Below are 56,475 nucleotides of genomic sequence, written 5' to 3' on the forward strand. Positions count from 1 at the left end.
CAGCCGTGGCGCCGTCGACCTTGGCGGTCTCGGGCGAGGACTGCTCGGGGGTCTGCGCCTGCAGCAGCTCCTGCTCCCACTCGGCGAGCGGCTCCGCCTCCTCGCCCTCCTCGGGCTTCTGGTGGCGCTGGATGAGACCCTCGGCGGCCGCGTCGGCGATGATGCGCGTGAGCAGGCTCACGGAGCGGATCGCGTCGTCGTTGCCCGGGATCGGGTACTGGACCTCGTCGGGGTCGCAGTTCGTGTCGAGGATGCCGATGACGGGGATGCCGAGCTTCTTGGCCTCGTCGATCGCGAGGTGCTCCTTCTTGGTGTCGACCACCCAGAGCGCCGACGGGGTCTTCGCGAGGTTGCGGATGCCGCCGAGCGACTTGTGGAGCTTGTCGAGCTCGCGCTTCTTGAGCAGCAGCTCCTTCTTGGTGAAGCCCGAGGTGGTGCCCTCGAAGTCGAGCTCCTCGAGCTCCTTCATGCGCGCGAGGCGCTTGGAGACCGTGGCGAAGTTGGTGAGGAGGCCACCGAGCCAGCGCTGGTTGACGTAGGGCTGGCCCACGCGCGTCGCCTGCTCGGCGATCGACTCCTGCGCCTGCTTCTTGGTGCCGACGAAGAGGATGGTGCCGCCGTGGGCGACCGTCTCCTTGACGAAGTCGTACGCCTTGTCGATGTAGGCGAGCGACTGCTGCAGGTCGATGATGTAGATGCCGGAACGCTCGGTGAAGATGAAGCGCTTCATCTTCGGGTTCCAACGGCGGGTCTGGTGCCCGAAGTGCACGCCGCTGTCGAGCAGCTGGCGGATGGTGACGACGGCCATGGCCGTACTCCTTCTGATCTCAGTTGTCGCTCCGGCCGGCGGCCGGGAGCCCTGGTGCCCGGCACGGCTCCGCCGGCTCGTGCTTCGGGAGACGAGCGGGACTGAGTGGAGTCGGTGGCCGAATGGGCACGCGTAGTCGCCCCGACACGCGGGACGCTCCGGACATGCTATCACGCGGCCGCTCGCCGACCGGCCCTCCACAGGCGTGCACGGCCGGGTCAGATCCCCCGATGAATCGCTGGTCAGGGGCACGGATGTCGCGCCGGGCATGTTCGACGCATGACCCGCATCGCCCGCCATCCCGTCCCGCGCGCCGCGCTCGGCCTCCTCGTCGGTCTCACGCTGTTCACCGCGCCCGCATCCGCCTCCGCATCCCCGTCTGCGATCGTCCCGCGACCGGCTCGAGGCGAAGCGGCCGCCGAGCCGACGTGGAGTTGGCCGGTCGGGCCGCCCATCGGGCTCGTCGAGCCGTTCCGCGCACCGCCGACGCCGTACGCGGCGGGTCACCGCGGGATCGACCTGGCCGTGGTGCCGGGCGGTCCGGTTCGCGCACCGGCCGACGGCGTCGTCTCCTTCGCCGGGCCCGTCGCCGGACGACCCGTGCTTTCCATCGATCACGGTGACGGCGTCGTCAGCTCGATCGAACCCGTCACGGCGTCGGTGGTCGCCGGGGTCGCGGTCGCCGAAGGCGAGCCGATCGGCGTCGTCGGCTCCGGTGGTCACTGCGATGCGGCGTGCGTGCACTTCGGCGTCCGCGTCCACGGCGAGTACGTCTCACCCATGCTGTTCCTCGGGGGTGTCCCCCGCGCGGTGCTGTTGCCGCTCGCCGGCTGAGTCGTGCCTGGCGGCGTCGCACCGGTCACGCGCGCGGATGCGCGGTCCGATACGTCTGCTTCAGTCGTTCGGCGGAGACGTGGGTGTAGATCTGCGTCGTCCCGAGGCTGGCGTGGCCGAGGAATTCCTGGACCGCGCGCAGGTCGGCGCCGCCGTCGAGCAGGTGCGTCGCCGCACTGTGCCGGAAGGCATGCGGCCCGGCCGGACCCGAACCCGGGACGTCGTGCAGCAGGTCGGCGACGAGCCGGTGCACGCTCCGAACGCCCAGCCGCCCGCCGCGCACGCCGAGGAAGGCAGCGCGGACGGCATCGCGCGACGCCCCGGGTCGTTGACGCTCGACCCCCGCCGCGGCGATGATCGCCGACCTGGCGTGGTCGAGGTACCGGTCGAGCGCCGCGGCTGCGGGTGCACCGTACGGCACGACGCGCTGCTTCGAGCCCTTCCCCGTGACGCGGACGGTCCGGCTACCGCGGTCGATGTCGTCGACGTCGAGCCCGACGAGTTCCGAGACGCGAAGCCCGCAGGCGTAGAGCAGTTCCACGATGGCGAGATCACGGACGCGCACGGGGTCGCCATCCTCGGCCCTCGCGCCGAGACCCGTCAGCAGCTCGCCCATCGCCGGCGCGGCGACCACTCGCGGCAGCGTGCGGTTGGCCCGGGGCGCACGCAACCTGACCGCCGGATCGGCCGGCACGGCACCCGTGCGTTCGAGCCATGCCCCGAAGCCGCGCGCCGACGCCGCGCGCCGGGCGATGGTCGCTCTCGCCGAGCCGTGTTCGGTCGCGACCCAGAGCCAATCACGCAGGAGGTCGAGGTCGAGCCCGGTCGGCTCGCCGACGCCACGCGACTCGGCGAACGCGACGAGGTCGGCGAGATCGGAGGCGTACGCCGCGACGGTGTGCGCCGAATACCCGCGCTCGATCCGCACGTGGTCGAGGTAGGGGTCGACGAGCGCATCGAGCGGGCGGCCGGCCGAAACACGCGATCCGCGCGACGACCTGGACCCGCCCGCGGCGGTCATCCGCTGATCCACTCTCGCTTCCGTGAGAAGCGTTCCAATCGACCTGCATCGTCGAGGATCTCGATCTCGCGCAGGAACTGCTCGCCGAAGCTCGTGATCTCGGGGAACGCGCCGACGGGTACGACCGCGTTGACGACGCCCTCCTCGAAGAAGTGCACGAGGGAGACCGAGTGCCCGCCGTCTATGCCCACGAGCTCCCGCGGCGACGCGGAGAGGTCCATCGTGTAGGCCAGCGAGCCCGCGACGAACACGGGGATGCCCGCGAACTCGCCTTGCGTCGGGTAGTGCAGGTGGCCGCCGAGGATGGCGCGGACGTCGCGGTCGCGGATGACCTCGGCGAACTCGTCCTGACCTCTGAGCTCGAGCACGTCCATGAGCGCGAGCGGAGTCGCGATGGGTGCGTGATGGAGGGCGATCACTGTTCCCTGGCGAGCCGGTTCCGCAAGGACCTCGTCGAGCCAGGCCAGGGTCGAGGGCTCGAGAACCCCGTGGTGGTAGCCCGGCACGCTCGAGTCGAGCGTGACGATCCGCAGGCCGTCGAGGTCGATCACGCGGTTGACGGGTTCATCACGGTCGGGTTCTCCGAGGAGGATCTCGGAGAAGGGGCCACGTTCATCGTGATTGCCCATCACCCAGATCAGTTGCGCGCCGGTCTCCTCGGCGAGCGGCTCGAGCGCGTCGCGGATGCGCCGATATGCGTCGGGTTCTCCGAGGTCGGCGACGTCGCCGCTCACCAGGATCGCGGCGAGCGAGCCGGCGAGCCGCTGCAGCTGCTCGATCGCGCGATCCAGATGCGCGACGGTGTCGGCCCGGCCGCCGAGCGGCGCCCCTCCGGCGAGGAAGTGCGTGTCGCTGAGGTGCGCGATGACGTGCCGTGCCGCGGGGTACCGGCCGAGCCGAGGATGGTCCATGTCTGCCTCCCGCGGCCAGCCTAGAGCCACGGGCCGCGGCGATGTCAGCGTCAGGCGGAGCGCCGCCGAACCCATCCGTCGGCGACACGACGCGCCAGGCCCGTCGCCTCGAGCGCGCCGAGGCTGCCCATGACGGCGCCGGTGGCCAGGCGGGACCGCTCGGCGAGCTCGGCGACCGTCCGCGAGCGCCGCACCCCGAGCGCGTCGTACACGCGGCGTTCCTCGTCGGCGAGGCCGTCGAGCGCCCCGTGCACGCGACGCAGGATGGCGCCGTCGTCGGTGGCCTCGTCATCGACGCCCTCGCTCGGGCTCCCGTCAGCCGCGATCCGCGGCGGAACGAGCTCGGCCATCTGCGCGGCATCCGTGACGCAGACCGCGTCGAACTCCCGGAGCAGGCGATGGCATCCGGCCGACGCCGGGCTCGTCACCGGGCCGGGGACGGCACCGAGCGGGCGGCCGAGTGCCGCCGCGTGCCCGGCGGTGTTCAGCGAGCCGGACCGCATGCCCGCCTCGAGGACGACCGTGGCGTCTGCGGCGGCTGCGATCAGCCTGTTGCGTTGGAGGAAGCGCCATCGAGTGGGCGCCGCACCGCACGGGAGCTCGGAGACGACCGCACCGGTGTCGGCGACGCGGCCGAGCAGTGCCTCGTGGCCGACCGGGTAGAACCGATCGACGCCGCCGGCGAGGAACGCGACGGTCGTTCCGCCGCTCGCGAGCGCGGACCGGTGCGCGGTGCCGTCGATGCCGTAGGCGCCGCCCGAGATGATCGCGAGGCCACGGTCGACGAGCCCTGCGGCCGCCTCGATCGTGACGTGCTCGCCGTAGTGCGTCGCGGCGCGTGCGCCGACGAGTGCGATCGCCGGCGACGCGGCGAGCGCGTCGACCCTGCCGCGCACCCACAGTGCGCGAGGGGCATGCGCGTCGAGCCCACGGAGGCCATCGGGCCAGGCCGCATCGGACGGAATGAGGAGGCGCGCTCGGACCCGGGCGGCCTGCTCGATCGTCCGGACGAAGGCCGCATGGTCCACGCGCGGGCGCCAGCGGTCCAGCCCTGCGACGAGCTCGCGTGCGCTGACCGCCGCGTTCGACTCGTCCAGGGCTGCGGACCACTCGGACTCGGGGCGGTGCTCGATGAGCGATGCCGCCGTCCGTTCGGCGCCGAGGGCGTCGACCACCCGCCCGAGCACGCCGTCGCCCGGTTCGGAGACGTAGCCGAGGATGGCGACGGCGACCACGGCATGGTCGGGCGTGGGATCGTCGGCCCCGCGGAGGACGGTGAGCGCCTCGGATACGTCGGCGGTCACCGCATCGAGCCGGTTCATGCGGCGATCCCCCGCCGCATGTTGAGCGCCCGGCCGACGTGCTCGGCGCCGGGGCGGTCGGCCCCCTCGAGGTCGGCGATCGTCCACGCGGTCTTGAGCACGCGATCGTACCCGCGCATCGTCACGGACCCGCGTTCCAGGGAGGCGTCGAGCGCCCGCGTGGCACGACCACCGGGGTGCATTCCGCCTTCGCCGCGCAGCCATGGCCCCGGCACCTGCGCATTCGTGCGCCACGGAGTCCCCGCCAGTCGGGCGGCGGCCGCACGTCTCGCGCGGTCGACGAGTGCTCGGGCGTCCGCCGAGGTCAGGCACCGCTCGTCGACGGGCATCCGCAGCTTGGCCGGCGTGATGCGGTTCACCCAGAGCTGCAGGTCGACGCGATCGAGCAGCGGACCGGAGATCCGCGCGAAGTACCGTCGCTTGGCCGAGGCGGGGCACGTGCAGCCGTCGGACGGCGAGTCGCCGCCTCCGCAGGGACACGGGTTCGCGGCGAGCACGAGCTGGAATCGCGCGGGATAGGTCGCCACGGCGTTGGCGCGATGGATGCTGATCTCACCTGACTCGAGCGGCTGGCGCAGCGCGTCGAGCACCGAGGAGGGGAACTCGGGCGCCTCGTCGAGGAACAGCACCCCGTGTGAGGCGCGCGCGGCGGCGCCCGGCCGGATCATGCGACTGCCGCCGCCGACCATGGCCGCGGCGGATGCGGTGTGGTGCGGAGCCTCGAACGGCGGCCGGACGGACAGCGTCTCGCCCACGCGCTGCCCGGCGAGCGAGCGCAGCGACGCGACCTCGAGGGCCGCTTCGGCACTCAGGTCGGGCAGGATGCCGGGCAGCCGCGACGCGAGCATCGTCTTGCCGGCCCCGGGCGGACCGGCGAGCAGGAGGTGGTGCCCGCCCGCGGCGGCGGTGAGCAGCGCGTCGATCGCCTCGGGATTGCCGACGACGTCGACGAGGTCGCCGGCGGGCGCTCGATCGGCGGCGGAAGCGGCCTCCGCATCGTCGACGACCATCACGGGCTCGGCGAGGATGGGCGCGGCGTCGTCGAACCGCCCGCCGTGCCGTACGGCGGCATCGAGCAGGGAGGCGACGCCGACCACCTCGATCCCGGGCACGAGCCGCGCCTCGGCCGCATTCGCCGTCGGCACCATGACGCGTTCGAGCCCCGCACGTGCCGCGGCGAGGACGGACGGCAGGATGCCATGTGTCGGACGGAGCCGCCCATCGAGGCCGAGTTCGCCGAGGTGCACGAAGCGCTCGACCGACATCGGGTCGACCCGCCCCGCGGCGGCGAGGCAGGCCATCGCGATGGCCAGGTCGAAGCCCGAGCCCTGCTTCGGCAGCGCGGCCGGCGAGAGGTTGACGGTGAGCCGTCGTGACGGCAGCGGACATCCGGCGTTCGTCGCAGCGGAGCGCACGCGTTCGCGCGCTTCACCCAGGGCGGCGTCGGGCAGGCCGATGATGACGAACGCGGGCAATTGCGACGACAGGTCGGCCTCGACCTCGACGACCGATCCGGCGAGCCCGACGAGCGCGATGGAGCGGGTGCGTGCGACCGGCATCAGGCGATCCCCTCGAGGTGCTCGACGATCGCGGGCGACGATGACGGCGCGAACACGGCGACGGCATCGATCCGGATGCGTCCGGCGGGGGCGCCGCGCTCGCCACACCACTCGAGCGCCAGCCGACGCAGCCGCGCCAGCTTGCGCGCCGTGATGGCCTCGAAGGGGTGGCCGAAGCCGTCGCCGGCGCGCGTCTTGACCTCGACGAAGACGGTCTCGTCTCCATCACGCGCGACGAGGTCGAGTTCGCCGTGGCGGCAGCGCCAATTGCGGTCGATGACGCGCATGCCGCGCGACTCGAGGTGTTCGGCGGCGAGCTCTTCGCCGCGCCGTCCGAGTTCGGTGTTGTGGGCCATGCGCCCAAGCGTCGCGGTGGGCGCCGCTGCGCAGAGCTCACGACCGCCATCCGGTGGGCAACGTGCGGGCCCCCGTCGGTGGGGAGGAGTGCTCGGGCCCCACGCGTCACTCGCCGGCCGGGGCCTCGGAGTGCTGGAGCGGGATGGACACGCCGTCGATCACGAGCGACTCGATCCGGGCGTTCCTCGGCGATTCGGGCCGATCCCCGGCCGCGGGCGGACTGCTCTCGAGGACGCACGCCCGGTCCACGTCGACATCGCGGATCGGGAACTCGGCGACGCGGCCTCGCGGGATCGGCACGAACGTGCCGTCGACCTCGATCGTCTTCCAGCCCGCTCCGACCTCGAGGACGAGGAGGTGCTCACCGGTGAGCCGGAGCGCGACCGTTGCGCGGGTCGGGCGGTGCGCAGGACGATGCCCGACACGATCGGCCCGATGCGGCCCACAACCTGTTCGAGGCTCCGGCGGGCTTCGATCACGACCGACTCGGGCCGCCCGCCTCGCATGACCGGACCACCGGACCCGAGCTCGGTCGTCTCGACCAGCACGGTCCCGCCGTCCTCCGATGTGAATGCGAGCACGTGCCCCACGGCGCATCACCCCCGACCAGCTCCGGCGGTTCAGGCTCATCCTCTTCCGAATGGCGTGGGAGCGCCATCCGGGCCCGCCCGGAGATCCGGAAGACGGGAGACGGGCCGCGAACCGGAGGGAGCGCGGGCCTACTCCTCGAGCGCGAGGTCCTTCGGCAGCTCGAACTCCCGCGTCGCGAGCTCCTCGACGTTGACGTCCTTGAACGTCAGCACGCGCACGGCCTTCACGAACCGGTCGGCGCGGTAGACGTCCCAGACCCAGACGTCCTTCATGGTCAGCTCGAAGTAGAAGTCGTGCTCGGTGTCGCGCCGCACGAGCTCGACCTCGTTCGCGAGGTAGAACCGGCGCTCGGTCTCGACCACGTACTTGAACTGCGCCACGATGTCGCGGTATTCGCGGTAGAGCGCGAGCTCCACTTCACGGTCGTAGTCGTCGAACTCGTCCTCATCCATCGCTGTTCATCCTACTTCGAGGTCGAACAGCGACGGGGCCGCTTCGGCGGGCCGCTCGTGCAGCCACGTGTGCCGGTGCAGTCCGCTCGGGCCGTGCTCCGCGATCGCCGCGAAATGGGCCGGACTTGAGTAGCCCTTGTTCTCGTGCCAGTGGTAGAGCGGGGTCTCGTCGTGGGCCCGGCGCATGCCGCGATCTCGATGCACCTTCGCGATGACGGATGCCGCCGACACCGATGCGCAGTCGCGGTCGGCCTTGATGCGCGTCACCACCTGGGCGCGGTGCTCGATGGATTGGCTGAGCCAGTCGTAGTTGCCGTCGAGCAGCAGCGGAGCGCCGGCGACGAGCCCGCGGTCGACCGCGAGCCGGGCGAACGCGCGCGCTCCGGCCAGCCCGAGGCACGCCATGATGCCGAGCCGGTCGATCTCGTCGGCGGATGCCTCGCCCACCGCCGAGGCGAGCACCCATGACGCGGCGCGCGGCGCCAGCAGCTCGCGCTTCGGCTCGGGCAGCATCTTGGAGTCGCGCAGGCCGGCCGGCATCCGACGGATGGTCGCGTCGATGACGACGATGCCCACGCTGACGGGTCCCGCGAGCGCCCCGCGGCCGACCTCGTCGCACGCGAGCACCACGGGCGCTCCCCCGGCCAGCAGTTCGCGCTCGATCCTCAGTGTCGGCACGCCGGCGGGGCTCACGTCACTCGGCTCCCTCGTCGACTCCGGCGAACACCTGGGGGTAGTTGTCGAGCCAGGTCCAGTGCGAGATCGGCCAGCTCACGACCACCGCGCGTCCGACGACGTTCTCCATGGGGACGAAGCCCTTCAACGGGGTCTCGGTGTTGTAGCGCGAGTCCTTGGAGTTGTAGCGGTTGTCGCCCATGACCCAGAGCGAGTCCTCGGGCACCGTGACATCGAAGTCGTCGCGCGAGACCTTGGTCTCGCCGGGCGGCAGCGCGACGTACGGCTCGTCGAGCGGCACCCCGTTCACGCTCATCTGGCCCAGCGCGTTGCAGCAGATCACGTGATCGCCGGGCAGGCCCACGATCCGCTTCACGAGGTGATCGTTCGAGTCCGGGGCCGACAGCCCGACGAACGCGAGGAACCAGTCCACCGCGGCGATCAGCGGGGGCTGCGATTCCTCGGCACGTGCGGGGAGCCATCCGCCCGGGTCCCTGAACACGACCACGTCGCCGCGCTCGATCGGCATGACCTCGGGCGTGAGCTGGTTGACGATGATCCGGTCGTCCTGCACGAGCGTCATCTCCATCGACTGCGACGGGATGAAGAACGACCGGATGAGGAAGGTCTTGATGAGGAACGACACCAGCACCGCGACGAGGAAGATCACCACCAGGTCGCGCAGGAACAGCAAGGTGCTCCGGCGGCGCGATGACGGCGCCCCGGAGTCGGCGCGTTCGTCGCGCACGGTACGTGTGTCTTCAGTCATGAAACGGCTCGAGCTCCCCGCCCCAGTCTAGGGGCGAGGAGCTCGTGCTGATGACGCGATGCGATCGGGAAACGCCGATCAGTTCTCGCGCTTCTCCTTGATCTTGGCCTTCTTGCCGCGGAGCTCGCGGAGGTAGTACAGCTTGGCGCGACGGACGTCACCGCGGGTGACGATCTCGATGCGGTCGATGACCGGCGAGTGCACCGGGAACTTGCGCTCGACGCCGACCTGGAAGCTGATCTTGCGGACCGTGAAGGTCTCGCGCACGCCCTCGCCCTGGCGGCCGATGACGACGCCCTGGAAGACCTGGATGCGCGAGCGGCTGCCTTCGATGATGTTGACGTGCACCTTGACGGTGTCGCCGGGGCGGAAGTCCGGGATGTCCGAACGCAGGCTCGCGGCGTCGACGTGGTCGAGGATGTGCATGATGGTTCGCTCTCTGCGCCCGCAACCGGTCGAACGCGGATCTGGATGGGAAAGTGTCTGGTGCCGCTTCGCGCGATTCCTCGCGGCGTGCGAGCCCCCCGGAGGCAGGGCGGTGCGGCGGCACGATCGTCCATTCTGCCAGATGGCGGGGCTTGCGGCCAAAAGCGCGGTGACGGATGGCGCGGAACGGCCGCACGCGGACGGCGCGCGTCAGTCGCGCCGCTGCTCCCAGCTGCGCTCCTCGCGGATCACGATGACCTCTCCGGCATCGGCGGGCCGCCGCGCCCCGGGCTGTCCGGGGATGCCCGAACCCGGCACCGCGCCGCCCGTCGAGGCGAGCCGCTCGTACTCCGCCATCGTGGCGCGCACGCGACGCGCACCGTCGCTCAGCAGTCGCCAGATCGCGTACCAGAACGCGCCGATCGCGCCGAGCATGGCGAGGATCGCGAACGTGATGCCGGCATCGCCGTAGAACCCCGCGCCGACGATGAGCAGGTGCCACACGCCGAGCACCGCGACATCCGCCCAGTCGACGGCCCTGTCGCGCCGCACGTCGGGCCGGGCCGCGACGAGCAGGGCCACGACGCCCAGCGTGATGAAGGCGATGGGCGTGGCGAACATGAGCCCGATGACGCCCCAGCCGCTCGAGCCGAAGATCGCGTAGCCGATGAGCAGCCACACGGGAAGCACGATCGCGGCGGCGAACTGCCACCGGTAGAACCCGCGTCGGATCAGCATTCCGCCAGCGTACCGAGGGCACCTGCGCGCGCGCCGGGTGTTCACTCAGGGCGGAGCCGACAGAATGGTCCACGGAGAGGATGAGCGTGATCGAACTGAGGACCCCTGCCGAGATCGAGCAGATGCGGCCCGCGGGCCGCTTCGTGGCGAGCGTGCTGGAGGCCACGTCGAAGGCTGCGGCCGTCGGCGTGAACCTGCTGGAGCTCGATGCGCTCGCGCACCAGATGATCCGCACGGCCGGCGCCGAGAGCTGCTACATCGACTACCACCCCTCCTTCGGCGCGAGCCCGTTCGGCAAGGTGCTCTGCACCTCGGTCAACGATGCGGTCCTGCACGGCCTCCCCCGCGACTACCGGCTGAAGGACGGCGACCTGCTGAGCCTCGACTTCGCCGCCTCGGTCGACGGCTGGGTCGCCGACTCCGCGGTCTCGGTCGTCGTGGGCACGCCGCGCGACGAGGACCTGCGCCTCATCGACACGACGCAGCGCGCGCTCGCCGCCGGCATCGCCGCCGCTCGATCGGGCAACCGGATCGGCGACATCTCGCGTGCGATCGCCGACGTCGCCAAGGCCGAAGGGCTCTCGATCAACACGGACTTCGGCGGTCACGGCGTCGGCCGCACGATGCACGGCGAGCCGCACGTGCCGAACAACGGCCGGCCCGGTCGTGGCATGCCGCTCAAGCCGGGCCTGGTGATCGCGATCGAGCCGTGGTTCCTCCACACGACCGACCGCATCTTCACCGACCCCGACGGGTGGACCCTGCGCAGCGTGGACGGCTCCCGTGGGGCGCACTCCGAACACACGATCGCGATCACCGACGGCGACCCGATCGTGCTCACCGAGCGGGGCTGAGCCCGCGGCGGCGCCGCCGCCTCATCCGTCCAGCTCGACCTCGATCATCCCGCCGACGATGCGCGTCCGATAGGTGCGCAGCGACAGCGCCGGATCGGTGAAGCACTCGCCCGTGCCGAGGTCGTACACCTCCTTGTGGAGCGGCGACGCGATCGTCGGACGGTCTCCGCGCGACCCGACGATGCCGCGCGCCATGACCGGCGCGCCCGTGTGGGGGTCGCGGTGGTCCAGGGCGTACACCTCCTCGCCGGCGACGCGCACGAGCGCGACGCGCCGGGCGTCGAGCAGCGCGACCTCGCCCCATCCGGGCTCGAGGTCGGTCGGGGCGCATGCGCGCACCCAGGTGGTGGCGATCTCGATGGTGGACGTCATGTCGGCTCCTCCGTCTCGGTGCACCCGACACTAGGCGCGTCATGTTTCACGGGCCCGACGCCGCGTGTTTCGCGAGGATGAAACCGTCCTCACACGGCCGCCTCCGGCTCGTAAGGTCCCGGTGCGGTTGCGTTACGACCACGAAACAGGGCCGAAACGCCCCCGCCCTACGCTCGCCGTCAACTCGAGCCGGGGAGGCCGCCATGAACGAGACCGCGAACACCGCGGCCGGCACGCGACACGTCGTCGTCGTCGGCGGCGGGCCGGCGGCGCATCGACTCGCCGACAGCCTGCACGCCCGCGACACCGAACGGCGGCTGCGCGTCACCGTGGTCGGCGAGGAGCGATGGGCGCCGTACGACCGCGTGGCGCTGAGCACGCGCCTGGGGGATGGCACGGCCGACCTGACCCTGCCGGCGACGCCGTGGGACGACGGGCACGTCCGCCTCCTCACCGGCGAGCGCATCGCGGCGGTCAGCCGAGCCACGGGCACCGCGACGACGGAGTCCGGCCTGGAGCTGCGCTGGGACGAGCTCGTCCTCGCGACCGGCTCCAGTGCGCCCGTGCCCGAGATCCCCGGATCCGAGCACGCCCGTGTCTACCGCACGATCGACGACGTCGACGCGCTCGTCGCCGAGACGCGCGAGCTGGCCGACCGGCTCGGCCGGGCGCCCCGCGCCGTCGTCGCGGGTGGCGGACTGCTCGGCCTCGAAGCGGCGGGCGGCCTCGCCGACCTCGGCGCCGACGCGGCGATCGTGCATTCGGGCAGGTGGCTCATGTCGGCCCAGCTCGACGAGGGCGCCGGACGCGCGCTGGGCCGCATCATTGCCGGCACGGGCATCGAACTGCACCTCGGGGTCCGCCCCGCGAAGGTGCTCACCAGCAGCGGCGGCGTCGTGGGGGTGGAGCTCACCGACGGCCGCCGCGTCGACGCCGATCTCGTCGTGTTCGCGATCGGGATCGCACCGCGGGACGAGCTGGCTCGAGCGATGGGGCTCGAGCTCGGCCCGCGCGGGGGCGTCGCGGTCGACACGGCGTGCGCGGCATCCGTGCCCAACGTCTGGGCCATCGGCGAGGTCGCGAGCGTCGAGGGGCGCTGCACCGGCCTCGTCGCCCCGGCGAATGCCATGGCCGAGGTGGTCGCCGATCGGCTGCTCGGCGGCGCCGCCGAGTTCACGACCGTCGACGACGCGACGAAGCTCAAGCTCGCCGGCGTGGATGTCGCGAGCTTCGGCGACGCGTTGGCGCGCACCGAGCAGGCGCTCGAGATCGTCTACGCCGACCCGGCGCGGGGCCTCTACCAGAAGCTGGTCATGACGGATGACGCGAAGACCCTGCTGGGCGGGATCTTCGTGGGCGACGCCTCGCCGTACGCGTCGCTGCGCCCGCTGCTCGGCACCGAGCTGTCGGGCGAGCCGGCGGCCTACCTCTCTGCGTCAGGGATGGAGGCGCCGGGCGGCGACGAGCTGCCCGCGGCCGCGCTCGTCTGCGCGTGCAACAACGTCGCGGCCGGGACCATCCGCGACGCCGTGACCGGGCCGCACGGCGGCCATGAGGACGGCTGCACCGAACTGGGTGCGCTCAAGACGTGCACGCGCGCCGGCACCCAGTGCGGCTCGTGCGTGCCGCTCGTGAAGAAGCTGCTCGAAGCCGAGCTGAAGAAGTCGGGCCAGGCCGTCTCGCGCGCGCTGTGCGAGCACTTCCCGATCTCGCGCCAGGAGCTGTTCGAGTCCATCCGCGTGCTCGAGCTGGCCTCGTTCGAGGAGATCGTCGCGCGCCTCGGCACCGGACGCGGCTGCGACGTCTGCAAGCCCGTGGTCGCGTCGATCCTCGCCGCGCAGCACGGCGCGTACATCCTCGACGGCGGTCGTGGCGGCCTGCAGGACACCAACGACCGCGCGATGGCGAACATGCAGAAGGACGGCACCTACTCGGTGGTTCCACGCATCCCGGCCGGCGAGATCACGCCGCAGAAGCTGGCCGTCATCGCGCAGGTCGCGACCGACTTCGGCCTCTACACCAAGATCACGGGCGGCCAGCGCATCGACCTGTTCGGTGCCCGCCTCGAGCAGCTGCCCGACATCTGGAAGCAGCTCGTCGACGCCGGGTTCGAGTCGGGCCAGGCCTACGGCAAGGCGCTGCGAAACGTGAAGAGCTGCGTCGGGTCGACGTGGTGCCGGTACGGGGTGCAGGACTCGGTCGGCATGGCGATCCGCCTCGAGCTGCGCTACCGCGGCCTTCGCTCGCCGCACAAGCTGAAGTTCGGCGTCTCGGGCTGCGCGCGCGAGTGCGCCGAGGCCCGCGGCAAGGACGTCGGCGTGATCGCGACCGACCAGGGCTGGAACCTCTACGTCGGCGGGAACGGCGGCTTCCAGCCGGCCCACGCGCAGCTGCTCGCGAGCGACCTCGACGACGCGACACTCCTGAGGTACATCGACCGCTACATGATGTACTACATCCGCACCGCCGACCGGTTGCAGCGCACCGCGCGCTGGATCGAGGACATCGAGGGCGGGCTGGACCACGTGCGCGACGTCGTCGTGAACGACTCGCTCGGCCTCGCCGACGACCTCGAAGCCGCGATGGCCAGGCACGTCGACACCTACGAGGACGAGTGGGCGGCCACGCTCGCCGATCCCGACCGCCTCCGGCGATTCCGCTCCTTCGTGAACGCGCCTGAGGCCGCCGACACGCCGCTCGCGCGGATCGAGGAGCGCGGACAGATGCGCCCGGCCACCGCGGAGGAGATCGCGCGAGGCGACGCCGTGATGGTCGCCGGGACCACCATTCCCGTACGGGGGGCGGACGCATGACGGGACGTGTCACGCTCGTCGGCGGCGGACCCGGCCGCGAGGACCTGCTCACGATCGCCGCGGTCCGCGCGCTCGGCTCGGCCGACGTCGTGCTCTATGACCGACTCGCCCCGCACGCCAGGCTCGCCGAGCTCGCACCCGATGCCGAGCTCGTCGACGTGGGCAAGCGGCCCGGCCACCACGCCATCCCCCAGCACGAGATCGAGGCGCTGCTGGTCGGCCACGCACTCGCCGGTCGCCATGCCGTGCGGCTCAAGGGCGGCGACCCGTACGTGCTCGGACGCGGCAGCGAGGAGGTGCTCGCGTGCCACCGGGCCGGCGTTCCCGTCGAGGTCGTCCCCGGCGTGACGAGCGCGGTCGCGGTGCCGGGCGCCGCCGGCATCCCGCTCACGCATCGCGGCGTCAGCCACCTCTTCACGGTCGTCTCGGGCCACGCCCCGCTCACCGACGACGAGCTGCGTCACCTCGCGGGCCTCGGCGGCACCGTCGTCGTGCTCATGGGCGTGAACACGCTGCCCATGTTCACTGCCGGTCTCGCCCGGCACGGCATGCGCGGGTCGATGCCCGTCGCCATCATCGAGCGCGGCTTCCGCGGCGACCAGCGCACGACCGTCGCCGACCTCGGCGGCATCGTGACCGCCGCGGGCGTCGCGGGCGTGAGCTCCCCTGCCGTGATCGTGGTCGGCGAGGTCGTCCGGCTCGCGCACGACGGGGAGATGGAGGCCGCGCAGCTCATGGAGCGCGCCGCGGGCTTCGCGGCGGTGGTGACGTGACGGACCAGGCGGAGTGCGCGATCGGGTTCCGGCCCGACCAACTCCGGGGGTTCCGGATCGGAGTCACGAGCGACCGCCGTTCCGGGGACCTCATCGACGCCTTCGCACGTCGTGGCGCGCAGGTCCTGCACGCGCCCACGATCCGGATGGCGAACGCGAGCTCCGACGAGCCCGTGATCGCCGACACGCGCGCGATCATCGCGGCGCGACCCGACGTACTGCTCGCGACGACCGCGTACGGCGTGCGCCGCTGGTTCGAGGTGGCGGATGCCGCGGGGCTCGGCGACGACCTCCTCGACGCGCTCCACGACACCGCGATCCTCGTGCGCGGTCCCAAGGCACGCGGCGGCATCCGTGCCGCAGGCCTCGACGATGTGGGCATGAGCGCCGAGGAGACCACGGAGTCGCTCATCGACGAGGTGCTCGCGAACCATCCGGCCGGCCTCACCGTGGCCGTGCAGCTCCACGGCTACCTGCCGTCGGAGGCACTCGACCGGCTGCGCGACGCCCACGACACGGTGCTCACCGTCGAGCCGTACCGCTGGCTCGACCCGGATGTCGCGGACGAGCGCGTCGACCGTCTCATCGATGCCGCCTGCACCGGCGGCCTCGACTGCATCACCTTCACGAGCGCACCGGCCGTGCACGCGCTGTTCATGGCCGCGGAGGCGCGCGGACGGTACGACGACCTCGTCGACGCGATGCGCGGACCCGTCGTCGCGGCGGCCGTCGGCCCGGTGACCGCCGCCCCGCTCGAGGCCGCCGGCATCGTGCCCCTGCAACCCGAGCGATTCCGCATGGGAGCGATGATCCGGCAGGTGTGCGAGCACCTCGAGACCGAGCGGGTCGTCCGGCTCGAGACGCAGCACGGACCCCTCGCGCTCCGCGGTTCCGTCGTCGAGATCGCGGGACGCAGCCTCGAACTCGCGCCCGTCGGGCTCGCGATCCTCCGCTCGCTCGTGCGGGCGCGCGGCTCGGTCGTGCCGCGCGAGCGGCTCGCGGCGGGCATGCCCGGAACGACCGACGAGCACGCGCTCGAGGTCGCGCTGAGCCGCCTCCGGCAGTCGCTCGGCGTCCCGGGGCTCATCGCCACCGTGGTGAAGCGGGGGTACCGGATCGATGCCTGACCGTCACCTCACACCGGCCTCATCGAGGGGTGAGCAAGAGGGAACGCAGGGTTCACAGCCCGCGCCGCTCGGGGAAACACAGGGTCGATAGCGTCGGCCGCACCCCGCTCGATCCCGAGCACCGACCTCCCGGAGGTACGCATGACCGAGACGATCCAGGCTCCCCCGTCCTCGACGACGGATGCCGCGACCCGCGTCGCCGCACCGCTCGACCAAGGACTGCTCACCACCCGCCCCGGCCGTTGGATCGACGGCTGGGATGCGGAACATCCCGTCCAATGGGAGCGCGAGGGCCGCCGCATCGCCCGCCGCAACCTCAACTGGTCGATCTTCGCCGAGTTCCTCGGCTTCGTCGTCTGGCAACTCTGGAGCATCGTGGCGGTGGCACTGCCGGCCGCCGGCTTCCAGCTGTCGACCGGCGAGCTGTTCTGGCTCATCTCGATCCCGAGCCTCGTGGGCGCGACGCTCCGCATCCCGTATTCGTTCCTGGTTCCGATCTTCGGTGGCCGGAACTGGACGATCGTCTCGGCGGCGCTGCTCCTCGCGCCGACGATCGCGCTGGCGATCTGCGTGTCCAACCCCGAGACCCCGTTCGGCGTGCTGCTGGCCGCAGCCGCGCTCGCGGGCTTCGGCGGCGGCAACTTCGCGAGCTCGATGTCGAACATCACCTTCTTCTACCCGCAGCGCGAGAAGGGCTGGGCGCTCGGCCTGAACGCCGCCGGAGGCAACCTCGGCGCGGCGGTCGCCCAGTTCGCCGTCCCGATCGTCATCACCATCGGGGCCGGTGCGACGCTGAACCTGCCGTTGGCCGGGCTCGTCTGGATCCCGCTCATCCTGGTCGCGATGTTCGGCGCCTGGAAGTACATGGACAACCTCTCCAACGCCAAGGCCGATCTCTCGGGCTCGGCCGCGGCGCTCAAGGAGCCGCACCTGTGGCTGCTGTCGCTGCTCTACATCGGCACGTTCGGCTCGTTCATCGGGTTCGCGAGCGTCTTCCCGAAGCTCATCGCCGACCAGTTCCCGGAGTTCTCGACCATCGGCGTGCTCGGCGCGACCGTCTCGCTCGCGTTCCTCGGCGCCCTCGTCGGCTCGCTCGCCCGCCCGTACGGCGGCCGGCTCTCCGACCGGTTCGGCGGCGCGCGCATCACGATGGTCGCGTTCGCGGCGATGGCGGCCATCACGGTCGCGGTGCTCGCGACCCTGCCGCTCGGCAGCTTCTGGCTCTTCCTCGGCCTGTTCCTGCTGCTGTTCGCGACTGCGGGCATCGGCAACGGGTCGACGTACCGGATGGTGCCGATCGTGTTCGCGATGCGGTCCTCGCACGGCGGCGCAGGTGACGTGTCGACGCAGCGCAAGGCCGCGGCCGCGCTGGGCCTGATCTCGGCGATCGGCGCGTACGGCGGCTTCCTCATCCCGCAGGCGCTGAACCTGTCGTTCCAGACGACCGGGAACTACGCGGGCGCGTTCATGGGCTTCATCGCCGGGTACGTGGTGCTGCTCGCCCTCACCTGGGCGGTGTACGTCCGCCCCCGCCACCTCCGCGAGCACAAGATCTGAATCGAGCACGCATGACCGAACAGCCCGCCGCCACGCACTGCCCGTACTGCGCCCTGCAGTGCGCGATGACCCTCACGCCGACGGATGGCGCGGATGCCGCGACCACACCCGTGACGGTCGCCGGCCGCGACTTCCCCACGAACCGCGGCGGGCTGTGCAAGAAGGGCTGGACGTCGGCGGAGCTGCTCCGCGCACCGTCGCGCCTCGGCGCCCCGCTCCTGCGGGGCGCCGACGGCGCGCTCCGGGGGGCGAGCTGGGATGAGGCGCTCGATCTCGTCGCTTCGCGGCTCCGAGACATCCGCTCGCAGCATGGTGCCGACGCAGTGGGCGTCTTCGGGGGCGGCGGGCTCACGAACGAGAAGGCGTACCTGCTCGGCAAGTTCGCCCGGCTCGCGCTCGGGACGAGCCGCATCGACTACAACGGCCGGTACTGCATGTCGTCGGCCGCCGCTGCGGGCAATCGCGCGTTCGGCATCGACCGCGGGCTGCCGTTCCCGCTGACCGACCTCGACGACGCCGAGACGATCCTGTTGCTCGGCACCAATGTCGCCGAGACCATGCCGCCCTTCATCGGCCACCTCGCCGGCGCGCAGGCCGCAGGCGGGCTCGTGGTGGTCGACCCGCGCCGAACGCCGACGGCGAGGCTGACCGACGACGCACGCGGCCTGCACGTGCAGCCGTCGCCGGGCACCGACCTCGCGCTGCTGCTCGGGCTCACGCACGTCGTGATCGCCGAGCGACTCGTCGACGAGGCGTACGTCGCCGCGCGCACGACCGGGGTCGCGTCCCTGCGTCGCAGCGTGGCCTCATGGTGGCCCGAGCGCGTGCAGGCCGTCACGGGCGTCGCGGCGCCGACCGTGCGGCGTCTCGCGCGGCGCCTCGCAGCCGGTGGGAACACGTACATCCTCACGGGACGCGGCGTCGAGCAGCACGTCGACGGCACCGACACCGCGACGGCCGCGATCAACCTCGCCCTCCTGCTCGGCCTGCCCGGCCGTCCGGGCAGCGGCTACGGCACGCTGACGGGCCAGGGCAACGGCCAGGGCGGCCGCGAGCACGGCCAGAAGTGCGATCAGCTTCCCGGCTACCGCAAGATCACCGACCCCGTGGCGCGCGCGCACGTCGCCCGGGTGTGGGGCGTCGACCGGGCCGAGATCCCCGGCCCGGGTGTCCCGGCGATCGAGCTGCTGGGCTCGCTGGGGCAGCCCGGCGGGGTGCGCGCGCTCATGGTGCACGGCTCCAACCTCGTCGTCTCATCGCCCAACGCCGCCGCTGTGCGCCGCGGCGTCGAAGCGCTGGACCTGCTCGTGGTGTGCGACTTCGTCCTCTCGGAGACCGCCGCGATGGCCGACGTCGTGCTCCCGGTGCTGCAGTGGGCCGAGGAGGAGGGCACGATGACGAACCTCGAGGGTCGCGTCATCCGTCGCCGCCGCGCGCTCGCGCCGCCGCCCGGCGCGCGCGACGAGCTGTGGATCATGCACGAGCTCGCCCGCCGCCTCGGCTCGACCGCGCGCTTCGACACCGAGCCCGAGCGGGTCTTCGAGGAGCTGCGGCTGGCGTCGGAGGGCGGGCTCGCCGACTACTCGGGCATCGACTACGCGCTGCTCGATGCCGGCGAGCCCGCGTACTGGCCCTACCCGCGTGGGAGCGCCGGCACGCCGCGCCTCTTCGCCGATCGCTTCGCACACCCCGACGGACGAGCTCGGCTCGTCGCCGTCACGGTCCGGGCGGCGTCGCATCCGGTTCCGGCCGCGGGCGAGCTCACCCTCGTGACCGGGCGCCTGCTCGAGCACTACCAGAGCGGAGCACAGACCCGACGCGTGCCCGAGCTGCTCGAGGCCCAGCCCGAGCTGCTGGCGTCGATGCATCCGGCCACCGCGGGCCGCCTCGGCATCGCCGACGGCGACGCGGTCGAGGTCGCCAACGAGCGGGGAACGGTGCGCGGCCGCGCCCGGCTGACCACCGACATCCGCCCCGACGCCGTGTTCCTGCCGTTCCATTACGGCGACGACCAGGCGGCCAACCTGCTCACGTCCGACGCGGTCGACCCGATCTCGTCGATGCCGGAGTTCAAGACCAACCTCGTGCGCGTCACGAGCCTCGCGGAAGCCGGAGCCCTCGCATGACCGAACCGCTCAGGATCGTCCTCGTCGGCTACGGGCCGGTCGGCGCCCGCTTCGTCGAGGAGCTGCTGCCCGAGGTCGCGGCCGGCCGCATCGCCCTCACGGTCGTCGGCGGCGAGCAGGTCGAGTCATACAATCGCGTGCTCGTCGCGGAGTACGCGGTCGGCAACACGGAACTGGATGCGATGCTCGTCGGCGATCGCGAGGCCGCCGAGGCCGCGGGCGCCCGGGTGCTGCTCGGGGTCGCGGCGACCGCCGTCGACCGCGACGCGCGGGTCGTGCACTGCTCGAACGGCGAGCAGCTGCACTACGACCGCGTCGTGCTCGCGACCGGATCACGCGCCAACGTGCCCACGCTGGACGGCGTCGAGCGGCACCGTCGCGACCTCGCCTCGCTCGAGAAGTACGCCTCGACGCTCGTCGCCCGTGACGACGCCCTTCCCGAGGGCATCACGGCGCTGCGCGACCTCGACGACGCGCAGCGCGTGCTCGAGGCGGTGCGCGGCCGCCGTCGCGTCATCGTGCTCGGCGCGGGCGTGCTCGGGCTCGAGCTCGCGCTCGCCGCGCAGCACGCCGGCGCCCAGGTGTGCGTCGTGCACCACGGCCCGATCCCGATGCCGCGCAACCTCGACCGCGGCGGCGGGCAGGTGCTGCGCGCGGCGCTGCGACGGACCGGCATCACGGTGATCGCCCACAGCCGTGCCGAGGCGGTCGGATTCCGCACCGACGAGGACGGCACGCGCCGGTTCGACATGCTCGTGACCGCCGACGGGAAGCAGCTCCGCGGCGACCTCCTCGTGCTGTCGTGCGGCGTGAGCCCGCGCAACGAGCTCGCCACGCTCGCGGGGCTCCGCACGGCGACGGGCGTCGTGGTCGGCTCCGACCTCCGAAGCTGGACCGACCCCGACGTGTACGCGATCGGCGACTGCGCGCAGGTCGTCGAGCGCACCGACGAGACCGCCGGACGTCGCGACCTCCCCGGCGCGCCATCCGGTCTCATCGGGCCCGGCTGGAGGCAGGCGTCGTGGCTCGCAGCCGCCCTCACGGCCGAGGTGGCCGGCGGCGGCACCGACCCGGCGCTGCCGCAGGAGCGCGAGCCCATCGTCATGCTCAAGGCCGAGCACGTCGACGTCGTGGCGGTCGGTGACGTGAGCGCCGACCCGTGGGATGACGACGGGCTCGCCCCGCGCCGCCGCGTCGCCCAATGGGCCGACCCCGAGCACCAGCGCTACGTGAAGATGGTCACCGAGGACGGCGTGCTCACCGGGTTCGCAAGCGTCGGGATGCCGCGCACCGCGGCCGAGCTCACGCTGCTGTTCGAGCGGGGCGGCGAGCTGCCGGCCGACCGGTCGCTGCTGCTCCGGTTCGACGGGCCCGACTACGACCCCGCCGAGGACGCCGACGCATTCGCCCCGGAGACCACCGTCTGCTGGTGCAACGGCGTCACGGTCGGCCGGATCGAGGAATCCGCCGCGTGCGGTCACACGACCGTCGAGTGCGTCGGCCGCGACACGCGCGCCGGGACCGGCTGCGGCGGCTGCCGCGGTCGGATCGCCGAGGTCCTGGCGCGCGCCGCCGAGGCGGACGGCGCCCTCACCGCCTGAGCGGCTCGGGCGAGACCGCGCTCACGCCCGTTCGCGGCGTTCGTGCCCGACCGCGGCGTAGCGGTCGACCACGAGGTCGATGAGCGCCGCCGGCGCGGGCTCGTCGGGCAGGAGCAACGGGTCGGCGATCAGGTCGGCCCCGGAGGTCGCGGCCTGGTCGTAGAACGTGCCGGGCGCGAGCAGGTACGGGCCGACGACCACACGCGAACCCGGGTGCACCTCGCGGATCATCTCGATCGCGTCGGGCAACCGCGGGATCGCGGCCGCGATGAAGCCGGCGGTCACCGACCGCCCGAGCCGCTGGCCCAGTCGGCGCGCCGTCTCGAAGCACTCGCGGACCGCACGCGGGTCGTTCGAGCCCGCGGCGGCCAGGAGCACGGTGTCGCCATCGGCGAGCCCGAGCTCGTCGAGTCGCTGGGCGAGCACCTCGACGAGTCGCTCGTCGGGCCCGAGCTCGGCGGCGAGCCTGGCGGAACCGCCGATGCGATCGAGGCCGAGCGAGAGGCCGGTGCGCACGTGGAACCCCGCGGAGAGCACGAGCGGGACGATCACGGCGTCGGGTTCGGCCGCGGCCTCGAGGGCCGAGCTCACGTCGACGTTGCTCGCATCGACGAACGTGATCGACACGCCGAGGTCGGGCCGAGCCGATGCGACGCCGTCGGCCAGGCGGATGACCGCCTCGCGGTTCGCGGTGGACGGCGTGCCGTGGGTCACGGCGACGAGTCGGAGCGGCGGCAGGCCGACACGCTCCGGCGATCCCCCGGATCCACCCGTCCGCCCCATGACCCGACCCGCACTTCCCGGCGGGATCCGGTGTCAGCCGCCGGTTTCGACGCTATTCAGGGCGTGTTTCGCGGAACCGACCCGAGTGTTTCCGGCGCGTGAAGAGTCCCTCACTCGGGCGGCGTTGACGCGTCATCCGGAAGCAGTTCGGGACGCACGCGCCGCGTGCGCTCGACCTGCTGCTCACGGCGCCACTCGGCGACGCGGCCGTGGTGGCCGGAGAGCAGCACCGACGGCACCTCGAGCCCGCGCCAGACGGCGGGCTTGGTGTAGCTGGGGTATTCGAGCAGGCCGTCCTCGTGGGATTCCTCGACCAGGCTCTCGGGGTTGCCGACGACTCCCGGCACGAGCCGGCCGGCCGCCTCGATCATGGCCATCACGGCGACCTCGCCGCCGTTGAGCACGTAGTCGCCGAGGCTGATCGGGCGCACGCGCATGCGCATGGCGTAGTGGTCGACGACGCGCTGGTCGATGCCCTCGTAGCGGCCGCACGCGAACACCAGGTGCTCCTCGGCCGCGAGCTCGCGCGCGGTCTGCTGCGTGAACGGCTCACCCGCGGGCGACGGCACGACGAGCAGCGCGTCGGACGGGCCCTCGCCGACGATCGCGTCGAGCGCCTCGCCCCAGGGCTCGGGCTTCATGACCATGCCGGCGCCGCCGCCGTAGGGCGTGTCGTCGACGGTGCGGTGGCGGTCGTGCGCGAAGTCGCGCAGGTCGTGCGTGCGGACGTCGATGAGGCCCGTCTGTCGCGCCTTGCCGAGCAGCGACAGGTCGAGCACGTCGAAGAACGACGGGAAGATCGTGACGATGTCGATTCGCACGATCGGCTCCTAGTCGGCGTCGGGCCGGTCGCCCGATGCCTCGGCGCCGCTAGCGTCAGCGGGCGCGGGCTCCTCCGGCAGCTCCTCGAAGAGGCCCGGCGGCGGGGTGACCGTGACCGTGCCTGCCTCGAGATCGACGGCCGGCACGATGGCGGAGACGAATGGGACCATGACCTCTCCGCGCCCGGTCTTCACGACGAGGAGGTCCTGTGCGGGGAGGTGGTCGACGTGGACGACCTCGCCGACCTTCTCGCCGTCGCGGATCACGGCGAGTCCGACGAGCTGGTGGTCGTACCAGGCGTCGGGCTCCTGAGCCTCATCAGCGGGCTGGTCGACCCACAGGATCGCCTTGACGAGGGCCTCGGCCGCCGTGCGGTCGTCGACACCCTCGAAGAACCCGACGGGATGGCCGTTGTACCAGCGCAGCTCCTTCAGGGTGAGGTGCTTGCCGTGCCACGGGGACGACTCCGGTACCTGCAACGAGAACTCGGCGCCCGGCACGAAGCGGCGCTCGGGATCGTCGGTGTAGAGCTCGAGCTTGATGGCGCCCTTGAGCCCGTGCGCCTTGGTCAGCCGGCCGACGCGAAGCTGCTGCGGGCGGTTCGCCGCGGCCACGTCAGTCGTCGGTGTCGACGACGTCGACACGGACCCGGCGACCGTCGGCGAGGGCGGCGACGATGGTGCGCAACGCCTTCGCGGTGCGACCGGACCGCCCGATGACGCGGCCGAGGTCCTCGGGGTGCACGTGCACCTCGAGGACCTCGCCGCGTGCGCTCGACGCGGAGACGACCTTCACCTGGTCAGGGTGATCGACGATCCCCTTGACGAGGTGCTCGAGCGCGGAAGTGAGCAAGGCCTACGCCTCGTCCGATGCGGCCTCGTCGGCGGCCTCGGCGGCCGGCTCCTCGGCCTTGGCCGGCTTCTCGGCCTTGGGCTTGACGACCGACTTCTTGGCCTCGTCGACCTTGAACTCGGCCTTGGGCTCGGCGGTGCGCACGGTGCTCTTGGCGTCCTTGTCGCCCTTGAACTTGCCCCAGTCGCCGGTCAGCTTGAGGATGGCGCGGACCTGCTCGGTCGGCTGGGCACCGACGCCGAGCCAGTACTGGGCACGGTCGGAGTCGACCTCGATGAACGAGGGCTCCTCGGTGGGGTGGTACTTGCCGATCTCCTCGATGACGCGACCGTCGCGCTTGGTGCGCGAGTCGGCGACGACGATGCGGTAGTACGGGGCACGGATCTTGCCGAGCCGCTTGAGACGGATCTTGACAGCCACGATTCTCCAGAATGTGTAGAAAGAGGTTGAACCGATCGCCTGGAGCGTGGGGTGCACACCCGGCGGAAGCTCGAAGGGTCGGACCACGGCCGGATAGAGGGTCGGGCGGCGGTCCAACCGCCTATTCTGCCAGATCCGGCCGGATGCCGCGAACCGACGTTACCGGAGGGCGGCCATCCACGCCTCGATGCCGGCGGCATCGATCGGGAGCCCGGACGACAGCACCTCGGAGCCCCGGTCGGTGACCAGGACGTCGTCCTCGATTCGCGCGCCCACACCGCGCAGCTCCGGCGGCAGGGTCTCGTCGAACGCGTGGAAGTACAGGCCGGGCTCGACCGTCAGGACCATGCCCGACCGCAACGTCGCCCCCTGGTAGGCCTCGTGGCTCGACGACGCGCAGTCATGCACGTCGATGCCGAGGTGGTGGCCCACGCCGCACACGATGAATCGGCGGTGCTGCTGTCCCTCGGGCGAGAGCGCCTCGTCGACCGAGACCGGCAGGATGCCCCAGTCGGAGAGCCCCTGTGCGATCACCTCCATGCACGCGGCGTGGAAGTCGGACCAGTCGCGACCCGGGCCGACGGCCGCGAGGCCGGCACGATGGGATGCCTCGACGAGATCGTGCACCTCGCGCTGCGTCGTGCTGAACGTGCCGGACGCGGGCACCGTGCGAGTGACGTCGGACGTGAACCCCGACCGGCGCTCCACGCCCATATCGAGCAGCAGCAGCGCCTCGGGGTCGACGGCGCCCTCGGCCCGCACCCAGTGCAGGATCGGGGCGTGCGCGCCCGACCCGACGATCGAGGCGTAGCCCGGTCCCGCGCCGAACGTGCGGGCATGACGGTCGAACGTGCCCTGGAGCCAGCGCTCGCCGCCCCGGGCGACGGCGCGCGGGATCTCGAGCACCGTCGCTGCGAAGCCGTCGACGGTCGTGTCGACGGCGGCGCGCAGCTCAGCCATCTCCCACTCGTCCTTGATCATGCGCAGCTCCGAGAGCACCCGCGCGAGCTCGCCCGACCGCGGCCGGCCCCCGAGCGCGGCGAGCGGCCCGGTCGCGGGAACCGTGCCCGCGAGGAGCGCGTCACCCGGAAGGTCGAGCTCCTCGATGCGGCGGGTGCGAATCCCCAGCGCGTCGGCGTACTCGGCGAGCCCGGGCATCGGGCCCACCCAGAGCTCGCCGCGAAGCGCATCCGCGAAGAACGCCTCATCGCCCGGGCGGAACGCGGTCGGCAGGTACAGCGTCGCCTCGTGGCCGCCGGAGACGGGCTCCAGCACCAGCACCGCGTCCTCGATGCCGAGGCCCACGAGCCAGAGGAAGTCGCTGTCGGCGCGGAACTCGAAGGCGGTGTCGTTCGCCCGCATCGGCGCGCGGCCGGCCGCGATCGCGAGCACCCGGCCCGGCAGCGCCGCCGAGAGCCGGCCACGATGAGCGGCCGTCGCCGTCGGCGCGCCGGCCGGCACGATCGGGGTACGGTCAGCCTCGCCCCAACCCTCGAGCATCCAATTGCGGAAGCCCGGTGAGTTCACGAGGCGCGGCATCCGGGGGTCGGGCTCGGACGGCTCGGGCATCGAGCGGGGCTCGATATCGGCAGTGGTCGAGAGGTCGGTCGTCATCGTGTCTCCTCCCGGCCCGCGTGCTGCGGGCCATCCGTTTCAGTCGCGACGCCGAGGCGAACCGGTCGCGGGCGAGGATGTCGCGCCCGATCAGGTAGCCGGTGCTGAGAGTCGGCCGTACCACGTGACATATTACACATTACTCCCTAGACTGGCCGGATGGCAGGCGTTCTCGATTCCATCCAGTTCATCGACGGCGGGGCCGTCGAACGCCGCGTAGCGATGCACGCCGCCATCCGCGCCGTGCAGGACCTCGTGCGAGGCGGGTTCGATCCCGACGATGATCCGCCACGCGACATCGTCGACGTGCCGAACGGGCAGCTGCTGCTCATGCCGTCGGCGATCGACGGCCTCGCCGGCCAGAAGCTCGCGACGGTCGCGCCCGCGAACCCCGCGCGCGGCCTCGAGCGCATCCAGGCGATCTACCTCGTGCTCGACGGCGACACGCTGGCGCCGACTGCGCTCGTCGACGGCACCGCGCTGACGAGCCTGCGCACGCCGGCCGTGTCGGCGGCGGTGCTCGACCTCATCGCGACGCCCGACGCCGCATCGCTCGTCGTGTTCGGCACCGGACCCCAGGGCGTGCGCCACGTCGAGGCGATGGCCGCGATCCGCGACCTGCGACGTGTGCGCATCGTCGGCCGCGACCGCGCGAAGGCCGAGGAGGCCGTCGAGGCGGCACGAGCGTATGCACCGACTGCGGATGTCTCGGTGGGCGCTCCCGCGGACGTGGCCGACGCCGACCTCGCGGTCTGCGCCACGACGGCGACCGAGCCACTCTTCGTCGCCGACCTCGTCTCCGACCGGGCCGCGATCGTCGCGGTCGGATCGCACGAGCCCGACCGGCGAGAACTCCCCGGCGCGCTCCTGGGCCGCGCCCAAGTCATCGTCGAGACCGATCGCATCGCGCGCACCGAGGCGGGCGACGTGATCATGGCGGTCGCCGAAGGTCACCTCTCCCCCGATTCGGTCGTGCCGATGGCGCGCATCCTCGACGGACGGGAGCCTGTGCGCTTCGACCGACCGCGCGTGTTCAAGAGCTGCGGCATGGGATGGCAGGACCTCGCAGTCGCGAGGCTCGCACTCGAGGGCGCCGCCGGCGGCGGAAGGACGGACTGATGCGCTGGAGCACCGAGGACTGGCACACCGCGGGCGAGCCGTTCCGCATCGTCGAGGGCGTCACGACCGACGGCGCGACCGTCGCCGAGCGGCGCGTCCACGCGATGACTGGCGACGCCGACGCCGTACGCCGCTTCCTCTGCCTCGAGCCGCGCGGGCACGACGACATGTACGGCGGATTCCTGACGCCGCCCGATGACGACGGCGCCGACTTCGGCGTGCTGTTCTGGCACAAGGACGGCTTCTCGACCGCGTGCGGGCACGGCACGATCGCGCTCGGCGCGTGGGCGGTGCGCACCGGACTCGTGCCGGCCCCCGACGACGGTGAAGCGGTCGTCACGATCGACGTCCCGAGCGGTCGCGTGCAGGCGCGCGTGCAGCGCGAGGGCGGGCGCACGACCGGGGTCGTGTTCCGCAATGTCGAATCGCGGGTGCTCGAACGTGGCATCCGACTCGCGACGTCGGCCGGCGAGGTCGAGGTCGACCTCGTGTTCGGCGGCGCCGTCTACGCGACGTTGCCTGCCGCGGCGGTCGGTCTCACGGTCGCCCCGCAGCACACGACCGAGCTCATCCGGCTCGGACGCGAGATCAAGTGGGCCCTGAACGACCATCCGGCCGCGCAGCTCGAGGACGCGCGACTCTCGGGCGTCTACGGCTCGATCTGGGTCGAGGATCTCGGTCGCACGGAACGCGGACCCTGGCAGCGCAACGTGACCGTCTTCGCCGACGGCGAAGTCGACCGCAGCCCCTGCGGATCGGGCACCGCCTCACGCGTCGCGCTGCTCGCGCACACCGGCGAGCTCGGCGAGGGCGACGTCCTCACGCACGACTCGATCATCGGCACGCGGTTCCTCGCACGCGTCGCGGAGCGTACCGCGGATGGCGTGATCCCCGAGGTGACTGGCCAGGCCTATCGCGTCGGTCGGAGCGAGTTCGAGCTCGACGAGGGCGACCCGCTCGTCGACGGCTTCAGCCTGCGCTGACCGCGACGGCGCCCCGGCGGGAAGATCGCCGGGGCGCCGTCGCATCCATCGTTCGTCAGTACTCGCCGGCGAGGCTTCCCCACCCTTCCGACCGGCCCGCGGTGCTGCGCCGCTGCGGCACGCCCCACGGGTTGTCGTCGCGCAGCGGCGGCGGGAGCAGCGCCTGCGGGGCGCCCTGGTAGGCCACGCCGCGCAGGAACCGGGTGATCGCCGCGGTGCCGACGCTCGTGGCATCCGTCGTCGTCGCCGGGAACGGGCCGCCGTGCTGCATCGCGCTCGTCACCGACACCCCGGTCGGCCAGCCTCCGAAGAGCACCCGCCCGCTGGTCTCGGCCAGCGCGTTCACGAGGTCGGCCAGCCGCCCGTCGGCGAGCTCGTCGTCGCTCGCGTGCACGGTCGACGTGAGGTTGCCGGGGAACAGCTCGCGGTGCAACGCGGGCAGTGCGTCGGGGTCGGCATAGCGCACGAGGATCGAGAGCGGCCCGAAGGACTCCTCGAGCAGCTCGTCCCGGTGCTCGCGCAGCGTGTCCACGTCGACCTCGACGACCGTCGGAGTGGCGAAGCGCTGCTCGTCGTCGTCGACCCGGACCGCACCCTCGGCCAGGACCGTCACGCCCGGCGCGCCGAGGACCGATGCCCGTCGGTCCTCGAAGGCACGGCCGATGCCCGGGTTGAGCAGGCGATGCTCGGGCAGACCGGACGCCGCCTCGGCGATCGGCTCGAGCGCGGCATCCGCCGGGACGAACAGGAAGCCCGGCTTCGTGCACAGCTGCCCCGCCGAGCCCGAGACCGAGCCGAGGAAGCCCTGCAGCAGCTCGGGCTCGGTCGCGACCGCACCGGCCGTCGCGTACACGGGGTTCACGCTGCCGAGCTCGCCGTAGAACGGGATCGGGCGCGGCCGCGACGCCGCCATCTCGGCGAGCAGGGTCCCGACGTGCGTCGAGCCCGTGAACGCACCGGCACGGATCCGGTCGTCGCGGAGGAGGGCGACCCCGTTCTGCTGGCCCTCGACGAGCTGGAAGACGCCGTCGGGCATGCCGGCCGAGGCGAGCGCCGACGCGACGACCTCCGCCGTCCGCCGCGAGAGCTCGGGGTGGCCCGAATGCGCCTTCACGATGAGCGGGCATCCTGCGGCGAGCGCGGCGGCCGAGTCGCCGCCCGCGACTGAGAACGCGAACGGGAAGTTCGACGCGGCGAAGTTCAGCACCGGCCCGACCGGCTCGAGCACGCGGCGCACGTCGGGCCGCGGCCCGATGACGTAGCCGGGGTCGGCGTCGTCGATGCGGGCGTCGAGGTAGGCACCGTCGACGATGACCTCGGCGAAGAGGCGCAGCTGGTTGCTGGTGCGTCGCACCTCGCCGGTCAGTCGCGCCTCGGTGAGGCCGGTCTCGCGCATCGCGATGGCGATGAGCTCGGGTCCGGCCGCGTCGATCGCGTCGGCGACGGCGACGAGGGCGTTCGCCCGCGCCTTCGGGTCGGTGTCTGCGAAGGGGCGCGCCGCGCGCGCGGCGTTCTCGGCGATCCGGTCGATGTCCATGGATGCTCCTGGTCGTTCGGGTTCGTGGGTGATCAGAAGACGAAGCCTTCGGGGAACGGGTCGTCCTCGTCGAGGAAGTACTGGCCGATGCCCGTGACCCAGGCTCGGCCGGAGATGGTCGGCACCACCGCGCGGACGCCGCCGACCGCGGTTTCGCGCAGCAGGCGGCCGGTGAACTCGCTGCCGATGAACGACTCGTTCACGAAGTCGGTCTCGAGCGCGAGCTCGCCGCGCGCGTGGAGCTCGGCCATACGTGCGCTCGTGCCGGTGCCGCACGGCGAGCGGTCGAACCATCCGGGATGGATCGCCATCGCGTGGCGCGATCGCACGGCGTCGGACCCGGGCGCGATGAACTCGACGTGGTGCACGTGGTTCGCGCCGGAGAGCTCGGGATGGCGCGGCGGGCGCTGCTCGTTGATCGCGTCCATGATGGCGAGCCCGGCGCGCAGGATGTCGTCCTGGCGGGCACGGTCGAACGGCAGGCCCACGTCGTCGAGGTCGACGAGCGCGTAGAAGTTGCCGCCGAACGCGACCGAGTACGGCACCTCGCCGTAGCCGGGCACCTCGATCCGCTCGTCGAGCCGCTCGACGAAGCTCGGCACGTTCTCGATCGTGACCCGCTTCGCCCGGCCGCCATCGACCTCGACGCGTGCGACCACGAGCCCGGCCGGCACGTCGAGTCGGATCTCGGTGACCGGCTCGGTCACCTCGACCATGCCGGTCTCGACGAGCACGGTGGCCACGCCGATCGTGCCGTGGCCGCACATCGGCAGGAAGCCGCTCGCCTCGATGAACACGACACCCCAGTCGGCGTCGTCGCGCGCGGGCGGCTGCAGCAGCGCGCCCGACATCGAGGCGTGGCCGCGGGGCTCGTTCATGAGCATTCCGCGAAGCCCGTCGAGGTGCTCCATCGCCCAGAGCCGCCGCTCGTTCATCGTCGCGCCGGGGATCCGACCGACGCCGCCCGTGACGACGCGCGTCGGCATGCCCTCGGTGTGCGAATCGACGGCCGAGACGACCCGGCGCGCACGCATCAGGCGACCGCCGCCGATCGGGCCGCCAGGGCCGCGAGCGCCCGCTCGGTGTCGGCCGTGACCTGTGCGTGCTGCTCAGCCGAGAGCGGACCGCGCGGCGGGCGCGTCGGGCCCCCGTAGGAATTGCCGCAGATGTCCATCGAGAGCTTGATGGCCTGCACGAACTCCGTGCGCGAATCCCAGCGGAACACCGCGACGAGCTGCTCGTACAGCGCCTTCGCCTCGTGCCACTTTCCGTCGGCGCACAGGTTGTACAGCTCGACCGCCTCGCGCGGGAAGGCGTTCGGGTAGCCCGCGAACCAGCCCACCGCACCGTTGACCATCAGCTCGAACAGCACGTCGTCGGCGCCGGCGATGATGTCGATGTCGCACAGTTCCTTGATCTCGTAGACGCGGCGCACGTCGCCCGAGAACTCCTTGATCGCGACGACCGCGGGGATCTCGGCGAGCCGCGCGACGAGCGACGGCACGAGGTCGACCTTGGTGTCGAACGGGTTGTTGTAGGCCATGATCGGCAGGCCGACCTTCGCGACCTCCTCGAAGTGCGCGATGACCTCGCCCTCGTTGGCGCGGTAGACGGTCGGCGGCAGCAGGAGCACGCCGTCGGCGCCGTCCTCGCGGGCGTACTCGGCCCACTTGCGGGCCTGGTGGCTGCCGACTCCGTGCGCGCCGGCGATCACGATGCCGCGACCGTCGACCGCCTCGACGGCGACCTGGATGACCTTGCGGCGCTCCTCGTCGGTGAGGGACGAGTACTCGCCGAGCGATCCGTTCGGGCCGACGCCGCGGCATCCGTTCGACATGAGGAAGTCGACGTGCTCGGCGAAGCGGTCGTAGTCGACGGCGAGGCCCGCCGGGGCCGACGGGTCCTCTCGGAAGGCGAGGGTGGTGGCGACGACGACGCCGCCGAGGTCCATGTTCTGCTCGGTCATTGCTGCTCCTGGTGCTGGGTGTGGTGGTCGTGGAGGCCGGCGAGTTCCCCGATCCGGATCGAGGAGAGCACCGGCCGGTGGTCGTAGTCGACGGATGCCGCGACGAGCGCTTCGACGCTACGCCCGCAGGTGCGGCCCTGGCACGCGCCGAGTCCGGCCCGAGTCGCGAGGCGCATGCCGCGGCTCGACGCATCGGCGTACTCGGCGATTCGGGCGCGCGTGACGGACTCGCATCGGCAGACGATCGTGTCGTCGTCGAGCCAGGCCGTCCATCCGGGTCGGATGGCGTGGGTCGCGAGGCGTTCGGCGAACACGTGCATGCGCCGCCGTGCGGTGAGGATGCGGCGCAGGCGCAGGTCGTCGAGCGCGCCGCCGGCCGCCGCGAATCCGGCGACCGCGCCCTCGGCGAGCGCCGCGTCGGCGCCGGCGATGCCGGTGACCTCGCCGGCCGCATAGACGCCGGGGACGGTCGTGGCCTGGCGCTCGTCGACCTCGACGAAGCGGTCGGCGGAGATCGCGCACCCGGCCTGGATCGCGGCTTCGAGGCGGGGCGTGAACCCGTGGCCGAGGGCGACCGAGTCGCAGTCGACGACGCGCTCGGTACCGGGGATCGGACGCCACTCGGCATCGATGCGCTGGACGGTCACCGCCTCGACGGCGTGCTCGCCGTGGATGCGCGTGACGGCGCTGCCGAATCGGTACGGAGTCCGATGGCGGGCCAGGTCGCCGACGTACTCGGCGAGTTCGCCGGCCTTGCCCACGGCGCCCGCGAGCTGCCACGGAGCTCGGCCCCAGCCCCGCGCGATCGCGGCGGATCCGACGGCCTCGACGACCTCGGCGACCGTGCCGCCGGCCAGGCCGATGCTCGCGGCGACCGGGAGCAGGAAGGGCCCGGCGCCCGCGACGACCGTCCGGCGTCCGGGCGCGACGCCGTCGCGCTTCGCGAGCGCCTGAGCGGCTCCAGCAGTGATGACGCCGGGGAGCGTCCATCCGGGCACCGGCAGCGCGCGATCGTGGGCGCCTGTCGCGATGACGAGGGCGTCGCCCTCGATGGTGTGGCCCATCCGGCCGGCCGAGTCGGCGGGGCCGACGAGCGCGTGCACGCGGAGGCCGTGATCGCTCTCGACGTGCCAGACGCTGGCCTGTGTGTGCACGTCCGCACGGTGGAGGGCGCCGCGCAGCCGCTCGAAGCGCGCCCACTGATGCTGCATGCGCGGATCGGTGAGCCCGTCGTGGTGACGCCAGAACTGGCCGCCCGGGCGCTCGCCCTCGTCGAGCACCGTGACCTCGGCCCCGTGTGCGAGCGCGGCCTGCGCGGCGGCGAGCCCGGCGGGGCCGGCACCGAGGACGACGACGCGGCGGCTCATCGTGACTCCCGCTCGATCACGTCGCCGTCGCGTGCCGTGCGCTGGCATGCGCGCACGCCCTCGACGCCGTTGACCGTCACGAGGCAGTCCTGGCAGATGCCGATGCCGCAGAAGACGCCGCGTTCGGCGCTGGCGGCCGTGCGCCAGCTCCGATGCCCGGCGCCGATGAGCACGCCGGCGATGGTCTGGCCGTCGCGCCCCTCGAGCGCGGTGCCGTCGACCGCGATGCGGATGCTCATGCCGCCTCCCCGAGGCTCGCGCGCGTGGGCAGGAACGGTGCCGGGTCGAGGGGCGCCGGGATCCCGAGCACGGCGTGCGCGATGAGCTCGCCGGTCGTCGGCGCGAGGCCGATGCCGGCACCCTCGTGCCCGGCGGCGTGGAACAGGCCGCCGACGCGGGCGTCCGCGCCGATCACGGGCAGGTGGTCGGGCGTGTACGGCCGGAATCCCACGTAGCTGCGGAGGAGCATCGTGTCGGCGAGGAACGGGAAGAGTCGCGTCGCCTTCGCGGCGATCTCGGTGATGGGGGCCAGCGTGCCGTTCGTCGAGAATCCGACGCGTTCGCGGCTGGACCCGATGAGCACGGTGCCCGCGGGGGTCGACTCGACGACCGTCGAGGTCTGGAGCGCGGCGTCGCTCGACCCCACCGCGCCGACGTAGTCGGCGTCGTACACCTTGTGGAAGACGCGCTGCGGCATGGGCGTCGTGACGAGGATCGCGCCCCGCCGCGGCCGGATGTCGAGGCGCGCGCCGAGCAGCGCGGCGACCTCGCCGGCCCACGGACCGGCGCAGTTGACGACCGCGTCGGCCATGATCTCGCCGTCGGGCGTGGCGACGCCGGCCAGGCGGTCGCCGATGCTGACGGCACCGCTGACCTCGGCGATCCGGAACTCGGCACCGAGCCGCCGGGCGCGTGCGAGCATGGCCTGCGTGGCGAGGCTCGGCTGCACCTGGGCGTCGTCGGGGTAGTGGATGCCGCGCGCCACTTCAGGGCTGAGGTGAGGTTCGAGGCGGCGGAGGTCCTCGGCCGACGCGGCGTCCGCCCGGATCCCGATCGCGCGCTGGGACGCGGCGAAGGCGTCGAGCGCGGCGGCCCCGCCGGCGAAGGCGACGACCACGCCGCCCTTCTCCTCGAATTCGGTCGCCGGCTGGCCGGGCGCACGGTCGTCGTCGAGCCTGGCGGCCAGGTCGCTCCACGCGCGCCGGGCGACGATGGCGAGGTCTGCCTCGGCACCCGGACCCTTGTCCGACACGAGGATGTTGCCCTCGCAGCGGCTGGAGGTCTCGGCGGCGACGCCGGTGCGGTCGACGACGACCACCTCGGCGCCGGCTTCGGCGAGCGCGAGCGCGCACGAGGCGCCGATGGCCCCCGCACCGATCACGACGATCCGCATGCCGCCCTCCTGACTGTGATACGTGACATATTACCGGTTCGGAAGCGGAAGCGCACCCCACGTGACGTGGGAGCGCTCCGCCGTCAGGCTCCCAGATAGGCCTCGACCACGCGCGGGTCGCGCGCGAGCTCGCTCGCCGGACCTGAGAGCGTCACCGCTCCAGTCTCGATGACATACGCCCGATGCGCGATCTTCAACGCCGCCCGGGCGTTCTGCTCGACGAGCAGCACCGTCGTCCCCTGCGCGTTGACTGCCGAGATGACCTCCATGACCTGCTTCACGACGAGCGGTGCGAGGCCCATCGAGGGCTCGTCCAGCAGCAGCAGCTTCGGGCCGCCGATGAGCGCGCGTCCGATGGCGACCATCTGCTGCTCGCCGCCCGAGAGCGTGCCGCCCTGCTGCCTGCGGCGCTCCGCCAGGCGGGGCATGAGCTCGTAGACCTGCGCGATGCGCTCGTCGATGCGGCGCCTGTCGCGCACCGAGTACCCGCCGAGCAGCAGGTTCTCGTGCACCGTCATCGTCGAGAAGATGCGGCGGCCCTCGGGCACGTGGATGAGCCCGCTCGAGACGATGTTCCACGGCTTCGCGGTCGCGAGATCGGTGCCGTTCCACCGGACCGAGCCGGCCTTCGGCCGGACGAGTCCCGACAGCAGGTTCATGGTCGTCGACTTGCCGGCGCCGTTGTTGCCGAGCAGGCAGACGATCTCGCCCTCCCCCACGGCGAAGCTCAGCTGTCGCAGCGCGTGCACGCGGCCGTAGTAGACGTCGACGTCCTGCACCTCGAGCGCGGTCATCGCACGCCACCGTCCTTCCCATCGGATGTCGCGCCGGCGCCTGCGCCGAGGGCGTCGGCGATCGCCTCCGCCGACACGGTGCCGGTGCGCAGCCGCGTCGCATCGATCGGCTCCGCTTCCTCGTCGACGCCCAGGTAGGCCTCGATGACCAGCGGGTCCGCCTTGATCTCCGCCGGCGTGCCGTCGGCGATCTCCTTGCCGTAGTTGAGCACGACGATCCGCTCGGCCAGTTCCATGACCATGCCCATGTCGTGCTCGATCAGCACGACCGCGACGCCGAGGTCGCGGATCCGGCGGATCAGCGCCATGAGCGCCTGCTTCTCGTTGTGGTTGAGGCCCGCCGCGGGCTCGTCGAGCAGCAGCAGCCTCGGGCTCGTCGCGAGCGCCCGCGCGATCTCGACGCGGCGCTGCTCGCCGTAGGGCAGCTGCCCCACGTAGAGGTCCTCGTCATCCTCGAACCCGACGAAGTCGAGCCATCCGCGTGCCTCGCGGACGCACGCCGCCTCGGCCCGACGGTACCCGGGCGTGTGCAGGAGCGTCGACCAGAAGCCCTCGCGCAGGTTCGCGTGCATGGCCGTCTTCACGTTCTCGAGCACCGAGAGCTCGCGGAACAGCCGAAGGTTCTGGAACGTCCGCGCCATCCCCCACTTCGTGACCCGCGACGGGAGCACGCGGTAGAAGCCGAAGCTCTGGAGCAGGTTCACGAGCCGCAGCGCATGCCAGGGCTTGGGAACCTCGCGGACGATGCGCTTGCCGTCGAAGACGACGGAGCCCGACGTCGGCAGGTAGAAGCCCGAGATGCAGTTGAACGCACTGGTCTTGCCCGCACCGTTCGGTCCGATCACCGCGAGGATCTCGCCCTCGCGGACCTCGAAGCTGAGTCCGTCCACGGCCTTCACGCCGCCGAACTGGAGACGGAGGTCGCGGACCTCGAGCAGGGCGCTCATGCCTGCCTCCCTTCCTCGGCGTCGGTGGCGGGCAGGCCGTCGACCGACTCCATGACGCTCGGTTCGACGCCGGGCACGCCCTGGTCGATCGCGCCGACCGCCGACGTGAACGGCGGTGGCTGCGGTTTCGTGCGCTTCAGCCAGGGCAGCACCGCGGTCGCCGGCCACAGTCCGGCGGGACGGAACAGCATGACCACGACGAGGAGGACGCCGAAGATCAGGTAGCGCCATTCGGCGAAGTCGCGAAGCAGCTCGGGTGCGAGCGAGACGAACAGCGCGCCGATGATCACACCCGGGGTGGAACCCATGCCGCCGAGCACGACGGCCATGAGGATCAGGGCGGAGTACAGGAACTGGAAGCTGTTGGGGCTGATGGCCGACAGGTGCGTCGACATGAGCTGTCCCGCCATCCCCGCCCAGACCGCACCGATGATGTACGCCGAGATCTTGGCGACGTAGGTGTTGATGCCCATCGCCTCGGCGGCGTCCTCATCGTCGCGCACGGCCTTCCAGGCGCGGCCGAGCTTGCCCTTGGCGAGGCGTCCGGCGCCGATCACCCCGACGACGACCACGACGGCCGCCACGAAGTAGTAGAAGACGACGTAGCCCGGGAACTGGAGGCCGCCGATCGCGAAGCCGTCGTCGAAGCTCCAGCCGCCGAAGTCCCACGACGGGATGCCGTGGATGCCCGAGGGACCTCCGGTGATCTCGAGGTTGTTCGCGGTGATGCGGATGATCTCACCGAAGCCCAGCGTGACGATCGCGAGGTAGTCGCTGCGCAGCCGCAGGGTCGGTCCGCCGATGATGACGCCCGCGACGATGCAGGCGACGATCGTGGCCGGCAACGCCAGCCACATGGGGAATCCGAGCACCGTGGTGAAGATGCCGGAGACGTACGCGCCGACCGCGAAGAACGCGATGTAGCCGAGGTCGAGCAGCCCGGCGTAGCCCACGACGACGTTCAGGCCCATGCAGAGCATGACGTAGATCAGCGCACTCGTCGCGATCGACATCGTGTACCGGGAGGCGTCGAGGAACGGCAGCACGGCGAGCAGCACGACGGCGAGGATGCCGAGGGCGCGGAGGAACCCGCTCTGCGAGGTGAAGACGCCGCGTGGGGCGCGGGGACGGTCGAACAACGGGGCCGGCGCGCGCAACGGCGCGTTCTTCAGCGCGAGGTCGAGGTCGCGTGCCATGTCACATCCTCTCCACGACGCGGGCGCCGAGCAGGCCCGTCGGCTTGAACGTGAGGAACAGGATCAGGAAGGCGAACGAGAACACGTCACGCCACTCACCGCCGAACCAGGCGGCCCCGAACGATTCGAGCAGGCCGAGCAGGAGTCCGCCGAGCATCGCGCCGTAGAGGTTGCCGATACCGCCGATGACGGCGGCGGTGAACGCCTTGAGCCCGATGATGAAGCCCATCAGGAAGTCGATGGAGCCGTAGTACGCACCGGCCATGACCCCCGCCGCGCCGGCGAGCGCGGACCCGATGAAGAAGACGGTCGCGATGACACGGTTGACGTTCACGCCCATCAGCTGGGCGCCCTGCGGGTCGAGTGCGATCGCGCGCATCGCGCGGCCTTCGCGGGTCCGCTCGACGATATGCGCGAGCACGAGCATGAGCGCCGCGGCGATGACGACGAGCACGAGCTGCGAGGCGGTGATGCGCATGCCGGCGAAGTCGAAGCCGGTCGACTCGAGTCGGATGGGGAACGCCTCGGGGTTGGGGCCGAAGATCTGGCGCACGCCGTACTCGAGCGTGAAGGAGACGCCGATCGCCGTGATCAACACGGCGAGCCGCGGGCTCTTCCGCAGCGGCCGGTAGGCGATGCGCTCGATGCCGACGCCGATCAGGCCGGTCGTGACCATCGAAAGCAGCAGGATGACGACGAGCAGCGGGATGGAGGTCTCGTTCGAGATCCCGAATGCCGAGAGGGTGAAGAACCCGACGAACGCGCCGAGCATGTAGAGGTCGCCGTGCGCGAAGTTCAGCAGCTTGATGATCCCGTAGACCATGCTGTAGCCGAGCGCGACGAGGGCGTAGAACGAACCGACGATGAGGCCGTTCCAGATGAGCTGCATCACGTGATCAGACTCCTTCCGATGGCGGTCGGGACGGGCGGCGCGCGGCCGCCCGTCCCCACGGCTCAGCCCTGCAGGTCGTCCTCGAGGACGAACGCACCGGACTCGGGGTCGATCGCGACGATGACGAATCCGCCGCCCGACAGGGTGTGGTCGTCGGTGAACGTGAGCGGCCCGGCGAAGGTGTCGAACCCGTCGAGCGCCTCGATCGCGGCGATCACGTCCTCGGTCTCCGTGGACCCGGCGTCCCCGATCGCCTGCGCCACGACGCGGACGGCGTCGTAGGACTGGGTCGAGTACGGGCCGGGTGCTTCACCCGCGAGCTCGGAGTACGAGGCGATCCAGTCGTCGGCGCCCTCGATCATGTCGGGCGTCTGGGTGAAGGTCGCGACCACGTGGTCGGTGTAGCCCGGACCGGCGATCTCGGCGAACTTGGCGTCGACCGAGCCGTCGCCCACCAGGAACGTGCCGTCGTAGCCCGCGTCGGTGGCCTGGCGGACGATCAGGCCGCCCTCCTGGTAGTAGCCCGTCCAGTAGACGAGGTCGGGCTGCCCGCTCGCGAGCTGCGTGGCCACGGCCGAGTAGTCGTTCTCGCCGGGCGTCACGGTCGCCTCGAACGCGACCTCGAGGCCGGCCTCCTCGGCCTGCTCGACGAACGACGCGGCCAGGTCGGCCGAGTACGAGGTGGCGTCGTCGATCGCGGCGACGGTGGTCGCGCCGATCTTCTCCGCGTACTGCACCGCGGCGGCGGCCTGCTGGGTGCCCGTGCCGTTGATGAGGAAGACACCGGGCAGGCCCTGGACGAGCTCGTTGGAGTTCGCGGCGGGGATCACCATGGGGATGCCGGCCTCGTCGAAGATCGGCAGCGTCGGGAGCGTCGCGCCCGAGCAGTACCCGCCGACCGACGCGTGGACGCCGTCGGTCACGAGCTTGTTGGCACCGGCGACGGCCGTGGTGGCGTCGCAGGCGTCGTCCTCGACGACGAGTTCGAGGTCACGGCCGAGCACGCCGCCGTCGGCGTTCAGCTCGTCGATCGCGAGCTGCGCGCCGTTCTGCATGTAGGCGCCGAACGCGGACTCGCTGCCCGAGAACGGGGCGAGCATCCCGAGCGTGATCGGGCCCTCGTCACCGCCGCCGTCGCCGCCGCCTGCGAGGCCGCCGGAACAGCCGGTCAGTGCCAGCAGCAGACTCGCGCCTGCGGCGAGCGGGAGGAGGCGCACGCGGCGCCGGGGTCCGTGGGACATGGGTCTCTCCTCAATGCGACGTTGCAGGGACCCGCTCGCGCGTCATACGTGACATATCACTACGGGCGGTACGTGACATATTACCGATCCGCGACGTCTGCGCAAGTCGCGCGCCGCACGGAGGAATCCCCGCCCGAGCGCTAGGCCTCCTGGCGACCGCTCCAGAGACCGGACACGTGACCGATGTGCCGACGCATGAGCGCCTCGGCAGCCTCGCCGTCGCCATCGACCAGCAGCTGCACGAGTTCGGCGTGCTCGAGCGAGGAGCCCTCGAGCTCGTCGGAATCCGCCAGGTTCACCAGGCCGACCAGTCGCGTCTGCTGCCGCAGCTCGCTCACGAGCTGCACGAGCCGGCGGTTGCCGGTGCGTTCCAGCAGCGTCAGGTGGAACCTGGTGTCGGCGTCGAGGTAGTCCTCGAAGCGCCCCTCCCGGCCGGCGCGCACGATCTCGTCGGCCAGGTCCCGCAGCCGCGCGACGGTCTCATCGGGGAGTGCGCCTGCCAGCGATCGCATGGGCGGCGCCTCGAGCAGACGTCGGATCTCGCCGAGCTCCCGCAGCTCGTCGGCCGACACCTCGGTGACCTCGAACCCCCGGTTGCGGAGGGGGCTCAGGAACCCGCGCCGCGCGAGGTTCAGCATCGCCTCGCGCACCGGCGTGGCGCTCACGCCGAACTCCCCGGCGAGGGTCGGCACGGTCAGGACCGTGCCCGGGGCGAACTCGCCGGCCACGATGCGGGACGAGAGCGTGCGCTCGACCTGCTCACGGAGGCTCAGCACCTCGAGCACGCGCATCGACTGGTCGCTCATCGTCCCTCCCACTGGTGACGCATCATGCGGCACATCGTACTCGTACGTTACGTTCGCAACCCGGAGCCGACGCGGCGCCGTGCGATGATGGCCGCACGATTCCCGCTCGACCCCGGGGAGGCGGCAATGCCGATCGAGTTCGCACGGTCCGAGCGCTCGACCGTGGGCATCGAATGGGAGATCGCGATCGTCGACCGGGCGAGCGGCCAGCTCGCATCCGTGGGCGACCGCGTGCTCGCCGATCTCGCCGGAGCGGATGGCACGCCGCATCCTTGGATCACCTCGGAGCTGCTCACCAACACGGTGGAACTCGTGAGCGGCGTCCACCACCGCGTGGCCGGTGCGGTCGAGGACCTCACCGGGCAGGTCGGCGAGGTGCGCGCAGTGCTCGACCGCCTCGGCGAGTACGAGCTCATCTGCAGCGGTTCGCACCCCTACAGCCAGTGGTACGACCAGCACCTGACCGACAAGCCGCGCTACCACAAGCTCATCGAGCGCACCCGCTGGTGGGGCCGCAACATGATGATCTGGGGCATCCACGTGCACGTGGGCATCGAGGAGCGCGACAAGGCGCTGCCGATCCTCGACGGGATGCTCGCCTTCGTGCCGCACCTGCAGGCGTTGTCGGCCTCGAGCCCGTACTGGGCCGGCGTCGAGACCGGCTACGCGTCGAATCGCGCCCTGATGTTCCAGCAGCTGCCCACCGCGGGCCTGCCCTATCCGCTCTCCGACTGGGACGCGTACGAGCGCTACGTGGGCGACCTGGTGCGCACGGGCGTCATCGAGGACCACACCGAGGTGCGCTGGGACATCCGCCCGTCGCCACGCTGGGGCACGGTGGAAGTGCGCGTCTGCGACGGGGTGTCCTCCGCCGACGAGATCGGCGCCATCGCCGCGCTCATCCAGTGCCTGGTCGAATGGATGTCGGGCCGGCTCGACGCCGGCGAGATGCTCCCGGTGCTCCAGCCGTGGTACGTGCGCGAGAACAAGTGGCGCGCAGCCCGCTACGGCATGGACGCCCGGGTCATCACGGATGTCGCGGGCACCGAGCGGCCCGTCGCCGACGACCTCGCCGACCTCGTGGGCACGCTGGCCCCCATCGCCGACCGCCTCGGCTGCCGCGAGGAGCTCGAGCGCGTGCGACGGACGATCGAGGACGGGGCCGGCTACCAGCGCCAGCTGGCCGTCGCCGCCGAGCACGACGGCGACCTCACCGCGGTCGTCGCGCACCTCGCCCGCGAGCTCCGGGACGGCACCGGGCGCTGAGCGCCCGCGGCTACGCCGGGATGCGCCGTGTCCGGATCAACTCGGCGAACCAGCGTGCGCTCGCCTTGGGCAGCCGCTCGAGCGTGTCGTAGTCGACGCGGACGATGCCGAATCGCTTGGAGTAGCCGTAGCCCCACTCGAAGTTGTCCAAGAGCGACCACACCTGGTAGCCGCGCAGGTCGACCCCGCGTGCCATCGCGCGGTGGGCAGCCGTGAAGTGCCGGCGGAGGTAGTCGATGCGGTCCTGGTCGTCGACCTGCGGACCGTCGCGCCCGTCGATGACGACGTCGTCGAAGGCGGCGCCGTTCTCGGTCACCATGAGCGGCACCTCGGGGTACGCGCCGTGCAGCGCCACGAGGAGGTCCTCGAGGCCCGAGGGGTCGATGTTCCAGCCCATGGCGGTGTACGGCCCGGGCTGCCCGAGGAACTCGACGTGCTCGGATCCGGGCCACGGCGTGCCGCCCATGTCCTTGTGCCCGTCGGCGTTCACGCGCGGCGAGACGCCGTCCCACATGCGGACCGTGACGGTCGAGTAGTAGTTGACGCCGAGCAGGTCGATCGGCTGCGCGATGAGCTCGGTGTCGCCGGGCTTGACGAACGACCAGTCGGTGACGGCCGCCGTGTCCGCGATGACGTCCTCGGGATACCCGTCGCCGAAGAGCGGACCGAGGAACACGCGGTTCGCGAGCCCGTCGATGCGCCGGGCGGCCTCGTGGCCGGTCTCGCCGGAGGGGCGGATGACGTGCAGGTTCAGCGTGATCGAGAACCCGGGGTCGTTGGTCACGACCTCGCGCAGCGCACGGACCGCGAGCCCGTGCGCGAGATTGAGGTGGTGCACGGCCGAGAGCGCCTTCGCGCCGTCCATCACGCCGGGTGCGTGCGCGCCCGATCCGTACCCGAGGTACGACGAGCACCACGGCTCGTTGAGCGTCGTCCACACGGCGACGCGGTCGCCGAGCCGCTCCCCCATGATGCGGGCGTAGTCCGCGAACGCCTCGGCCGTCGCCCGGTTGGTCCAGCCGCCCTCGTCCTCGAGCGCCTGCGGCAGATCCCAGTGGTAGAGCGTCGCGATGGGGCGGATGCCGCGGGCGATGAGCCCGTCGACGAGGCGCTCGTAGAACGCGAGCCCTGCCTCGTTCGCGGGTCCGCGTCCGGTCGGCTGGATGCGCGGCCATGCGATCGAGAACCGGTACGCCTCGAGTCCGAGCTCGGCCATCAGGTCGAGGTCGGACTCCCAGCGGTGGTAGTGGTCGCACGCGACGTCGCCGGTGTCGCCGTTCCAGACCTTGCCGGGCGTGTGGCTGAAAGTGTCCCAGATCGATGCCCCGCGTCCGTCCTCACCGGCGGCACCCTCGATCTGGTACGAGGCGGTCGCGGAGCCGAGGAGGAAGCCGGGGGCGAACTCGAGGCCCGAGTCGCGGTAGTCGGCGTTGCCCGTGGTCATCGTGCGCTCCGTCTCAGCGGCCGAGGAACTTCTGGAGGGCGGCGAGCTCCTCTTCGCTCGGCGCGCCCTTCGCGCCGCCGTCGCCGCCCAGGCCGAAGCCGGATCCGGCGGGCGCGTTCGACGCGCCGGCCGGCGAGACGCCGGATGCGATGGCCGCGTTCTCGGCGGCGCGCTTGGCCGGGTTGCCCGAGCGCGAGCCCGACGACTTCTTCTTGCCCTTGGCGGCCTGGCGCTTGCCGCCGCCGTAGGTGCCGACGCCGGGGATCGGCCCCATGCCCGGAACCTGCGGCACGCCGCCGCGCGCGACGGTCTTCATCATCTTCGCGGCCTGCTCGAACCGCTGCACGAGCTGGTTCACGTCGGTCACGGTCATGCCCGAGCCCTTCGCGATGCGCAGGCGGCGCGAGCCGTTGAGCAGCTTGGGGTTGCGCCGCTCGGCGACCGTCATCGACTGGATGATCGCCTCGGTGCGCACGATCTCGCGCTCGTCGAAGTTCTCGAGCTGCTGCTTCATGCCGCCCGCGCCGGGAAGCATGCCGAGCATCTTCTTGATCGAGCCGGCGCCGCGCAGCTGCTGCATCTGCTTGAGGAAGTCCTCGAGCGTGAACTGCTCGGTCGCGAGCTTCTCGGCGACCTTGAGCGCTTCCTCTTCATCGAAGGCCTGCTGGGCCTGCTCGATGAGCGTGAGGATGTCGCCGAGGTCGAGGATGCGGCTCGCCATGCGGTCGGGGTAGAACGGCTCGAAGTCGTCGAGCGTCTCGCCGGTCGACGCGAAGATGATGGGGCGTCCGGTGACGGAGGCCACCGAGAGCGCGGCGCCGCCGCGGGCGTCGCCGTCGAGCTTCGAGAGCACGACGCCGGTGAAGTCGACGCCGTCCTGGAAGGCCTTCGCGGTGACGACCGCGTCCTGTCCGATCATCGCGTCGATGACGAACAGCACCTCGTCGGGCTTCGTCGCCTTGCGGATGTCGGCGGCCTGCTTCATCATCTCGGCGTCGACGCCGAGTCGGCCCGCGGTGTCGATGATGACCACGTCGTGCTGGGCGCGCTGGGCCTGAGCCACGGCGTCCTTCGCAACGCGCACCGGGTCGCCCACCCCGTTGCCGGGCTCGGGCGCGAAGACCTGCACGCCGGCCTGCGCGCCGACGACCTGGAGCTGGTTGACGGCGTTCGGGCGCTGCAGGTCGGCGGCGACGAGCATCGGCGTGTGGCCGTCCTTCTTGAGCCACTTGGCGAGCTTGCCGGCCAGCGTGGTCTTGCCGGCACCCTGGAGGCCCGCGAGCATGATGACGGTCGGCGGGGTCTTGGCGAACTGCAGGCGGCGCTGCTGGCCGCCGAGGATGCCGACGAGCTCCTCGTTGACGATCTGCACCACCTGCTGCGCGGGGTTCAGCGCGCGATTCACCTCGTCGCCGAGTGCGCGATCGCGCACGGTCGCGGTGAAGGACTTCACGACGTCGAGGGAGACGTCGGCGTCGAGCAGCGCGCGACGGATCTCGCGGACGGTGCCGTCGACGTCGGATGCGGAGAGCTTGCCCTTGGTGCGGAGGTTCTTGAACGTCTCGGTGAGACGGTCAGACAGGGTCCCGAACGTTGCCATAGTGGGCAGAAGTCTACTTGGCCCGAGCGGGCACCCGGTGTGCGCCCCTATGCGTCGTGGCGGACGTCGACGATCTCGCGGCCGATGTCGATCGTGGCGACCAGGCGGGCGTCGACGTCCTCGGGGGCGAGCCCGTACTCGAACTCGGCGAAGGTCTCGCCGTCGCGGTCGGCGTCGGGTCGGAGGTCGACGCGCACGAGCGAGAGGGAGCGCAGTGCGTCGATCTCGCGGTCGCCGGAGTCCCGCGTGATCGCGCCGGCCGCGGCATCCGCCTCGTCGCCTTCGCCGTCGAGCACCGCCCGCAGGAAGCGCACCACCGGCGACGCGGACGAGTCGAGCTGGCCGACGAAGAGCGTGCGCAGCTCGTCGTCGACGAGCTCGAGCTCGCCGATGAGGGTCGCCGCGGCGTCGAGGGCCGCGGTCGAGACGAGGCCGGCGTCGGCGTCGAGCACGACCTCGACGTCCTGGTCGGCGTACTGGAACCGCTCGGACCAGTAGTCGCCGACGAGCCCGAAGTAGTCGTGTTCCATCGACATGGTGCCCTCCCGCTCAGCCGACGAGCTTCTGCGCGAACACGTGGGGCGTGAAGCCCGTCAGGTCGTTGATGCCCTCGCCCTGGCCGATGAGCTTGATCGGGAGGCCCGTCTTCTCCTGGACGGCGATCACGAACCCGCCCTTCGCGGAGCCGTCGAGCTTCGTGAGCACGAGGCCGGTCACGCCCCCGTGCTCGATGAACGCCTCGGCTTGCGCGAGCCCGTTCTGGCCGGTCGTCGCGTCGAGCACGAGCAGCACCTCGCTGATCGGCGCCTGCTTCTCGACGACGCGCTTGATCTTCGACAGCTCGTCCATGAGGCCGCCCTTGGTGTGCAGGCGTCCGGCGGTGTCGATGATGACGATCTCGGTGCCGGTGCTCCTGGCGTACTCGATGGTCTGGAACGCGACCGACGCGGGGTCCTGGCCTTCGCGCTCGGGACGCACCACCGCGGCCCCGGCCCGCTCGGCCCACGTGGCGAGCTGGTCGACCGCCGCAGCGCGGAACGTGTCGGCCGCACCCACGACGACACTGCGGCCGTAGGTGCGGAGGAACCGGGCGAACTTGCCGATCGTGGTGGTCTTGCCGACGCCGTTCACGCCGACGACGAGCACGACCGCGGGTCGCTCGGTGAGCTTGAGGGTCGGGTCGTACTTCGAGAGCCGTTCCTCGACGAGCTCGCGCAGCATCCGCTGGACGTCGCGCGGGTCGGTCGTCTTGTACCGATCGACCTGCGCCTTGATGCGGTCGACGATCTCCTCGGTCACGGCCGGTCCGAAGTCGGCTCGGATCAGTGCCGACTCGAGGTCGTCCCAGGTGTCCTCGTCGATGGTCCTCGCGCCGAACACGTTGCGGAGGGCTGCGCCGAGCGACCACGATGCGCGTTCTGCCATGCCGTCCAGCCTACGGGCGATGCGGATGGCGCGAACGCGCGTCCGTCCGCGGATACCGGTGTTCGACGGCCCTCGCAAGGCCTTGCCGCCCCACCGGGCGTCCGGAAGCATCGGCCGCGACGGAAGGAGACCCCATGCCCCTCGTCGGATTCCACGCCTCGCACGAGCAGCTGCCCCCGAGCGCGCTCCTCGACGCCGTCGTGCAGGCCGAGCAGGCCGGGTTCGAGGCCGCGATGTGCAGCGACCACTGGGCGCCCTGGAGCGTCCGGCAGGGACAGTCCGGCTACGCCTGGAGCTGGCTCGGCGCGGCCCTGCAGGCGACCTCGTTCACGCTCGGCGTCGTGACGGCCCCCGGCCAGCGCTACCACCCGGCGATCGCGGCGCAGAAGATCGCGACGCTCGGCGAGATGTTCCCGAACCGGTTCTGGGCCGCCCTCGGCAGCGGCGAGCGCATGAACGAGCACATCACGGGCGACGCGTGGCCCGACAAGGACACGCGAGACCGGCGGCTCGCCGAGTCCATCGAGGTGATCCGACGCCTGCTCGCCGGCGAGGAGGTCGACCAGGACGGCCTCGTGCCCGTGCACCAGGCGCGCCTCTGGACGAGGCCCGACACCCCGCCGGCCCTGCTCGCCGCCGCGGTCTCCCCCGAGACCGCAGTGGAGACCGCCGGCTGGGCCGACGGCGTCATCACGGTCGACCAGGACCGCGCCGCGCTCCGCGACTTCATGCAGGCCTACCGGGAGGCGGGCGGACGCGGCCCGATCTGCGTGCAGGTGCACCTCAGCTGGGCGCCCAACGACGAGCAGGCCGTCGCGATCGCGCACGACCAGTGGCGGCAGAGCCTCGTCCCGGCGCACGAGGCGTGGGAGCTCGAGCAGCCAGAGGACTTCGACCGGCGCACGGCGGATGCGACGCCCGAGCGGGTCGCGACGACGCTGCTCGCGACATCCGACGCCCGGCGGCACCTCGACGCCCTGCTCGAGCTCGCCGGCACCGGCGTCGACCGCATCTACCTGCACCACGTCGGCCAGGAGCAGCGCGGGTTCATCGACGCGTTCGCCGAGCACGTGCTGCCCGAGCTGAAGGCGGTGGGACGATGAGGATCACGGACCGCAGCGACCTCTGGTGGAAGACGGCGGTCGTCTACTGCCTCGACGTCGAGAAGTACCTCGACTGGAACGACGACGGCGTGGGCGACTTCGAGGGACTCGCCCATCGCCTCGACCACCTCGCCGGGCTCGGCGTGAGCTGCCTCTGGCTGATGCCGTTCCAGCCGTCGCCGCGTCGCGACGACGGGTACGACATCACGGACTTCCTGACGGTCGATCCGCGCCTCGGCTCGCTCGGCGACTTCGTCGAGTTCATGCGGACCGCCCGCGATCGGGGGATGCGCGTCATCATCGACTTCGTCATGAACCACACCTCCGACCAGCACCCCTGGTTCCGGGAGGCGAGGCGCAGCCGCGAGTCGCGCTTCCGCGACTTCTACGTCTGGCGGGACGAGCCGCCCGCGAAGCAGCAGGAGGTCGTCTTCCCCGGCGAGGAATCGAGCGTCTGGGAGTACGACGAGCGCACTGACCAGTACTACCTCCACAGCTTCTACAGCCACCAACCCGACCTGAACATCGCCAACCCGAAGGTCCGCGACGAGATCGCCAAGACCCTGGGGTTCTGGCTCGAGCTCGGCGTCTCGGGGTTCCGCGTCGACGCGGTGCCGTTCCTCATCGAACCGCCCGCCGGCGTCGACGTCGGCGATCCGCACGAGTTCCTCCGCGACATCCGCCGGTACCTGCAGCGCCGCTCGAGCGAGGCGATCATGCTGGGCGAGGTGAACCTGCCCTATGCGGGGCAGCTGGAGTTCTTCGGGCACGTGGACAAGCCGGCCGAGCTCGCGCTGCAGTTCGACTTCCCGGCGATGCAGCGCATGTACCTGTCGTTCGCCCGCGAGGACGCCACCCCGCTCGCGGAGACGTTGGCGGCACGGCCGGAGCTGCGGATCGAGGCGCAGTGGGCGAACTTCGTGCGCAACCACGACGAGCTCACCCTCGACCAGTTGAGCGACGAGGAGCGCGAGGAGGTCTTCGACGCGTTCGCGCCCGAGGAGGAACAGCGGATCTACGGTCGGGGCATCGCCCGGCGCCTTCCACCGATGTTCGACGGCGACCCGCGCCGCGTCGAGCTCGCGTACAGCCTGCTGTTCTCGCTGCCGGGGACACCGGTGCTGTTCTACGGCGAGGAGATCGGCATGGGCGAGAACCCGGAGCTCGGCGGACGCATGGCCATGCGATCTCCCATGCAGTGGTCGAACGAGGCGAACGGCGGCTTCTCCCGGGCACCGGCGCGGAAGCTGGTGGCGAAGCCGCCGAACGACGGGTACGCGCCCGAGCACGTGAACGTCGAGTCGCAGATGCACGACGATGGCTCGCTGCTCGCGAAGATCCGCCTCTTCGCGCACCGGTACCGCAGCTCGCCCGAGATCGGCTGGGGCCGGTTCGAGCTGCTGGAGACCGGCGAGAGGTCGGTGCTCGCTCACCGCACCTCCGTCGACGTCGGCAGCTTCATCGCGGTGCACAACTTCGCCGCTCGCCCGGTCACGGTCGAGCTCCCGCTCGGCGATGTGCCCGAGCAGGCGAGGCTGTCCGACCTGCTGTCCGACGCCGTGGTCCCGATCGACGATCGAGGCCGGGCCGAGGTCGAGGTCGGCGCGTACGGGTACCGATGGTTCCGGACCGTCGATTCCCGCGACCGCCGGCTGACCTGAGACTCAGCTCGCCTTCGCCTCGAGCTCCTCGCGCACCCGCTGGCCGACGACCGCCGAGACGCCGTCCTGCCGCATCGAGACGCCGTACAGCGCGTCGGCGATCTCCATGGTGCGCTTCTGGTGCGTGATGACGATGAGCTGGCTGGACTCGCGCAGGTCCTCGAACGTGGTGAGGAGGCGTCCGAGGTTCGCGTCGTCGAGCGCCGCCTCGACCTCGTCCATGATGTAGAACGGGCTGGGGCGAGCCTTGAAGATGGCCAGCAGCAGCGCGACCGCCGCGAGTGAGCGCTCGCCGCCCGAGAGCAGCGACAGCCGCTCGATCTTCTTGCCGGCGGGCTTCACGCTCACCTCGATGCCGGTCGTGAGCAGGTCGTCGGGGTTCGTGAGCGAGATGCGCCCCTCGCCTCCCGGGAAGAGCACGGGGAAGACCTCGGTGAACGCCGCGCGCGTGTCCTCGAACGCGGCGCGGAAGATCGACTCCATGCGCCCGTCGATCTCCTCGATGATCGTGAGGAGGTCCTTGCGGGTGTTCGCGAGGTCCGTGAGCTGCTCGGTCAGGAATTGGTGACGCTGCTCGAGCGCCGCGAACTCCTCGAGCGCGAGCGGGTTGACCCGGCCGAGCTGCGCGAGCTTGCGCTCGGCGGCCTGCAGGCGCCGTTGCTGCTCCGTGCGGTCGAACGGACGCGGCTCGGCGTCCGGGTCGCCATCGACGGGGATCGGCTGGTCGGGTCCGTACTCCGCCACCAGCACGCGCTCGCCGAGACCCAGTTCGCTCTCCGCGCGCTCGACCAGCGAGGCGACGTGGAGCTTCTTCTCGTAGATGCGCAGCTCGAGGCCGTGCACGTCTTCCGTGACGGCGTGCAGGCGTTCGCGAACGGATGCCTCGGCGCGGCGTGCGGCGTGGACCTCCTCGTTGCGGCTCGCGCGTTCGGCCTCGGCCGCGGCGAGTGCCACGCGCGCCTCGGCGACGGACGCGCCGACCGATGCGAGCACGGGCGGAAGCGCCTCGGCCACGCGCGTGGCCGAGGCGAGCTGCGCCCGGCGGACGACGGCCCGGCGAGCGGCTTCCTCGGCGGCCCGCCGTTCGGCCTCGTACTGGCGCTCCATCGCGGCGATGCGCGCCTCCTCGGCGCGCACGCGCTCACGCGCGGTCTCGAGGCGCAGGCGTGCCTCGACCTCGCCCTCGCGGGCGCGCTCGAGCGCGGCGAGCGCTCCGTCGCGGCGCTCGGCCTCGAGCACCGGGCGAGGCTCGGCACGCGCCGCCTCGACCTCGGCCCTCGCGTCCGTCGACGCTTGGTCCGCCTCGGCGATCCGCTCCTCGGCCGTGCGCAGCGCCTCGGCGAGTCGTTCGGTCTCGGCGGACGCGGCCTCAGCCTGCACGCGGGCCCGGTTCAGCGCCTCGGTGCGCTGCGCGAGCTTCGCGTCGAACTCGCGGAGCGCGGCGAGCGCGAGCCTGGACTGCTCCTTGGCGTGCTCGGCGAGGCCGCGCTGCTCGTCGAGGTCGAACCGGGCGCGTTCGATGTCCGAACGGACGTCCTCGAGCCGCGCCTGCGCACGGTCGCGTTCGGCGAGCAGCTCGATGCGGCTCTGGGTGCGGCCGGAGCCTCCGCGGACGACGTAGCGGCCGACGACGGAGCCGTCGCGCGTGATCACGGTCGCCGGCCGGTCGAGCGCCGCCAGCTTCGGCTCCGCGACGCGCACGGCGTCGAGGTCGTCGGCGATCAGCACCTCGCCGAGCAGGGCGAGCACACCGGATGGCGCGGAGACGACGTCGATCGCCGCGACGAGCCCGGGCAGCGCGAGCGGGGGCGCTGCGGCGCGGCCCGGTTCGGCGATGGTGAGCGCGACGCGGCCGAGATCGCCGTCGGTCGCGGCCGCGATCGCGCGCATCGCCGCCTCGCGATCGTCGACGAGCACCGACTCGGAGAGCGAGCCGAGCGCCGCGGCGACGGCCGCCTCGTAGCCCGGCTCGACGCGCAGGTGCTCGGCGAGCAGCCCTCGCACCCCGGGGGTGCCCGACGCGACGAGCGCGGCCGAGCCGTCCTTCTGGTCGAGTGCGAGCGAGAGCGCACCGACGCGCGCGCCGAGCGCGTCGCGCTCCCGCTCGCGCTCGTGGAGCGCCTCGCGCAGCCGCTCGATCTCGGCCTCGGCATCGAAGACGGCGGCCTGGGCGAGCTCGTACGCCTCGTCGAGGTCGGTCTCGGCGGTCGGATCGGCGTCGGACTCGGCCTCGACGCGCCCGAGCTCGGCTTCCGCCACCTCGCGGCGCAGCACGGCCGCATCGAGCGCGTTGCGGTGCCGCAGCACCTCGCCGCGCACCGCCGCGAGCTTCGACGCCGCGGCGTCGGCGCGACCGGCCAGCTGCGACGCACGCAGGTCGTAGGCGCTGACCCGCGCGGCCTGCGCCGCGATCTCCTCGTCGACCGCGTCGAGCGCGGCCCTCGCCTCGCGCGTCGAGGACGCCGCCTGCTCGAGCCCGGCCGCCGCGTCGCCCACCGTCCCGCGGATGCCCTCGAGCTCCGTGCGCGCGGCGTCGATGTCGGCGCGGGTGAGCGTCGGCGCGGCATCCGTGCCCTCGTCTGCGGCCGAGAGCAGTGCGATCCGCTGCCGGGCGAGCGAGTCGAGCGAGCGCAGTCGCGCCTCGGACTGTTCGAGCGCGAAGCTCACCGCGCGGGCGCGATCGACCGCGTCACCACCAGGCGCCTGTTCGAGTCGATCGATGCGCGCCTGGTGCCGTTCGAGCTCCTGCTGCAGCACGAGCCGCTCCGCGTGGCGCTCGTGCTCGGTGCGGCCGGCGGCCTCAAGCGCGCGTCGCAGCTCGACGACCTCGTCGGCCACGAGTCGTGCCTTGGCATCGCGCACCACCGCGGCGATGCCGGCCGCCTCGCGGGCGACCTCGGCCTGGCGCCCGAGCGGCTTGAGCTGGCGCCGCAGCTCCGCGGCGAGGTCGGTGAGCCGCGTGAGGTTCGCCTGCATGGCGTCGAGCTTGCGGAGCGTCTTCTCCTTGCGTCGGCGGTGCTTGAGGATGCCCGCCGCCTCCTCGATGAAGCCGCGCCGGTCCTCGGGGCTCGCGTGCAGCACCTGGTCGAGCTGGCCCTGCCCGACGATGACGTGCATCTCGCGGCCGAGGCCCGAGTCGCTGAGCAGCTCCTGCACGTCGAGCAGGCGGCACTGCTCGCCGTTGATGGCGTACTCGCTGCCGCCGTTGCGGAACAAAGTGCGCGAGATCGTGACCTCGGTGTACTCGATGGGCAGCGCGCCATCCGAGTTGTCGATCGTGAGGCTCACCTCGGCGCGGCCGAGCGGCCCCCGGGTGGAGGTGCCGGCGAAGATGACGTCCTCCATCTTGCCGCCACGGAGGGTCTTCGCGCCCTGCTCCCCCATGACCCAGGCGAGCGCGTCGACGACGTTGGACTTGCCCGAGCCGTTGGGCCCGACGATGCAGGTGACCCCGGGCTCGAACGCGAAGGTGGTCGGCTGCGCGAAGGACTTGAAGCCCTTCAGGGTGAGGCTCTTGAGGTACACGACCACCCTTCCGACTGCCGAGCGCTGCGGACTACGGTAACCGACGAACCGTCCGCCGCCGGTCTCGCTCGCCGCGCGGGCGCCGATCGGGCATTGCCGCGCACGGTCTCGCGCCGTAGGCTGGCGGGCTGCACGCACGTCGGCGAAGGGGGGCCGCGTGAGCATCGACATCCGTCCCATCCGCCCGCCCGTGGGCCTCGACGGCGATGACGCGACCGAGCTCGTCGCCTACGGGGAATTCATCCGCCGCCTCGATGCCGAGACGCTCGGCACCTCGGATCTCAGCCGCCGCCCGCGCGAACTGCTGCGCGACCTCCGGCAGGCGGACTACACCGCGCGCATCGCGCTCGGCGCCTTCGACGGCGGGCGACTCGTGGGCCTCGCGGAGGTGCAGTGGGAGCTCGACGACGACGCCACCATGGCCTACGTCGAGATCCTCGGCGTGGATCCGATCCGGCGACGAGCGGGCATCGGCTCCGAGCTGCTCGCCGCCGCCGAGGAGGCGGCCCGGGCGGGCGGGCGTCCGACCACGGTGCTGTGGGCTGAGCACGCGCTCGACGGCATCGATCCCGACGCGCCCCGGCTCCGTGCTCCGCAGGGCGACGCGAGCATCCCGGCCGACGCGCCCGCAGCGCGATTCGCGAGTGCGCACGGCTACGAGCTCGGGCAGCTGTACCGCGTCAGCACCCTCGCCATCGCCGGGCGAGCCGAGGAGTTCCGCGCCGGCCTCGCCTCGGCGCTCGACCGGGCATCCGACGAGTACCGCCTCGTGGGCTGGCACGACCGCGCGCCCGACGACCTCATCGACTCCCTCGCATACGCGCATGAGCGGATGTCGGTCGACCCGCCCGCCGGCGCCATCTCCTTCGAGTTCGAGCCGTGGGACGCGCCGCGCGTCCGCGACCGCGAGGGGCGGGCGATCGCCGCCGGTCGCGCGAACCTCAACGTCGCCGCGGTGACGCACGACGGCGAGGTCGCGGGGTTCACGGAGCTCTCGCTCCCGCCCGACTCCCCGGCCGTCGAGCAGTGGGACACCATCGTGCTCCGCCCCCACCGCGGTCACCGGCTCGGCATGCGGATGAAGCTCGCGAACCTCGTGGCGCTCGTCGACGAGGATCCCGCACGCGATCGCGTCTACACGTGGAACGCCGACGAGAACGAGCACATGCTCGCCATCAACGTGGCGCTGGGGTTCCGCCCGTTCGCGCTGGAGTCGACGTGGCAGCGACCGTCGCCGGCGACGGCGCCCGGCGCGGCAGCCGAAGCCGCTGGCACCGCGGGCAGCGGTGCGACGACCGGTTCATGAACGCCTCGCGCACGATGGGGGTGCCGCAGCGCGGGCACGGCCGGCCGGCCTGCCCGTAGGCGTTGAGCGAGTGGGCGAAGTAGCCCGAGGCGCCGTTGACGTTGACGTACTGCGCGTCGAAGCTCGTGCCGCCCTCGGCGAGGGCCTTCTGCAGCACGTTGCGCACGGCCGCGAGGAGCTCTCGGACGCGCCGCACGCTCAGCGTGTCGCCGGGCTGCTCGCCGTGCATGCGCACGGCCCACAGCGCCTCGTCGGCGTAGATGTTGCCGATGCCCGACACGAATGCCTGGTCGAGCAGGAGGCGCTTGACGGCGGACGTGCGACGCCGGACCGCGGCCGAGAACCTGTCGTCGCGGAACGCCGGGTCGAGCGGGTCGCGCGCGATGTGCGCGACCTGCGACGGGATCGAGCGCGCCCACGGCCCGGTGACGTCGGCGGAGAATCCCGCGATCTCGCCGTCGGCGGTCGGCACCATGCGGTCGACCGCCATCGAGCCGAAGATGCGCTGGTCGACGAAGTCGACCCGCAGCTCGCCGTGATCGGGGTGCTCAAGGTGCAGGCGGACGCGGGCGTGCCGGTCGTCGCCGGGATGGTCGGGCGTGCGGAGCAGCAGTTGCCCGCTCATGCCGAGGTGACCCACGAGCGCGTCACCTCCGGCGAGTGGCATCCAGAGGAACTTCCCTCGGCGGACGGCCGCCTCGATGCGCTCGCCCGTCAGTCGTGCCTCGAAATCGCCGGATGCCGCGTCGTGCCGCTTCAGTGAACGCGCGTCGAGCACGTCGACGCCCATGATGCGAGCACCGGAGACCGCGGGCGCGAGTCCGGCCCGGACGACCTCGACCTCGGGCAGCTCGGGCACGTCAGCGGTCGCTCAGGAGCGTCCATGCCTCGAGCGCCGCGGCCATCTCGGCCTGCTTCTTGCTCGAGCCCTCGCCGGAAGCGGAGACGAGGTCGCCGACCGACACGGTCGCGACGAAGTGCTTGTTGTGGTCGGGCCCGCTCTCGGTCACGACGTACACGGGCGCCGGCGCGCTGCGCCGCGCCGCGATCTCCTGGAGGCTCGTCTTGGGGTCCATCGCCGCCCCGAAGCGCTCGGGGTCCTTCATGAGTGGCGTGACGAGGCGCAGCACGAAGTCGGTCGCGACCTCGCCGCCGCGATCGAGGTAGACCGCGCCGATGATGGCCTCGACGGTGTCGGCGAGGATCGACGGCTTGTCGGCGCCGCCGGTCAGCGTCTCGCCCCGGCCCAGGCGGATGTACGGCCCGAGCCCGATCGTGCGGGCGACCTCGGCGAGCGCGGCCGACGACACGAGGCTTGCGCGGCGCTTGGCCAGCTCGCCCTCGTCGAGCTCGGGATGGTCGGTGAAGAGCCGGAACGTGACGGCCTGACCGAGGATCGAGTCGCCGAGGAACTCGAGGCGCTCGTTGGTCGGGATGCCGCCGTTCTCGTACGCGAACGACCGGTGCGTGAGTGCGAGGAGCAGGAGTTCGGGGTCGAGCTCGACCTGCAGCGTGCGCTGCAGCTCGGCGAGCTCGTCAGTCCCGGTATCCGTACGCTCAGCGCGCCTCACGACCGGTCGTTCGGGAGTCTCGGGCCGACTAGACGTCGGCGACCTTGCGGCCCTTGTACTCGAGGAACAGCGGGGTGCCCGCCGAGTCCTCGACGACCCGCGCGCGGTGCGGGAGGCTGTAGGTCACCTTGCCGTTCTCGACGGTCTTGACGAGCGTGGGGGCCTCGGCCTTCCACTGCGAACGGCGCGCGTGGGTATTGGCACGTGACTTCTTCCGCTTGGGAACAGCCATGACTCTCTCTCAATCTCTCTTCTGGTCGGCGTCGGATGCAGCATCCGCGCCCTCGTCTTCGGAAGCCCTGAACCCGGCGAGCGCGGCCCATCGCGGGTCGTTCTCGGCACGGGTGACGAGTTCCGGATGATCCGCCAGACGCAGCCCGGTCTCTGGGTCGAGACCAGGGCAATCCGGCCGGCACACCGGCTGGAAGGGCAGTGCCAGCACTGCCGCATCTCTGATGAGCGGTTCAAGATCCACGTGGTCGTCTTGAACCTCATACTCGAAAGCTTCCCCAGTATGATACGCGAAAAGCTCCTGGAACTCGACTCGGACCGGCAGCGCGATGTCGATGAGGCACCGGCCGCACTCCCCCTCGGCGGTCGCGTCGACGTCGGCGGTGACGAGGACGCCCTCGTGCACCGACTCGAGCCGGAGGTCGATCTCGATCTCGGAGCCCTCGCGCACGCCGACGAGACCCTCGCCGTACTGCTCGGGTGCGGGCACGTCGAATCGCTGCTCGCGCATCGCGCCGGGCTTGTGGAGGAGGTCGCGCACGTTGACGCGGAACGGGGTCTGCTGGACGGCCACGATCGACGATTCTACGCGCCGCGCGGGACCGCGCGGCCGAGCGCGTCGCGGCCGGCCGCGCGCAGCGATCGCGGCAGCAGTGCGGCCTCCGCGCGACGCGACGTCGGCGCATCGGCTCGCAGGGCGGCCGACGCGACCGCGAGGTCGTGCATGAGCGCGGTGCGCGCCCCCGCATCCGTCGACGTCGCGGGCCCGTAGCGTTCGCGTTCCACCGCGTCGCGGAGCCGCTGCAGCGCCGAACCGGCCCCGGCGACCGGCGGATCGCCGTCCGCGGCGAAGGCGGGACGTCGCATGAGTTCGGTCGCCAGCGCCCGGGCGGTCCTGCGGTCGTCGACCAGCAGCCCGAGGTCG

General features: G+C 71.9%; 54 protein-coding genes and 1 pseudogene (2 of these 55 running past the window's edge). 14 read left to right on the forward strand and 41 right to left on the reverse strand.

Features of this window, described 5'->3' with window-relative positions:
* On the reverse strand, positions 1–808 hold the 5' portion of the coding sequence (rpsB, locus tag ACFQ58_RS10010) for a 30S ribosomal protein S2 (RefSeq protein WP_376950920.1). It extends 107 nt beyond the left edge of the window; 808 of the gene's 915 nt are visible here — the first part of the coding sequence; its start codon is at positions 806–808; its stop codon lies off the left edge, out of view.
* A gap of 279 nt (positions 809–1,087) precedes the next feature.
* Here rpsB and ACFQ58_RS10015 point away from each other — a divergent pair, with 279 nt between their 5' ends.
* Complete coding sequence (locus ACFQ58_RS10015) at positions 1,088–1,642, forward strand: murein hydrolase activator EnvC family protein (protein ID WP_376950921.1); 555 nt, start codon at positions 1,088–1,090, stop codon at positions 1,640–1,642.
* A gap of 25 nt (positions 1,643–1,667) precedes the next feature.
* Here the strand turns inward: ACFQ58_RS10015 and ACFQ58_RS10020 are convergent, their stop codons facing one another.
* The 11 genes from ACFQ58_RS10020 to ACFQ58_RS10070 form a co-directional block, all read right to left on the reverse strand.
* Complete coding sequence (locus tag ACFQ58_RS10020) at positions 1,668–2,663, reverse strand: tyrosine-type recombinase/integrase (protein WP_376950922.1); 996 nt, start codon at positions 2,661–2,663, stop codon at positions 1,668–1,670.
* Positions 2,660–3,574: a phosphodiesterase gene (locus ACFQ58_RS10025; protein ID WP_376950923.1), complete on the reverse strand. Its 915-nt coding sequence runs from the start codon at positions 3,572–3,574 to the stop codon at positions 2,660–2,662. Before ACFQ58_RS10025 ends, ACFQ58_RS10020 begins: the two co-directional genes overlap by 4 nt.
* 50 nt (positions 3,575–3,624) lie before the next feature.
* The gene (gene dprA / locus ACFQ58_RS10030; RefSeq protein WP_376950924.1) at positions 3,625–4,896 is read right to left on the reverse strand and encodes a DNA-processing protein DprA; all 1,272 of its coding nucleotides are present in this window, start codon (positions 4,894–4,896) and stop codon (positions 3,625–3,627) included.
* A complete protein-coding gene (locus ACFQ58_RS10035) occupies positions 4,893–6,455 on the reverse strand; it encodes a YifB family Mg chelatase-like AAA ATPase (RefSeq protein ID WP_376950925.1) in 1,563 nt (520 codons plus the stop codon). Before ACFQ58_RS10035 ends, dprA begins: the two co-directional genes overlap by 4 nt.
* Positions 6,455–6,811, reverse strand: a complete 357-nt coding sequence (locus ACFQ58_RS10040; RefSeq protein ID WP_376950927.1) for a YraN family protein — start codon at positions 6,809–6,811, stop codon at positions 6,455–6,457. Before ACFQ58_RS10040 ends, ACFQ58_RS10035 begins: the two co-directional genes overlap by 1 nt.
* Positions 6,812–6,917: 106 nt before the next feature.
* Positions 6,918–7,112 carry a hypothetical protein gene (locus ACFQ58_RS10045; protein ID WP_376950928.1) on the reverse strand — a complete coding sequence of 65 codons (195 nt, stop codon included), beginning with the start codon at positions 7,110–7,112 and terminating at the stop codon, positions 6,918–6,920.
* A gap of 419 nt (positions 7,113–7,531) precedes the next feature.
* On the reverse strand, positions 7,532–7,855 hold the full coding sequence (locus tag ACFQ58_RS10050) for a DUF2469 family protein (protein WP_092669586.1): 324 nt from the start codon (positions 7,853–7,855) through the stop codon (positions 7,532–7,534).
* 6 nt (positions 7,856–7,861) lie between these two features.
* Complete coding sequence (locus ACFQ58_RS10055; RefSeq protein ID WP_376950929.1) at positions 7,862–8,548, reverse strand: ribonuclease HII; 687 nt, start codon at positions 8,546–8,548, stop codon at positions 7,862–7,864.
* 1 nt (position 8,549) lies between these two features.
* Positions 8,550–9,299 (reverse strand): signal peptidase I, encoded by a 750-nt coding sequence (lepB, locus tag ACFQ58_RS10060; RefSeq protein ID WP_376950930.1) that lies wholly within the window; start codon positions 9,297–9,299, stop codon positions 8,550–8,552.
* Positions 9,300–9,377: 78 nt separating this feature from the next.
* Entirely contained in the window at positions 9,378–9,725 is a 348-nt protein-coding gene (gene rplS / locus ACFQ58_RS10065; RefSeq protein ID WP_376950931.1) for a 50S ribosomal protein L19, read from the reverse strand.
* A 210-nt stretch (positions 9,726–9,935) separates the two neighbouring features.
* Complete coding sequence (locus ACFQ58_RS10070) at positions 9,936–10,463, reverse strand: hypothetical protein (RefSeq protein ID WP_376950932.1); 528 nt, start codon at positions 10,461–10,463, stop codon at positions 9,936–9,938.
* 86 nt (positions 10,464–10,549) lie between these two features.
* Between ACFQ58_RS10070 and map the strand changes: the two genes are divergently transcribed.
* Positions 10,550–11,317 carry a type I methionyl aminopeptidase gene (gene map / locus ACFQ58_RS10075; RefSeq protein ID WP_376950933.1) on the forward strand — a complete coding sequence of 256 codons (768 nt, stop codon included), beginning with the start codon at positions 10,550–10,552 and terminating at the stop codon, positions 11,315–11,317.
* A 21-nt stretch (positions 11,318–11,338) separates the two neighbouring features.
* Here the strand turns inward: map and nirD are convergent, their stop codons facing one another.
* Positions 11,339–11,689: a nitrite reductase small subunit NirD gene (gene nirD / locus ACFQ58_RS10080; protein WP_376950934.1), complete on the reverse strand. Its 351-nt coding sequence runs from the start codon at positions 11,687–11,689 to the stop codon at positions 11,339–11,341.
* Positions 11,690–11,892: 203 nt separating this feature from the next.
* On the opposite strand from nirD, the gene nirB reads away from it, so the two are divergent.
* The 6 genes from nirB (at position 11,893) to ACFQ58_RS10110 (ending at position 21,686) form a co-directional block, all read left to right on the forward strand.
* Positions 11,893–14,502: a nitrite reductase large subunit NirB gene (gene nirB / locus ACFQ58_RS10085; protein ID WP_376950935.1), complete on the forward strand. Its 2,610-nt coding sequence runs from the start codon at positions 11,893–11,895 to the stop codon at positions 14,500–14,502.
* Entirely contained in the window at positions 14,499–15,275 is a 777-nt protein-coding gene (cobA, locus tag ACFQ58_RS10090; protein ID WP_376950936.1) for a uroporphyrinogen-III C-methyltransferase, read from the forward strand. Before nirB ends, cobA begins: the two co-directional genes overlap by 4 nt.
* Positions 15,272–16,402 carry a uroporphyrinogen-III synthase gene (locus ACFQ58_RS10095; protein ID WP_376950937.1) on the forward strand — a complete coding sequence of 377 codons (1,131 nt, stop codon included), beginning with the start codon at positions 15,272–15,274 and terminating at the stop codon, positions 16,400–16,402. The genes cobA and ACFQ58_RS10095 overlap by 4 nt, the downstream gene beginning before the upstream one ends.
* Positions 16,403–16,543: 141 nt before the next feature.
* Complete coding sequence (locus tag ACFQ58_RS10100) at positions 16,544–17,959, forward strand: MFS transporter (protein WP_376950938.1); 1,416 nt, start codon at positions 16,544–16,546, stop codon at positions 17,957–17,959.
* Positions 17,960–17,970: 11 nt separating this feature from the next.
* Positions 17,971–20,085 (forward strand): molybdopterin oxidoreductase family protein, encoded by a 2,115-nt coding sequence (locus ACFQ58_RS10105; protein WP_376950939.1) that lies wholly within the window; start codon positions 17,971–17,973, stop codon positions 20,083–20,085.
* Complete coding sequence (locus tag ACFQ58_RS10110) at positions 20,082–21,686, forward strand: FAD-dependent oxidoreductase (protein WP_376950940.1); 1,605 nt, start codon at positions 20,082–20,084, stop codon at positions 21,684–21,686. Before ACFQ58_RS10105 ends, ACFQ58_RS10110 begins: the two co-directional genes overlap by 4 nt.
* Positions 21,687–21,707: 21 nt before the next feature.
* Here the strand turns inward: ACFQ58_RS10110 and ACFQ58_RS10115 are convergent, their stop codons facing one another.
* From ACFQ58_RS10115 to ACFQ58_RS10140, 6 genes are all read right to left on the reverse strand, one after another.
* A complete protein-coding gene (locus tag ACFQ58_RS10115; protein ID WP_376950941.1) occupies positions 21,708–22,400 on the reverse strand; it encodes a sirohydrochlorin chelatase in 693 nt (230 codons plus the stop codon).
* Positions 22,401–22,579: 179 nt separating this feature from the next.
* Complete coding sequence (gene trmD, locus ACFQ58_RS10120; protein ID WP_376950942.1) at positions 22,580–23,290, reverse strand: tRNA (guanosine(37)-N1)-methyltransferase TrmD; 711 nt, start codon at positions 23,288–23,290, stop codon at positions 22,580–22,582.
* A 9-nt stretch (positions 23,291–23,299) separates the two neighbouring features.
* A complete protein-coding gene (rimM, locus tag ACFQ58_RS10125) occupies positions 23,300–23,905 on the reverse strand; it encodes a ribosome maturation factor RimM (RefSeq protein WP_376950943.1) in 606 nt (201 codons plus the stop codon).
* A gap of 1 nt (position 23,906) precedes the next feature.
* Positions 23,907–24,143 (reverse strand): RNA-binding protein, encoded by a 237-nt coding sequence (locus tag ACFQ58_RS10130; RefSeq protein WP_376950944.1) that lies wholly within the window; start codon positions 24,141–24,143, stop codon positions 23,907–23,909.
* 3 nt (positions 24,144–24,146) lie between these two features.
* Entirely contained in the window at positions 24,147–24,563 is a 417-nt protein-coding gene (rpsP, locus tag ACFQ58_RS10135; protein WP_376950945.1) for a 30S ribosomal protein S16, read from the reverse strand.
* A gap of 159 nt (positions 24,564–24,722) precedes the next feature.
* A complete protein-coding gene (locus ACFQ58_RS10140; RefSeq protein ID WP_376950946.1) occupies positions 24,723–26,177 on the reverse strand; it encodes an aminopeptidase P family protein in 1,455 nt (484 codons plus the stop codon).
* Positions 26,178–26,336: 159 nt separating this feature from the next.
* Here ACFQ58_RS10140 and ACFQ58_RS10145 point away from each other — a divergent pair, with 159 nt between their 5' ends.
* Positions 26,337–27,296 carry an ornithine cyclodeaminase family protein gene (locus ACFQ58_RS10145; protein ID WP_376950948.1) on the forward strand — a complete coding sequence of 320 codons (960 nt, stop codon included), beginning with the start codon at positions 26,337–26,339 and terminating at the stop codon, positions 27,294–27,296.
* Positions 27,296–28,279, forward strand: a complete 984-nt coding sequence (locus ACFQ58_RS10150) for a proline racemase family protein (protein ID WP_376950949.1) — start codon at positions 27,296–27,298, stop codon at positions 28,277–28,279. Before ACFQ58_RS10145 ends, ACFQ58_RS10150 begins: the two co-directional genes overlap by 1 nt.
* A 55-nt stretch (positions 28,280–28,334) precedes the next feature.
* Here ACFQ58_RS10150 and ACFQ58_RS10155 read toward each other — a convergent pair whose 3' ends face one another.
* From ACFQ58_RS10155 to ACFQ58_RS10210, 12 genes are all read right to left on the reverse strand, one after another.
* The gene (locus ACFQ58_RS10155) at positions 28,335–29,816 is read right to left on the reverse strand and encodes an aldehyde dehydrogenase (NADP(+)) (RefSeq protein WP_376950950.1); all 1,482 of its coding nucleotides are present in this window, start codon (positions 29,814–29,816) and stop codon (positions 28,335–28,337) included.
* Positions 29,817–29,848: 32 nt separating this feature from the next.
* Positions 29,849–30,850: a proline racemase family protein gene (locus tag ACFQ58_RS10160; protein WP_376950951.1), complete on the reverse strand. Its 1,002-nt coding sequence runs from the start codon at positions 30,848–30,850 to the stop codon at positions 29,849–29,851.
* The gene (locus tag ACFQ58_RS10165; protein ID WP_376950952.1) at positions 30,850–31,782 is read right to left on the reverse strand and encodes a dihydrodipicolinate synthase family protein; all 933 of its coding nucleotides are present in this window, start codon (positions 31,780–31,782) and stop codon (positions 30,850–30,852) included. Before ACFQ58_RS10165 ends, ACFQ58_RS10160 begins: the two co-directional genes overlap by 1 nt.
* Positions 31,779–33,149, reverse strand: a complete 1,371-nt coding sequence (locus ACFQ58_RS10170) for an FAD-dependent oxidoreductase (RefSeq protein WP_376950953.1) — start codon at positions 33,147–33,149, stop codon at positions 31,779–31,781. Before ACFQ58_RS10170 ends, ACFQ58_RS10165 begins: the two co-directional genes overlap by 4 nt.
* A complete protein-coding gene (locus ACFQ58_RS10175) occupies positions 33,146–33,388 on the reverse strand; it encodes a (2Fe-2S)-binding protein (RefSeq protein WP_376950954.1) in 243 nt (80 codons plus the stop codon). Before ACFQ58_RS10175 ends, ACFQ58_RS10170 begins: the two co-directional genes overlap by 4 nt.
* Positions 33,385–34,542 (reverse strand): NAD(P)/FAD-dependent oxidoreductase, encoded by a 1,158-nt coding sequence (locus ACFQ58_RS10180; protein ID WP_376950955.1) that lies wholly within the window; start codon positions 34,540–34,542, stop codon positions 33,385–33,387. Before ACFQ58_RS10180 ends, ACFQ58_RS10175 begins: the two co-directional genes overlap by 4 nt.
* Before the next feature lie 83 nt (positions 34,543–34,625).
* Positions 34,626–35,336 (reverse strand): ABC transporter ATP-binding protein, encoded by a 711-nt coding sequence (locus tag ACFQ58_RS10185; RefSeq protein WP_376950956.1) that lies wholly within the window; start codon positions 35,334–35,336, stop codon positions 34,626–34,628.
* Entirely contained in the window at positions 35,333–36,283 is a 951-nt protein-coding gene (locus tag ACFQ58_RS10190) for an ABC transporter ATP-binding protein (RefSeq protein WP_376950957.1), read from the reverse strand. The genes ACFQ58_RS10185 and ACFQ58_RS10190 overlap by 4 nt, the downstream gene beginning before the upstream one ends.
* Entirely contained in the window at positions 36,280–37,479 is a 1,200-nt protein-coding gene (locus ACFQ58_RS10195; protein WP_376950958.1) for a branched-chain amino acid ABC transporter permease, read from the reverse strand. Before ACFQ58_RS10195 ends, ACFQ58_RS10190 begins: the two co-directional genes overlap by 4 nt.
* Before the next feature lies 1 nt (position 37,480).
* Positions 37,481–38,368 (reverse strand): branched-chain amino acid ABC transporter permease, encoded by an 888-nt coding sequence (locus tag ACFQ58_RS10200; protein WP_376951122.1) that lies wholly within the window; start codon positions 38,366–38,368, stop codon positions 37,481–37,483.
* A gap of 65 nt (positions 38,369–38,433) precedes the next feature.
* Entirely contained in the window at positions 38,434–39,612 is a 1,179-nt protein-coding gene (locus tag ACFQ58_RS10205) for a branched-chain amino acid ABC transporter substrate-binding protein (protein WP_376950959.1), read from the reverse strand.
* A 140-nt stretch (positions 39,613–39,752) separates the two neighbouring features.
* A complete protein-coding gene (locus tag ACFQ58_RS10210; RefSeq protein WP_376950960.1) occupies positions 39,753–40,418 on the reverse strand; it encodes a GntR family transcriptional regulator in 666 nt (221 codons plus the stop codon).
* 126 nt (positions 40,419–40,544) lie between these two features.
* Here ACFQ58_RS10210 and ACFQ58_RS10215 point away from each other — a divergent pair, with 126 nt between their 5' ends.
* Positions 40,545–41,684, forward strand: a complete 1,140-nt coding sequence (locus ACFQ58_RS10215; RefSeq protein ID WP_376950961.1) for a glutamate--cysteine ligase — start codon at positions 40,545–40,547, stop codon at positions 41,682–41,684.
* 10 nt (positions 41,685–41,694) lie between these two features.
* On the opposite strand, the gene ACFQ58_RS10220 is transcribed toward ACFQ58_RS10215, so the two are convergent.
* From ACFQ58_RS10220 to ftsY, 4 genes are read right to left on the reverse strand one after another with little or no spacing between them, the layout of a single operon-like run.
* Complete coding sequence (locus tag ACFQ58_RS10220) at positions 41,695–43,128, reverse strand: GH1 family beta-glucosidase (RefSeq protein ID WP_376950962.1); 1,434 nt, start codon at positions 43,126–43,128, stop codon at positions 41,695–41,697.
* Between the two features lie 13 nt (positions 43,129–43,141).
* Positions 43,142–44,728, reverse strand: a complete 1,587-nt coding sequence (gene ffh, locus ACFQ58_RS10225; RefSeq protein ID WP_376950963.1) for a signal recognition particle protein — start codon at positions 44,726–44,728, stop codon at positions 43,142–43,144.
* 47 nt (positions 44,729–44,775) lie between these two features.
* Entirely contained in the window at positions 44,776–45,264 is a 489-nt protein-coding gene (locus tag ACFQ58_RS10230; protein WP_376950965.1) for a hypothetical protein, read from the reverse strand.
* 13 nt (positions 45,265–45,277) lie between these two features.
* A complete protein-coding gene (ftsY, locus tag ACFQ58_RS10235) occupies positions 45,278–46,153 on the reverse strand; it encodes a signal recognition particle-docking protein FtsY (protein WP_376950966.1) in 876 nt (291 codons plus the stop codon).
* Between the two features lie 134 nt (positions 46,154–46,287).
* Between ftsY and ACFQ58_RS10240 the strand changes: the two genes are divergently transcribed.
* Positions 46,288–47,256, forward strand: a complete 969-nt coding sequence (locus ACFQ58_RS10240) for a TIGR03885 family FMN-dependent LLM class oxidoreductase (RefSeq protein ID WP_376950967.1) — start codon at positions 46,288–46,290, stop codon at positions 47,254–47,256.
* Positions 47,253–48,917: an alpha-amylase family protein gene (locus ACFQ58_RS10245; RefSeq protein ID WP_376950968.1), complete on the forward strand. Its 1,665-nt coding sequence runs from the start codon at positions 47,253–47,255 to the stop codon at positions 48,915–48,917. Before ACFQ58_RS10240 ends, ACFQ58_RS10245 begins: the two co-directional genes overlap by 4 nt.
* Before the next feature lie 3 nt (positions 48,918–48,920).
* Here ACFQ58_RS10245 and smc read toward each other — a convergent pair whose 3' ends face one another.
* On the reverse strand, positions 48,921–52,442 hold the full coding sequence (smc, locus tag ACFQ58_RS10250) for a chromosome segregation protein SMC (RefSeq protein WP_376950969.1): 3,522 nt from the start codon (positions 52,440–52,442) through the stop codon (positions 48,921–48,923).
* A gap of 190 nt (positions 52,443–52,632) precedes the next feature.
* Between smc and ACFQ58_RS10255 the strand changes: the two are divergent.
* A pseudogene (locus ACFQ58_RS10255) lies at positions 52,633–52,974 on the forward strand (GNAT family N-acetyltransferase); the annotation flags it as partial.
* Positions 52,975–53,617: 643 nt separating this feature from the next.
* On the opposite strand, the gene mutM reads toward ACFQ58_RS10255, so the two are convergent.
* From mutM to ACFQ58_RS10280, 5 genes are all read right to left on the reverse strand, one after another.
* On the reverse strand, positions 53,618–54,607 hold the full coding sequence (gene mutM / locus ACFQ58_RS10260; protein WP_376950970.1) for a bifunctional DNA-formamidopyrimidine glycosylase/DNA-(apurinic or apyrimidinic site) lyase: 990 nt from the start codon (positions 54,605–54,607) through the stop codon (positions 53,618–53,620).
* A gap of 1 nt (position 54,608) precedes the next feature.
* On the reverse strand, positions 54,609–55,319 hold the full coding sequence (gene rnc / locus ACFQ58_RS10265; protein ID WP_376950971.1) for a ribonuclease III: 711 nt from the start codon (positions 55,317–55,319) through the stop codon (positions 54,609–54,611).
* Positions 55,320–55,347: 28 nt separating this feature from the next.
* The gene (gene rpmF, locus ACFQ58_RS10270; RefSeq protein WP_092669520.1) at positions 55,348–55,551 is read right to left on the reverse strand and encodes a 50S ribosomal protein L32; all 204 of its coding nucleotides are present in this window, start codon (positions 55,549–55,551) and stop codon (positions 55,348–55,350) included.
* A gap of 9 nt (positions 55,552–55,560) precedes the next feature.
* Positions 55,561–56,061: a YceD family protein gene (locus ACFQ58_RS10275; RefSeq protein ID WP_376950972.1), complete on the reverse strand. Its 501-nt coding sequence runs from the start codon at positions 56,059–56,061 to the stop codon at positions 55,561–55,563.
* 74 nt (positions 56,062–56,135) lie between these two features.
* A protein-coding gene (locus tag ACFQ58_RS10280) for a transglutaminaseTgpA domain-containing protein (RefSeq protein ID WP_376950973.1) crosses the window boundary here: on the reverse strand, positions 56,136–56,475 show its end. It continues 2,003 nt past the right edge of the window; only the last 340 of its 2,343 coding nucleotides appear in the window; its start codon lies beyond the right edge, outside the window; the stop codon is at positions 56,136–56,138.

It is taken from the genome of Agromyces sp. NPDC056523 (assembly GCF_042794545.1).
Taxonomy (GTDB): Bacteria; Actinomycetota; Actinomycetes; order Actinomycetales; family Microbacteriaceae; genus Agromyces.

Coding starts and splice junctions, on each gene's coding strand:
- ACFQ58_RS10180 (WP_376950955.1), bottom strand. CDS start 34,542: ATGCGGATCGTCGTGATCGGTGCGGGGGCCATCGGCGCCTCGTGCGCG.
- ACFQ58_RS10190 (WP_376950957.1), bottom strand. CDS start 36,283: ATGAGCGCCCTGCTCGAGGTCCGCGACCTCCGTCTCCAGTTCGGCGGC.
- ACFQ58_RS10215 (WP_376950961.1), top strand. CDS start 40,545: ATGCCGATCGAGTTCGCACGGTCCGAGCGCTCGACCGTGGGCATCGAA.
- ACFQ58_RS10185 (WP_376950956.1), bottom strand. CDS start 35,336: ATGACCGCGCTCGAGGTGCAGGACGTCGACGTCTACTACGGCCGCGTG.
- ACFQ58_RS10165 (WP_376950952.1), bottom strand. CDS start 31,782: ATGACCGAGCAGAACATGGACCTCGGCGGCGTCGTCGTCGCCACCACC.
- lepB (WP_376950930.1), bottom strand. CDS start 9,299: ATGACTGAAGACACACGTACCGTGCGCGACGAACGCGCCGACTCCGGG.
- dprA (WP_376950924.1), bottom strand. CDS start 4,896: ATGAACCGGCTCGATGCGGTGACCGCCGACGTATCCGAGGCGCTCACC.
- ACFQ58_RS10020 (WP_376950922.1), bottom strand. CDS start 2,663: ATGACCGCCGCGGGCGGGTCCAGGTCGTCGCGCGGATCGCGTGTTTCG.
- ACFQ58_RS10070 (WP_376950932.1), bottom strand. CDS start 10,463: ATGCTGATCCGACGCGGGTTCTACCGGTGGCAGTTCGCCGCCGCGATC.
- ftsY (WP_376950966.1), bottom strand. CDS start 46,153: ATGGCAGAACGCGCATCGTGGTCGCTCGGCGCAGCCCTCCGCAACGTG.
- rplS (WP_376950931.1), bottom strand. CDS start 9,725: ATGCACATCCTCGACCACGTCGACGCCGCGAGCCTGCGTTCGGACATC.
- ACFQ58_RS10035 (WP_376950925.1), bottom strand. CDS start 6,455: ATGCCGGTCGCACGCACCCGCTCCATCGCGCTCGTCGGGCTCGCCGGA.
- cobA (WP_376950936.1), top strand. CDS start 14,499: ATGACGGGACGTGTCACGCTCGTCGGCGGCGGACCCGGCCGCGAGGAC.
- ACFQ58_RS10025 (WP_376950923.1), bottom strand. CDS start 3,574: ATGGACCATCCTCGGCTCGGCCGGTACCCCGCGGCACGGCACGTCATC.
- ACFQ58_RS10205 (WP_376950959.1), bottom strand. CDS start 39,612: ATGTCCCACGGACCCCGGCGCCGCGTGCGCCTCCTCCCGCTCGCCGCA.
- ACFQ58_RS10110 (WP_376950940.1), top strand. CDS start 20,082: ATGACCGAACCGCTCAGGATCGTCCTCGTCGGCTACGGGCCGGTCGGC.
- ACFQ58_RS10105 (WP_376950939.1), top strand. CDS start 17,971: ATGACCGAACAGCCCGCCGCCACGCACTGCCCGTACTGCGCCCTGCAG.
- ACFQ58_RS10245 (WP_376950968.1), top strand. CDS start 47,253: ATGAGGATCACGGACCGCAGCGACCTCTGGTGGAAGACGGCGGTCGTC.
- ACFQ58_RS10240 (WP_376950967.1), top strand. CDS start 46,288: ATGCCCCTCGTCGGATTCCACGCCTCGCACGAGCAGCTGCCCCCGAGC.
- ACFQ58_RS10140 (WP_376950946.1), bottom strand. CDS start 26,177: ATGACGACCGACCTCTCGACCACTGCCGATATCGAGCCCCGCTCGATG.
- rpmF (WP_092669520.1), bottom strand. CDS start 55,551: ATGGCTGTTCCCAAGCGGAAGAAGTCACGTGCCAATACCCACGCGCGC.
- ACFQ58_RS10170 (WP_376950953.1), bottom strand. CDS start 33,149: ATGAGCCGCCGCGTCGTCGTCCTCGGTGCCGGCCCCGCCGGGCTCGCC.
- ACFQ58_RS10275 (WP_376950972.1), bottom strand. CDS start 56,061: ATGCGCGAGCAGCGATTCGACGTGCCCGCACCCGAGCAGTACGGCGAG.
- ACFQ58_RS10150 (WP_376950949.1), top strand. CDS start 27,296: ATGCGCTGGAGCACCGAGGACTGGCACACCGCGGGCGAGCCGTTCCGC.
- ACFQ58_RS10175 (WP_376950954.1), bottom strand. CDS start 33,388: ATGAGCATCCGCATCGCGGTCGACGGCACCGCGCTCGAGGGGCGCGAC.
- ACFQ58_RS10040 (WP_376950927.1), bottom strand. CDS start 6,811: ATGGCCCACAACACCGAACTCGGACGGCGCGGCGAAGAGCTCGCCGCC.
- ACFQ58_RS10155 (WP_376950950.1), bottom strand. CDS start 29,816: ATGGACATCGACCGGATCGCCGAGAACGCCGCGCGCGCGGCGCGCCCC.
- ACFQ58_RS10015 (WP_376950921.1), top strand. CDS start 1,088: ATGACCCGCATCGCCCGCCATCCCGTCCCGCGCGCCGCGCTCGGCCTC.
- ACFQ58_RS10220 (WP_376950962.1), bottom strand. CDS start 43,128: ATGACCACGGGCAACGCCGACTACCGCGACTCGGGCCTCGAGTTCGCC.
- nirD (WP_376950934.1), bottom strand. CDS start 11,689: ATGACGTCCACCATCGAGATCGCCACCACCTGGGTGCGCGCATGCGCC.
- ACFQ58_RS10050 (WP_092669586.1), bottom strand. CDS start 7,855: ATGGATGAGGACGAGTTCGACGACTACGACCGTGAAGTGGAGCTCGCG.
- ACFQ58_RS10100 (WP_376950938.1), top strand. CDS start 16,544: ATGACCGAGACGATCCAGGCTCCCCCGTCCTCGACGACGGATGCCGCG.
- ACFQ58_RS10230 (WP_376950965.1), bottom strand. CDS start 45,264: ATGTCGATGGAACACGACTACTTCGGGCTCGTCGGCGACTACTGGTCC.
- ffh (WP_376950963.1), bottom strand. CDS start 44,728: ATGGCAACGTTCGGGACCCTGTCTGACCGTCTCACCGAGACGTTCAAG.
- nirB (WP_376950935.1), top strand. CDS start 11,893: ATGAACGAGACCGCGAACACCGCGGCCGGCACGCGACACGTCGTCGTC.
- ACFQ58_RS10145 (WP_376950948.1), top strand. CDS start 26,337: ATGGCAGGCGTTCTCGATTCCATCCAGTTCATCGACGGCGGGGCCGTC.
- ACFQ58_RS10200 (WP_376951122.1), bottom strand. CDS start 38,368: ATGCAGCTCATCTGGAACGGCCTCATCGTCGGTTCGTTCTACGCCCTC.
- ACFQ58_RS10195 (WP_376950958.1), bottom strand. CDS start 37,479: ATGGCACGCGACCTCGACCTCGCGCTGAAGAACGCGCCGTTGCGCGCG.
- ACFQ58_RS10160 (WP_376950951.1), bottom strand. CDS start 30,850: ATGCGTGCGCGCCGGGTCGTCTCGGCCGTCGATTCGCACACCGAGGGC.
- ACFQ58_RS10210 (WP_376950960.1), bottom strand. CDS start 40,418: ATGAGCGACCAGTCGATGCGCGTGCTCGAGGTGCTGAGCCTCCGTGAG.